This is a genomic window from Pedobacter ginsenosidimutans, from assembly GCF_001442625.1.
In the GTDB taxonomy this organism is placed as follows: Bacteria; Bacteroidota; Bacteroidia; order Sphingobacteriales; family Sphingobacteriaceae; genus Pedobacter; species Pedobacter ginsenosidimutans.
On record NZ_LMZQ01000010.1, the window covers coordinates 1 to 57,671 of the forward strand.

Sequence of the window (57,671 nt, forward strand, 5' to 3'; positions counted from 1 at the left end):
TGCTGATGACATAAATACCTTAATGTGGTGGCAGAAACCATAATTATTTAAAATTGAGTTAAGAAGCTATGAATAAAATAATAAGAAATATGCTGTTTGCACTAGGGTGTATTGCAGTTATAATAAGTTGTAAAAGAGATACCGATTACGTATTATCAACACCGAGTATGTTTATCCCAAATGTTGATTTACGCAAAATTTATAAAAATACCGAAGTAACGCTTACAACCGAAAATATGCGTGGAGCCAGTATGGTTAAAGGGCAGGTAATTTCTAATCATTCTACCAATAATTTGCCGCCGGGTTTGCTCATCATTCAAAATACTAGAATTGTTGGTGGGCTAGATTCATTAAGAGGTATTGCCATAAACATTGGTGTCGATGCCGCAAAATATGTTCCTGGCGATTCTGTTCACGTTAAAATTGAAGGTGGAGTGTTGAAACGTGTTGATGGTACGTTACAAATTATGGGCAAAACTGCTGCTGATGTTACTAAAATTGCTTCAGGTAAAACTTTATATATTTCGAGAGGATATGGCAATCTAATAGCTACTTATCCAGATAGGTACGAATGTACTTTGCTAACTATTTATAAATGCACATTCAATCCAACATTATCTGCTACAGAAACCTTAGCAGGTGATAAAGTTTTAAATGATGGTACAAATGATTTCGGATTCTATACCGATCCAAAAGCGTCATTTGCATCTGTAAAGCCACCATATTCTGGTAATTATAAAGGGATAATAATCAATAAAATCGTTAATGATAAAATACTTCCACAACTACGTATAACTAATGCTAATGATATTGGCGCTTTAAGCACTAACATTGATGCTCCTGAATGTGTAATTTCAGGCTTTATAAGTGATGTAAATGGTGGTGATGGCAACAATGAATACGTTCAGCTCAGGGCTACTAAAGATATTAATTTTGCCAACACGCCTTTTTCTTTAATAGTTTCTAATAATGCTGGAGCATCTGTACCAACGGGTGTACCAGCACAAGGTTGGGCAACTGGCCAGCAGCGTACTTACAAAATAAATCTAACTTCTGGCACTGTAAGCAAAGGCGAATTTTTTTATGTTGGTGGTATAAATAAATTAATTAACGGCGCTAATTCTACATCAATTGCCTCATCAAAATGGATTAGGGCATTAGATTATAATAAGGTGAGCGATCGTTTTAACTCAGCTAGTACAGTTACTGGTAATGCCACCACCGGTTTAATGGCAAATAGTGGTAATGCATTCGGGATGGCAGTATTTAGAGGTATTGAGGTTACCGGAGCTACTGTACCTATCGATGTATTGTGGGTTAGTACTGGTGGGCTTTTATATCAATCTGGCGGCGCCCCTAATTATGGTGGAGGTTACAGAATTGGTAATACTGATATTTACGATGTCATTAATCCCCAAAATTTAGTTCCTCAACCTTTTTACAGAGCAGGTACAAATACACAATCGTTAACCTATTTAACTGCAGATTTAGGCTATTTCTACCTTTTAGGCGGTGCTTATGATACAAAATTAAATAAATGGGTAAAAGCAAGAACGCAAACTCCAATTCTTTTAACTAAAACCTCAGCACTTACAGATATTGAGCCTGCTAACGCAACTGAAATAAGATAATAAATTATAAAAAGTTAAAAATATCTATAAAAATCTTTGTCATCTGCGGAAGAAATTATTTTATATTCTTCTGCTGTAAGTAAAAAATCATTCATAATGAATAGAAGATCATTTATACAAAAATCAACTTTATTAACCACAACCTTATTTGTTAGTTTAAAATCGTTTCCATCATCGTTATTCGCCATTGATGGATTGGTAAGCGGAACGGTAACCAGCAAAGGTAAATCTGTTGCCGGTGTGGTTATTTCTGATGGTTACAGTGTGGTGCAAACTGATAAAAACGGTAACTATGAAATTAAACTTCATGAGCTTGCCCGTTTTGTTTGGATAAGCACGCCTTCGGGTTACGAGTTTAAAACAGAAAGCAGCATTGCACGCCATTATTATAAACCAGATACTGCTGGTAAATTAAACTTCGATCTTAAGCCACTAAAACAAAACGATAACAAACATAACTTTATCATTTGGGCAGATCCTCAGGTGAAGAATAAAAAGGATGTTCAGCAAATGATGGAAACTTCAGTTCCTGACACAAGAGAAGTAGTAAAAACAATGGGGAAAACACCTGTTCATGGAATCGGTGTTGGAGATTTAGTTTGGGATAATTTTGATCTTTTTCCTGCATATGATGAGGCTATTGCTCAAATCGGGATTCCATTTTTCCAGGCATTAGGAAATCATGATCAGGATTACAGGCAAGGAGGTGATGATACTTCTGACCGGACTTTTCAAGCACATTATGGTCCAACTTATTACTCTTTTAACAGAGGTAAAGCGCATTATGTGGTTTTAGATGATGTACGTTATTTGGGCGTAGAAAGAACTTACGACGGATACATCACCCCAACGCAGTTAGAATGGCTGGCCAAAGATCTGCAGCTGGTGCCTAAAGATGCATTACTGATTATCTGCCTGCATATTCCGGTACATAATGCCGTTAAAAATAAAGATGATTTTTATGCCGTGTTAAAAGATTTTAAAAACGTTCATATCATGTCAGGACATACGCATTTTAATAAAAATGTAATCAAGAACGGCATTTACGAACATAACCATGGTACCGTTTGTGGTGGCTGGTGGACAGGCCCCATCTGTGAGGATGGTACACCACGTGGCTACGGCGTTTACGAAGTAGATGGGACCAATTTGAAATGGTACTACAAATCTACCGGAAGGGATAGAAAAGAGCAGCTTGATATTTATGTAGATACCTTAACCAATCAGAAAAGGTTAATTGCCAACGTTTGGAATTATGATCCTGAATGGAAAGTAGAATATTTTTTGGATGGGAAAGCAATGGGCTTACTGGCACAACAAGATGGTTATGATCCACTGGCATTAAAGTTGTATAAGGGCGATAAGCTGCCAAATCCACGCCCATTTGTAGAGCCAAGATCAACTGATCACTTGTTCTTGGCGCATTTCGAACCATCAGTTAAAAAAGTTAAGGTAGTGGCTACAGACCGCTTCGGAGAAAAATTTGAGGCGGAAGTGGATGCCTAACGTGATGTCAGATGTTACCATCTGACAATTAATGGTATAGCATAAAGAGGCAACATCCAACGCTATTATAAATCAGTAAAATTAATATAGATTTAATTAACTACGTTAGATGATAACACCTGATAACACTATAATTGTGCTGTTGGATGGTAACATCCGACGCCACTATTACGCTTAATCCCTTCTAAATATGAAACTTAATACAACAGCAATTTTTATTTTGTTATCTGCATTTGCAGTTAAATCATTTAGTCAGGAAGTTAAATTTCCGGCATTTAGCGCAGAGGCGCATCGTGGCGGAAGAGGGCTTATGCCTGAAAATACCATTTTGGCAATGTTAAATGCTATGAAAATAGAAGGAATTACCACTTTGGAAATGGATACCCATATCTCTAAAGATGGTAAAGTTGTGGTAACACACGACGATTATCTGAGCCCGGCATTTATGCTTACGCCGGAAGGGAAAGACATTCCTGTAACAGATGCCAAGAAATATCCGATTTTTGGAATGAATTACGCTGAAATTAAACAGTTTGATCTAGGTACGAAGTATTACGGATTGTTTCCTCAACAGAAGAAAGAAAAAACATACCTTCCCTTACTTTCAGAACTCATCGATGCTGTTCAGCACGATATTAAGGCAAATAATCGCAAGCAGTTTTTCTACAATATCGAAACTAAATGTAGTGAAAGCGGTGATGGCATTACCAACCCTAAACCCGAAGAGTTTGTTAAATTTTTAATGGATGTGATTTTGAAGAAAAAAATCGCTGATTTTGTAGTGATCCAATCTTTTGATAAAAGAACGATCCAGATTATTCACGAAAAATATCCAAAAATGAAAACCTCTTTTTTGGTTGCCAATAAAAAAACATATGAAGAAAATATTGCCGACTTAGGTTATAAGCCTTTTATTTTAAGTCCGGTTTGGCAAATGGTAAACGAAGAACTGGTTAAAAAAGCACATGCTGATGGTGTAAAAATTATCCCCTGGACTGCCAATACCTTAGCTGATATTCAGAAATTAAAAGCCTTAAATGTGGATGGTATTATTTCTGATTACCCGGATATTTTAGTTCAGGCAAAGTAGTATTTTAGTCTTTATAAAAATATAATATGAAAGCACTTTTTTACAAGTTATTGGTAACCGTTGTTGTATTTACCCTGAGTTTTACAGCAGCTACGGCTCAGGTAGTAAAATGGGACAGCACTTACCGTCCGGGGAAATATGTTGAGCTGGTGGCTAAATTTAAAGCCGATCCAAAATCTAAAACAGATTTCGTCTTTTTGGGTAACAGCATTACCGCTGGAACGGATTGGGCTAAACTTTTAGATCTGCCACAGGCAAAAAACAGGGGGATTTCGGGCGATATTACTTTTGGTGTTTTAGAACGTTTACAAGATGTAATTGATGGTAAACCAACAAAGGTTTTTATCCTGATTGGCATAAATGATATCTCCCGGAATATTCCAGATAGTGTGATCTTAAGGAATTATAAAACAATGATTACCAGAATCAGAAAAGGTTCTAAGAAAACGCATATCTATTTCAATACACTATTGCCAGTGAACAGTGCTTTCGAAAAATTTAAAAACCATTATGGCAAAGACGAACATATTCTTTGGTTAAATGATGAAATCAGAAAATTTGCGGCTAAAAATGTAACAGTTATCGATCTATATCCAAATTTTACCGATCAGGACAAACATTTGAGGGCTGAGCTTACCAAAGATGGTTTACATCTTATTCCAGCCGGATACCAGGTTTGGGCCGATTTTCTTAAGAAGTCTGGTTACTTAACTGAGCGATAATTTTTATAGCGATAATTGTTTGCGGCCTTGTTGGATGGCCATGTGTTTGGAAAGCATAGATGGAGGCATTAGTTAACAGCAATCCCGCTCTCGCTTCTGCTCCGATGAAAAATCGGGAGCATCCCGCTTGGATCGGGTTTAGGTGGCACGGCCAATGCTACTATTGGAGGTATATACTCAAGAAATAAATAAATCCTGCATTATGCTATTAAACTATTAATAGTTGCACCGACTTTACATCTCTAAACCTGGTTGACGCAGTCCCAATATAAAATCGGGGCAAGCAAAAAACAGGGCTAAACTTTAAAAGCAGTACTGCAACTTTCCAAAAAAACAGACTATAACTGGTTTATGGACTTTATTAAATAAAAAGGCTTTGCCCAGCTGCTTTCACTTTTTCTTTATCAATATGACTAAAGCTCGGTATACTGCCTAGTTTTTTTATTTTGGTATATTGGAGGATGTATCTTTCGGTTTCTGTATTCTCCTCACCATTAAAAACGATGCCTTTAACAGGGATTTCATATTGTTTAAGTAGATTGACTGATAAAAGTGTGTGGTTAATACTGCCTAAATAATTTTGCGAAACCAAAATCACTTCAGCATTCAACTTTTTGATCAGGTCGATAATCAGCTCATTTTCGTTTAAGGGTACCATTAAACCGCCAGCCCCTTCAATAATTAAATCATTATTCGTTAAAGGCATATTGATTTTGTTCAGATCAATCTCAATATCATCTAGTCTCGCTGATAAATGCGGTGAGAGAGGTTGTGTTAACCTATAGCTTTCCTGGTGGATAACGGTTTGCGTATTGCTTATTAAACTATCTATGGTTATGCTATCGCTGGTATCTAAATCTCCCGATTGGATTGGTTTCCAATAATCGGCTTTTAGTTTTTCGGTTAAAATGGCACTGATTAATGTTTTTCCGATACCCGTTCCAATGCCTGTGATAAAATATTTAGCCATTTAATTTAATTCTTTAAGATGATTAACCAACGAAATAATTTCCTCGTCGGTATTAAAGTTGTGAAGACAGATTCTGAGCCTTTCTTTGCCCAAAGCTACTGTTGGGCTTAATATTGCCCGTACATCGAAACCTTTGCTTTGCAGTGCTGTAGCAGCTAGTTTAGTCGCTTCATTTGATGAAAACAAAATACCCTGAATAGCACTTTCGCTATCAAGTGCATTAATATTTTGCTCTTTTAACAATTTTCTAAATAATTCAATTTTTTGATGAATCAGCTGATGATCAATTTTGTTTAAGTGTTGGTATGCCGATCTAATTGCAACTATATTATGAATGGGGGCAGCTGTGGTGTAAATGAACGATCTTGCAAAATTGATAAGGTAATGGCGTAAGTTTTTACTTCCTAAAATAATTGCTCCGTGTACACCTAAGGCTTTTCCAAAAGTTACAATACGTGCAAATACCTTGCTGGTCAGGTTAAGTTGGTTAATCAATCCGCGGCCGTTTGCGCCAAAAACTCCGGTAGCATGAGCTTCATCTACAATCAGGTTGGCCTGGTAGCGTTCGCAAAGGTTAGATATTTCTATTAATGGTGCAATATCTCCATCCATAGAATAAACGCTTTCTACCACTACAAATATGTTTCCTTTTGCCAGTTTCAGTTTGGTTTCAAGCTCGTTTATATCGTTATGAAGAAATTTATAACGCATAGCATGGCTTAACCTGCAGCCATCTATAATGCTGGCGTGAATCAATTCGTCAGTAATAATGGTGTCGCCGCGTTGTGGGATGCTTGATAATAACCCTACATTGGCATCATAACCGGAGTTAAAGATCAATCCACTTTCAGCCAAGTGGAATTCGGCAATAAGCTGTTCGGTTTCTTCAGTAAATGCAGTATTTCCGCTTAACAGTCGTGAACCACCAGCTCCGTTCAGGTAATGGGGTAGTGTGGCTATGGTATCGTCAATCAGTTTTTTTAATTCACCGGACTTGGCAAAACCTAAATAATCATTAGAACAAAAATCGAAAGGAGGGATGTTAATCGATAAATTTCTGATCGAAAGGTTATTTTTTCGTTCCTGAAGTTTGCCGTTAAGAAACTGTTCAATTTTGCTCATTGGTCAAAAGTAAAAAAAGCGCCCCGAATAATCGGAACGCTTTCAAAAATATAATTAATTAATACTTGAGCTATTTATCCTTGTGCAGGAGGATTAGAGACTACAGGTGCTTTGTCTTTTTTACCTCTTCCACCCATTCCTTTCCTCATTTTCTCACCCTTTTCTTTAGCTTCGGCACGGAAAGCATCCATTTTGGTTTTTTGTTCAGCAGTTAAAATGCCATCTATTTTAGCTTTTTGCTCATCAATAGCGGCTTTACGTTCTTTCATTTTGCCTTTCATATCGCCTTGATCAGCAGATCTCCAGGCCTCCATTTTCTTTGCGTTTTCCAATTCAATGGCGTAAATTTTGGTTTTTTGATCAGCGGTTAAGCTTAGCTGTTTCTCTAATCTGGCGGTTACCTTTTCTGCTCTTTGCTCGGCAGTCATTTTAGGCATTGTCCGCCTTACTCTCTTTGTAGTGTCTTGGGCAAATGCAGCGGTTAATCCCATTACTGCAATTGCTATTGTTAAAATTGCCTTTTTCATGTTATGTTTTTTTATGTGTTTGTTAAAACAATAGATGCATAAAAAGGCAAACAGTTTAATCAGCACTTGTTAAAAAGTGTTAATTTTTATTTAACTGAGAGATTGATTTCTGCATTTGTGCCATCATCTGTGTCAGGGTTTCCATCGTTGGATCTGGAGCAGGTTCTGGTAGTGAGGTAGATATATATGCCTTGGCTTTCCAGATTTCGAGGATGTCGTCGGCAGCAATTGTATAGGCATCGTATACCTTGTTATCTGATATCAGCTTTAAATCTTTATTTTCTCTGAAACGGTTACCCGCTCTTTTATATACTACACCTTCATTTTTACTAATTACGATATACGTTTCACCAGTTTTTACTTCATTCCAGTTATCCAGGTATTCACCAATGATAACACTGCCTGGTTGAACAGGTAACATACTATCGCCCATAATTTCAAAAGCCCTAAAGGTACCTTGTCTTAATGCTGCTAAAGGAAGTTGAAATTTCGGTAGGTCGCTAATATATTGAGGATCGGAAAAACCGTTCAAATAACCAGCGCTTGCTTTAACAGGAACCAATTCGATGTTCTCGCGATCCTTCTGATCAACAGAAATACTCAGTACCCTAAGGTTAGATCCCTGGCTTTTTGGCTTCGGTTTCCAGCTGTCAGATATTTTTTCATTGATGAATTCATCAATGGTAAGATCAAAGTATTCGGCTATTTTTTTTAGTAAATCATATTTAGGTTCTGCCCGGTCTTCCTCGTAAGCCCCAATGAGCGATCTCTTGATTTCCATGATATCAGCGAAATTTTGCTGTGTATGGCCTTTTTTCTTCCTGAGGTACTTTAAATTATTTGAAATATTTGACATAAAAATAAATTTTAAAATAAATTTGGAATTACTAAAATAGTTAGTAATTTTATGCTCATAAAGTTAGTAATATTATTTTGAATTGCAAGAGGGTATACTAAATAGTTTAGTTTTAAGTTTTAAACATAAGATCATGAAAAAGTTTGTTTATATCGTTACCGACAGAAATCGTACAAGTATGCACGTGGGCATGAGCTCTGATTTAATGAAAACACTGGATTTCTACAAACAGATGCCAAACTTATTTTTTGATAATGGGCAACAATTAACCCGCCTGGTTTATTTTGAAGAGTTTAAAACAGAAGCACAAGCTTTGTTGCGTTTTAAATCAATTAGTCGGTTTACACGCATGCAAAAAGAACGCTTGGTAAGATCATGTAATCCAGATTGGATTGATTTAACTATAGGGCTCGATTTCGAAAATATTCTTTTACATCGGAATATAAGCAACCAGGTTAAACTATCATTTACGAGTTTATCTTAATTGTTATGTTCATTAAACTAAAAGAAATAAACTATCTCCATAAAAAAAGCGATTATTTATATTTTAATCGCTTTTAACAAGTTAGGAAAAGGCTAATTTTTTATTTTTTTGAGGAAATCATCTTCCAGATCTTGAAGATTTTTGAAAAAATTACTTTTATCCATAAAAACTTTTGGATTGTAAGGCGCTCCTGATTTACGTTTATCATGGAGATCAAATTGACTTGCGTGAGAGGCAACCCAAAGATCAAAGTTAAGCTTTTTCATTGCTTTAAAAGTTTCAGTATAATCTTTTTGGATATCTTTATACGATGCTATTTCTGAGAATTTTCTATCAACAATTATGGATGGCATATTGGCAATCAAAATTTTGTAGCTAGAATTTTTATCTTTCGTATCAAATATAAAACTACACGATCCTTTAGTATGCCCAGGATGATGAAGCATCGTTAAAGTAGTGCTGCCTAATTTAATTTTATCGTTATTCTTCAATAAGAAATCAGGTTTTACAGGTTTGAAACTTATGCCATATTTCCCAAGCTCATAATCCGATTTTCCGCCGGTTTCAAGGGCATCCGCATCTTTCTCATCTACATACAGTTTTGCACCAGTTTCTTTTTTAATCTCAGCCATTGCACCCAAATGATCAAAATGGGCCTGGGTTAAGAGCAAAATTTTGATTGATTTATAATCAAATCCCAAAGCTTTTATATTTTCTTTTATTATTGAAAGCGAATTAGCTAAACCTGTATTTATTAATATATTTCCTTTTTCAGTTACAATTAAATAAGAAGCTAAATCATATGTGCCAACATAATACAGATTACCTGCAATTCTAAATGGCTCTGTAGCTTGAGACCATTCTTTTGGATTATTAGCTGGTTCTGTTATTGTTTGAGCAAAACCCAACAAGCGGCAAGACAATAAAACCATTAAAAATATTTTTTTCATATTTTAATTTCGCAATTAATTTCTTTTTACCATCCTGGTGCAAATGTTAAACCGAATACTCCAGTTTTAACATCTTTCCTTTGAAAGGGAATAGCATAGTAAGGTTCTAATACAAAATAGCCAAAAACGTTTACCCGTACAGATATACCAACACTCATGGCTGGTACACGTTCTGTTGTGGCTTGATAAGTAACGGGATTATTTTTTTCATCTTTAACTGGTAAACCATTGTTATCTAAAACAGGCTCTGTCGTATAGGTCGGCTCACTTTTAAACTTTACCTTGGTATCATTTGTCCAGGCCAATCCTGCATCAAAGAATAAATTCAGATCAGAGAATAAAAATTTAGAAGATATTGCAGCTAACTTTTTAGGCCCTGTAAAAGGTAAGCGTACTTCGAAGTTAAAAACGGCTATTTTACTTCCTGTTAACTGGTTAATATCGAAAGATTCTGACGATTGAGCAGAGGTGCTTTTGTAAATCGAATTCGACTCATATCCTCTGATTAAATAAGGATATCCTAAATACATTGGATAAAGCCTGTCTGCATCTTTACCAATCCTTAGGGTGTTATAACTTCTTACGGCAAATGTTACTGGCTTAGCTCTCCAATATTTACGGAGATCTGCAGTTACACCGGCAAAGTTATATGTGCCAAAATATTTTTCGCCACTTACCCGATATCTAAAACCATCCAGTGGACCAGTTAAGCCAAAAATAGAATTATCACCAACGAAGCCAGCATTTAACTGATAAAGTGTAAAAGAATTAAACGGAATGCCGTAGTCCTGAGAAGCAACATCATTAGAAATCCTGCTTTTGTCTTGGCCAATGTAGTAACCTGCCGAATTGTAATAATTGCTATATCTGTCAATCCGATAACTATAATGCGAAAATGCACCGCCCAATTCAAATCTATGTATTTTACTAAATGGATAAGCTCCAAAAACCTGGATTTGATCTTCGAAAGTTCTAATAATATCTGTTCTATCTGCTAAGGCATTAACCGTTTGGTTATCACCTGTAGGAATATTTTCGTATCCATAAGACCTAAATCCTGACACATAAGGGATATGCGAAACGGCAGCACCCCAATTGATTCTACTTTTCTGATTGATATAACCTACCAAGCCACCAAAATCGTAAATTTCTCCGTTTATCGATAAATTTGCTATAATCTGGTTGGTGCCTAATATATCGCTAAACATACCCACAATACCACCTGAAACACCGGTTCCGAAACGGCTGGTAGAAACACCAACACCACTATTGGCTAAATAATCTAACCTGAATTTCGGTTTGTAAGGCACAGTTCTCATCGAATCGGCTACGGTTTTTTCGAAACGGTCAAAATTATTTAAATTAGAATTGATGATGTTTACACCAATGTTTTCCATTGGGGGAAGGATAGCAGCATCAAAATTTTCTTCCTGATTACCAATTCGTTTCGCTTTGAAACTGCTTAACTTAGCATTGTACAAAGTATAACGTTGGTAGCGATAATAGCTATACACAATATCATCAGTTGTAGAAACTGAAATTGCAGGCGAAAATTCGGTAATCCCGCTAATTCCTGTAAAATAATCAGTTAACTGATCTACTGTATTATCTGCGAAATTGTATTTATATAAATTCCTAAATCCATCTCTGTTAGAAAGGAAATAGATATTTTGACTGTTTGAAGAGAACTGTGCATTTAGGTTATTTGCTCCTGGGAAAACATTTAAATTGCTCACAGTTTTAGAAGCGATATCATAAACAGCTAGATTTATAGGCAGTACTGCATTAACTACATTCGCCTGAATTGCCGCTCTATCTGATGAAAATACCAATTTTTTACCATCGGGAGAGTAACTAGGTGCATAATCAGAATATACATCGTTAGTAATTTGAGTAATTGTTTTAGTGTCTAAATTGTAAGAGAAGATATCGCTCTGTCCTTCAACCATGCCCGAAAAAGCCACATCTTTTCCATTTGGCGACCATGTTAAATTGCCGAATTGCTGCACCTGATCCATCGCTGTTTGAGAAACCGTAGTTCCGTTTGAAACATTGATAATCATCATCTGGTTTTTACCATGGCTGAAAATACTGAAGGCAAACTGTTTACTATCCGGCGACCATGCTCCAGCTGACTCTATAAAGTTGAAATCATCAATATGACCGTTAGAAATCTGACTGCTTAATTTCCTGATAATTCTTCCGGTTTTGGCATCTGCAAGAAATAAATCAATACCAAAAAGGTCTTTTTCAGACATGAAAGCTAAATATTTTCCATCTGGGCTAAGGGCAGGGGCAACGTTCATATTGCCTGCATTTTTATTGTCGATGATTTTTGTACCCGTAATTTTGATCTGCGAACTATCTGCTTTTAACATCGGCTTATAATGTGCATCGATAGAATTTTTCCATAAACCCGACAATGTTTTGTCATCATAGCCAAAAGTATACCTGATGGCGTTTTCATAACCATATTTTGCAGTATTCTTAAACAACGGAACGATGGTGGTATCGCCGTACTGAGAACCTATGTAAGTCCAGAATGCCTGGCCATAACGGTAAGGGAAATATTTATTAGAGTTGGTTAAATCTTTCAACGAAGGGATATCACGGTTCAACATGGCATCGCGCATCCACATGGAAGTAAATGCATCCTTTTTTCCGATTGACAAGTATTCAGCCATACCTTCAACCATCCATAGTGGTGTTTGCCCAACATTTTCTAAGCTAATCGAATCTTTTTCGAGCAAAAGGTGGTATTGAAAAGCATGAACAAGCTCGTGACCTAAAACGTGTCTTGTTTGGCTATTTAGCTCCATAACAGGCATAATCACCCTGTTTTTTAGTGCTTCTGTAACTCCACCGGTACCAATTCCAATTTCGCCGTTAAGTGCTGTTGTTTGCTGGAAATCAGGATGGTTATTATATAGAATAATAGGATTTTTCTTTAAAAAAGTATCTCTAAAAACTTCCTGATGCATTTTGTACCAGGTTTCGGCATCTTGTGAAAACCGTTTTAAAAGTTTCTCGTTTTTGATATAGTAATAAATCTCGAAATGAGGTGTCTGCAAAACTTTAAAGTCGAGTTTTTTATACCTTACCTTGTTTTGTCCGAAATATTGGGCCTTAACAGAAAAAGAAAGAATAAGCAGGAGCAATAAAGAAGAATATCGCTTTAATAAAGTAGAGCCTATTTTCATATGTGTGGTTTTAATAATGAAGTTCAATAATTTGCGAAAATGAAATTGTAAGAGATTTGGGAAATAAAAATAGCAATTGTTTAAAACAGTATTAAAATTTTAACACTTTTTAGAATTTTTCTACTCAAAAACGCAGATAGTTAATGTATCTGGTTATTTATTGCGATAAAAACTAAGGCTGATTGTTCTCATTCTCGTTCTTTTTCTTTTCTTTTTCTTCCTGACGTTGTTTTCTTCTCAGTTCTCTTTCTTCCTTTCTGGTTAAAGGAACAGTAGCTGCTGGAGGAGTTTGAACAGCTTCAACTTTCTTTTCCTCTTTTTTTACTTCAGGTTCAACGGTTACAGGAACAACCGTTTCTGGTGTTTCAGGAACGGTAAAATCTGTTGAATCTACCGCTAAGCTATCGGTTGATGTGGTATCTCTAATAATCCGTGGGCTGGGGCAGTTGTAGGTTCTGGTAATATCAACTGTTGCTTTTGGAAATGGACCATAAGTATAACCAGAGCTTGGATCGAGGTATACTTTCTCCATAAACTTAGCGAAAATGGGTAGTGCCGTTCTTGAGCCTTCTCCTTGTTCGCCATTTTTAAAGTGTGCAGTTCTTTCATCACAACCCACCCAAACACCAGTTACCAGATCTTTGGTTAAACCCATATACCAGGCGTCTACATAATCAGAAGAAGTACCTGTTTTACCGCCAATTTGATTGTTTTTCCTAAATAGATCTGGCCATTCCCATAGCGCTTGCGATGTACCTTCTGGTTCTTCCATACCACCACGGAACATATAAGTCATTAACCAGGCAATTTCTTCTGTTAAAACCCTTTTTGTTTTAGCTTTAAACTCCTCAATTACATTATTATCCTGATCAGTAATTTTCTCAACTAAAATGGGATCAGTTTTGATGCCTTTATTCATGAAGGTAGCATAAGCTTTTACCATTTCGTAAACTGTAACATCGTTTGAACCCAAACTTACAGATGGAACAGATTCTAGATGGCTATCGATTCCGCACTCGTGTGCATATTTTACAACATTATCCCAGCCCACTTTTTCGGTTACCTGAGCGGTAATGGTGTTTACTGATTTCGCCATTGCCCACCTTAAACTCATTTCGCGGTACGAAACACTGTAATCGGCATTTTTTGGCTCCCAATATTTCGTTTCACCTTTGTCCTGATAAGCAATTTTAACAGGTTTATCTGTAAATTTATCACAAGGACTCATGCCTTGTTCTAATGCCGTTAAATAAGCAAAAGGTTTAAAAGTAGAACCTGCCTGGCGTTTAGATTGATTAACGTGATCGTATTTGAAAAATTTATGGTCTATGCCACCAACCCAAACTTTAATCTTACCGCTTGCGGGTTCCATGGTCATCATTCCTGTATTCATGATTTTACCATAATAACGGATAGAATCTAAAGTGGAGAATGAAGTATCACGATCGCCTTTGTAAGTGAAGATCTGCATCCTTTTCTTTTTATTAAAATAAGCTGTAACAGAATCTGGACTGTTAGGGAATTTCTTTTGTAAAAGTGCGTAAATCGGCAAGTTTTTCATCGCCCTGTCGGGATAATTAACCTTTTGTTTTTCCGAATCGTACCAGGGATCTTCGTTCCCCCACACATTATAAAACCTGCGCTGCAAAATCCTCATCTGATCGGCAACTGCTTCCTCAGCATATTTTTGAAGTTTAGAGTCGATTGTAGTGTAAATTTTTAATCCATCTTCATAAAGGTCGTAACCATTATCAGTACACCATTTTTCCAAGTATTTTGCCACAGCAGCCCTTAAATAAGAGTCGCCATCGCTGCCATCCTGCATTTTACCTTCTTTTAGTTTAATCGGCTCTTTGGATAATTCGGTTAAACTATCTTTGCTCAGGTACTTGTACTTGTTCATTTGCGCAAGCACCACATTTCTTCTTTCTAAAGCTTTTGCCGGGTTTTTTGTTGGATTATATAATGTTGTACCCTTTAACATCCCTACAAGCATGGCTGCATCTGTAGTAGCTAAATCTTTTGCTTCCTTATCAAAATAAATCCGGCTGGCTGTTTTTATCCCATAAGTATTGTTACCGAAAGAAACAGTATTCAGGTACATGGTGATAATATCATTTTTAGAATAGTTAGATTCTAACTTTACAGCAGTCATCCATTCCTTTAGTTTTACAATTAAGGTTCTTACCAAAGGTATTTTGATTAATAATCCCTGCGATTTATTATACCGCGTACGGTAAAGGTTTTTTGCCAATTGCTGGGTAATGGTACTGGCCCCGCCATCTTTTCCTAAGCCAACAACTGCACGGCCAACCGCTTGTACATCAATCCCCCAATGTTTGTAGAAACGCACATCTTCGGTAGCAACCAAAGCCTGCACTACACTCGGCGCAATTTCATTATAATTTACAGGCGTTCTGTTTTCTTTAAAATATCTGCCAATCAGTTTTCCATCGGCAGTGTAAAGTTCCGAACCTACACGAAGGGTAGGTGCTTTAATATCTCGAACACTTGGTGAGTAGCCAAATAGCCACAAAAAGTTTAATTGAAGGGCAGAAAAGAAAATTATTATAAAAAATAAAACTATTGTAGAATAACGTAAGTACTTGTTCTTTATCTCTTTAAACATATTGGATAAGATGATCTTTAGGTAAAAGCTGTGGCGTTAAATATAAAAAACTCTATATGCAAATTAACGTATTTAATTTACTTATTTTTTAGTTCTATATTTAAATTATTGATGCATCGATTTATCTAAAAACAATACATGATTATGAAAAACGAATTTAAAGGATTAATTGTACAAGGAGATAAGAAATTTTCTTTAAAAAACCATAAAACAGATTATACTGGCGGTTATAATAAAGAAAAAGCTAAAGATGCATTAGTGAATTCGAAAATAGAACTTGATCACTTACAGGAGAAATTATATGCATCTGGAAAACATTCTGTTCTGATTATTTTTCAGGCGATGGATGCCGCAGGGAAAGACAGCGCAATTGAGCATGTAATGAGTGGACTAAATCCACAGGGGTGCCAGGTTTATACTTTTAAAGTGCCAACATCAGAAGAATATGAACATGATTTTTTGTGGAGGCATTATAAGGCTTTGCCAGAACGAGGCAGGATTGGTATTCATAACCGTTCGCATTATGAGAACGTTTTGGTTTGTAAGGTACATCCTGAATATGTTTTAAGCGAAAATATTCCGGGTTTTAATGATGTAAAAAAGATAAATAAAAGCTTTTGGCAACAGCGTTATAAGAGTATTAAAAATTTTGAAGAGCATTTAACGGCCAATGGAACAGTAATTCTGAAATTCTTTTTAAACGTGAGCAGAGATGAACAGAAACAACGCTTTTTAGAGCGGATTGATGATCCTACTAAAAATTGGAAATTTTCATCTGGTGATATTAAAGAAAGGGCTTTATGGGATAAGTATATGGAGGCCTATCAGGACGCAATTAACGAAACAAGCACAGTAGAATCGCCTTGGCATATCATACCTGCCGATAAAAAATGGTTTGCCCGGTTGGCAATAAGTGAAATTATTGAAGATAAATTAAAAAGCCTGGACCTGAAGTTTCCTGTTTTGGGAGAAGCAGAAGTGGCCAAACTCGACGAAACAAAAAATATTTTATTAAGTGAATAAAAAAATGCAGGTCTATAAGCCGGGTTCTGTTTCCTGATTGCTCAGGATTTCTATCATTTATCCACTATAAACGTTGCCGTTTATCTCTAACGACCTACCCACTAACATCGGACGGGCAGCCCTACGTACGTTAGCCTATTTGGTCTTTCAACTCCCGGGGTTTACAAACCACTACAGTCGCCTGTAATGCTCGTGCGCTCTTACCGCACGTTTTCACCCTTACTCCGATAAATCGGGGCGGTATATTTTCTGTTGCACTAATCCGTAATTCAGGTTTTCATTCCTGAACCCCTTTCCGTTAGAAAGCGAGATGCCCTGCGTTGCCCGGACTTTCCTCTCTTCCGATTTTACCCGAAACAGCGATAGAACAACCTGCATTTTGCGCAAAGATGAGTTTTTTTAACCACAAAGGCACAAAGAACACGAAGATTTATCTCCGGCTATCGTCATGCTGAATTTATTTCAGCATCTGTATTAATATTTAAGACCCTGAAATAAATTCAGGGTGACGTACTCTGTAAAAGAAAAATAGCCGAAATAGAAAATAATTAGAATCTGCTTATTTACAATTCTGCAAATCTTTTGAAACCTCCGAGTAAGGCACAAATCCCTGCTTATTGCCAAACGAATTGGTGATATAAACCATTACCTGTGCTACATCAATATCAGCAAGTTCAGGGAAAGCGGGCATTTTTTCTTTGTATTCTTTTCCGTGGACAATCAAAGATTCATTCGCACCGTTTTTGATAAAACAAGCTAAGCGGTTTTTGTTTGTTTTTAAAAATACCGAATCGGTTAATGGAGGTGCAAGCTCACCCAATCCTTCACCATTTTCGCCGTGACAATTCTGGCACTTGGCTTTATAAATATCTTTTCCGTTCGACATGTAGTTCTGCAGATCGATTGTTTCTTGGTTTTGGCAAGATACAATGATGCCTATAATAAAAAGGAAAAAGATTGAATTGATGATGTACTTGCGCATGGAGTTTTGTTGTAAAATCGTCATTTCGAGCGTAATGAAATGGAGTCGAGAACTTTTTAATTGACTATATATAGATTTCTCTCCCGAAAGTTCGGGTCTGTACTTCATCCGATAGCTATCGGATCGAAATGACGATTTAGATTATTACTTTTTATATTCAGCCAATAAAACCGGAATATCCTTTTTCAATTGTTCTACCTGCTCTTCTTTAGTGCCGTCATAAGCACCACGGATCCGTCTGTCTTTATCGATTAAAACCAGGTATCCTTGATGGATATATCCATCTTTTGCCGTACTATCTTCACCAACAGCTACTAAATAGTTTTTTTCTGCCAGGGTATAAACGCTGTCTTTACTGCCATAAAGGAATAGCCATTTTGGGCCGTCTACACCTAGTTTTTTGGCGTATTTTTTCAGCACGTGAGGTCTGTCGTATTTAAAATCGATGGTATGTGATACAAACATCACATCCGGATTGGTTTTAAATTCATTGTAAACCGTCATTAGGTTGCGGTGCATGGTAGGGCAGATGGTGGTACAAGAAGTAAAGAAAAAATCAGCAATGTAGATTTTACCATCTGTTGCCTTATTTGTTGTTACTATACTATCTTGATTTAAGAAAGACCAATTTGGAATAGTTTGGTAAACAGTGTCAATTTTCTCTATTCCAGCTGCATCTCTAACGGTTTCGGCATGACGTTCGCCATAAAAAGGAAGTTTTCTCTCTTGTTTACATGCGGTAAATATGGAAACAACTAGCAGACAAGTTGCGATGTAAGCAGTAATTTTATTCATGATTTTATGTTAAAAGTGTAAATATACAAGGTAATTTGGTCTAGAAGGTTATTTGTTTGAAAAGTCTGAGGTCAGGAGTCCGGAGACCGAGGTCTGAATGTTCAAAATGTTTTTTCGGCTCCGGTCTTCTGACTTTACTTATGAATGTATTTCGTCGGCTCTGCTGCAAATTTCTGTTTACAGCTTTCTGAACAAAAATTATAGGTAACTTTATTGTAAACGGTAATTTTAGCTGTTTCAGCTTTTACTTTCATTTTACAGACTGGATCTACCGTTGCTTTCTTTGCAGAATCGATAGGGCTTATTTGTGACACATTGATTATTGGTGTCGCATTTGATTTTAATGACAAGGTTGTTAATCCAATTAGGATTATTGCGAAATTTAATTTTTTCATTTTGAATTCTTTTTAATTTACAAATTTCTTTGAAAGCATGGAGTCTGGTATCCGAAGACCAACGTTTTGGTATGCTCATAAACTTCGGACCTCTGACTTCCGGACTATTTTATTTAACCTGATATACGTTTATCAACGAATCTGATTCTCTCGTAATCTTGATAAAATCATCTTCAACGGCTCTTATTTTCACCATTTCCGATTTGTAATAATCAAGATCTTCTTGTTCGGTTTTTCCTTTAAAATCGTCTTTGAAGAAGTGCATCCAATCCATCATTTTTTCATCGGCAGCATTTAATCGTATAATTAAATCATTGATTTTTTGTTTTTTTTGAACTGAATCCTGAGCAAGTTTAATCTGATCTGAAAGCAGGAGCTTATCTAAATTCATTTTATTCTTCATTACTTTTTCTCCATCAATCATTAATTTATCGTGGATGTTCAGTACTTCCTGGCGTATCGCTTTTGAATCAGGTTCCGTTTTACAGGAAAAAAGAAGCGCTGTTGTTATGCTTAACAACAAAATGTTTAATCTGTTCATACACTGTGATTTAAAAATTATAAGTAATTCCAACATAAACCTTTCCGGCACTCATTGGGTGATCGGTTTCAGCTTCCCAAATGTTTTTTTGTACTCCAGCGTTTAGTGCTACATTTTTATAAAAAACATCTACACCTGCACCGCCCATCAGGTTATTCATGACGTGTTCTCCGGTTTTTTGGCCTTGGTATTTTTCTCCGCCAGAATATTCATAAAAAAACTGCGCTGATGGCATAACCTGAACATCCTTACCAACCCTTTGGGTATAAAAAATATTTAGGAAACTGGTCGTGCTGTTAGCAATACCTTCATCGCGGCTATTGGTTCCGTTAACCTTGTACGAGGTATTTAAACTCGCCCCAAATTTGCCCAAGCCCACCATATAGTTCAGGTATACAAAACCATCGGTACTTCCTGTTCCGGCCTGCATCAAGGATGAATAACGGATACCTGCCGTATTTTTAAAATCGTTTTTACCTGTTGGCAATTTTATACCGGCCCCAGCAATCAATTGTTGTTTAAAATTATCTTCAAGCTTTTGCACGAGATGGTAACCTGCATACAGATTAATATCACCCAGGCTAGAAATAGAGGAAGTATATCCATTATAGCGCTCACTATTGGATACATAGGGTAAAATGGCATTGATTTCCAGTTTACTATTGATGAAATATTTGCCTCTAACCTCTAAAGAACGGTAAAGTTCATAATCATCTGGATTGCCCGCATGATTGGTTATTGGTGAGTCCTGACTTCGCGCTGGGATAAAGAAATTTCCTCCATTCGGGAATAATGAATGCGATTGTCCTTCGTAACCGCTAAACGAACGGTAACGGTATAAAACGCTGATGCTATTGCGGTTGTAATAAGGGGTGATGCCCATAAAACAGCCACAGATATCGCAGGCGAAAACCTGACCGCTCATGAGTATGAAAACTAAAATCAATAGTTTACGACTCGCTGTATAATGTGTTTTTGATAAATTCATTGTCTGTTAATGTTTTTAGAAAAGCTTTAATCTGCTCTTTTTCTGTGGTATTTAAAAGGATGCCATTTTTCAATTGTACATCAAGATTTGCTGAGGCTTTTACGCCAGAATTGTAATGCTCTAAAACCTCGTCCAAACTGTAAAAGCGTCCATCGTGCATGTATGGGCTGGTATATTCGATATTGCGTAAAGTAGGTACCCGGAATTTTCCAAAGTCTGAAGCTACGCCGGTAATGTGTGAACGCCCTTCATCGGTACTTACCAGGTCTAATCCGTTACTGCGATAAGAAAAATCAGTGAAAAATGGTTCTGCATGGCAGGAGGTGCATTTTTCTTTGAACAGATTGTAACCCGCCAATTCTGCAGAGGTAAAAGAAACGCCGCTCTCTTTGCGCATTACTTTATCGTATTTCGAATTGCCCGAAACCAGTACTGCCGTAAATTGGCTAATCGACTTTAAAATCAGCTGCGAATTGATTTCTGTTGAACCAAAGGCCTGCTTAAATAAATCAGGGTAAGGAGCCGTGTTTTTCAGGAACGCAACGATTGTTTGTATATCAGTACCCATTTCGCAGGCATCGGTAATGGCATTAAGCGGAGAAGTTTCGATGTTTTTTACACCACCGTCCCAAAAGAAGGCTTTTTGCCAGGCCAGATTAAAAAGTGGAGGCGTATTCCGTTTTCCCTGGCAATTATTTACGCCATGACTCACTTTATGATCAAGTTGTGTAAAAGCAGCAAATTGCTGGTGACAACTTCCACATGAAACGCTTTTATCGGCCGATAAGCGGGCTTCGTAAAATAACTTCTTGCCCAGTGCAAAACCTGCATTGCTTAATTTATTATCTTCGAAATTGTATACCGGAGTAGGGAAGTTGGCAGGAACCGAAAAGGTAATTTTCTTTTCTTCCGGTGTTACCTCGTCTTCATTCTTACTACAGGCATACATCAACGCAATGCTTAAAAAAAGCATTGCGAAGACAGTTATTTTCCTTAACATTTAGTTGTGAATGTGATCTAAACGAAATAGTCCATTTGCATAGTTGTTGGCTACAATTACGGAATTTGCCCCACCCATAGTCATATTCAAAGTAGCAAAACTCACATCGGTTTTACCTGTAAATAATGCAGCAGCATTTACAATGAAGTGCATATTCGGTTTGCCATCTGTTCTAATACGAAGCGGGTTTGCCGCATTAATCTCCGTAGCAAAAGTTCTAATGGTATTGTTTGGATCGGTAACGCCACCAATGTGGAAGGTAAGTGTATTTCCAGGTGCGAGAGATTGTGGTGAAGTTCCTTCTAATTTAACAAATATGTAACCGCTGTTCCAAGTCCAGAACATGCCGTTGATCGGATCTAGGGCACCAGTTTGTGCACCAGCAAAATTACGGGCATAATCAACCCCGATGGTGTATTCTATTTTGGTATAATTGCCTGTTGGTACATCTTTTAGCGTGATGTTAGTTAATTCTGCTTTCGAAGCGTCAATTAAGAAATAACTTTCAGGAATGAGGTAAGTGGTGCCGTCAGCCTTGCTCAATTTGATATTACTTACATAGTATTTAAATACATTGATCTTAAAATCTTCGCCTTTGGCATTTTTGTAAGTTGTGGTGTTTAAAACCAAAGGACTTCCGTTTACCTGATTTTCGAATTCAATAGAGAAGGTAGATTTGGTATCTGCAGCAACTTCGTCGGTGCTTTTTTTACAAGAGGATAATAGTATAATAGGACATAACAATGCCAAAAAGTATTGTGATAATTTCATTTTAAGAAAATTGGATAAGTAAAAAGTATTTAAGAAAATTTTAATAGGATCGTCATGCTGATCCGATAGCTATCGGATTTATTTCAGCATCTTATTGAAATATACATGGTAGCCCCTGACCTCGATTTATCGGGAACAAGGTGACGATCGCAAAATAAAAAGATTTACTTAAACCGTTTTCGGTGGATGAAAAATAGAGATGGAAAGATCTTTTACCGGTTTTTCGATGTAAAGATTTTCTGAAGTGATAATAAAATAGGGGAGATGGTGGTTTAATGCAATGGTCTGAAATCTTGGTTCAGCCTCTGCAACCCTTTTAAGGTTTTCCTGAGCCTGTTTGTTTTTGCCCTCAAGCTCTTTTAGTTTTTTAGCTAAGAAACACTGCCCATCACAATGCAATTCAGGATGTTCTTTATTGATACAAAATACACTTGTGATGTATTCTTTGTTCATTTTATAACCAGAATAGATTACCAATTGCATGGCCCCGTTAGAAACGGTACATGTAATAATAAGATATATTAAGATTTTTTTGAACATGGTATTGCGCTGCAAAAGTATTAAAGAAATTGGTTGCAGCAAAGAAAAAATAAGAAAGACGCAAATTTCTTACTTCTAGGAGGTAGGTTTAAACTTTGTATAGTTTGAAGTTTTCCAGAAATTTAAAATCCTTATCAGAAATAGCAACATTATCTTGGCCAATTTTTTCAAAAACTTCAATGATTAAATCACAAAAAAACACAGATGAAAATCATTCATCTGTGTTTATCTTTTTTATCTCAAAAGAGATAAAACTATGCCTGTAAATCAGTCATTACCGCTTTGATTTTTTCGCCAAGTTGTGCGTTAACTGAATCAAAATCTTTTCTATCAGCTAATGGCGCATTTACACTGCAATAGAATTTAATTTTCGGTTCGGTTCCGCTCGGACGCGCAGAAACAATACTGCCATCTTCAGTAATAAACTGTAAAACATCAGAAGTTGGGTAATCCAGTTTGCTTACTTTTCCGGTTGCTAAATCAGTTTCCTGGCTTAATTCGTAATCTTTTAACACTGAGACCTTTGATCCGCCTAATGTTGCGGGAGGGTTTTCTCTGAATTTAACCATCATGGCTTTAATTTCTTCAGCACCTGATTTTCCTTTTTTGGTTAGTGAAACTAAGTCTTCTTTATAAAGGCCATATTCTACATACATATCTAACAATGCATTGTATAAACTTGCGCCCTTATCTTTATAATAAGCAGTCATTTCAGAGATAAAAGCCGCAGAAACCACCGCATCTTTATCGCGTACCAAATCGCCGATTAAATAACCATAACTCTCTTCTCCACCACCAATAAAGTATTTTTTACCCTCTAACTCCGTCATTAACTGACCGATGTATTTAAACCCGGTTAAGGTATTATAGTAGGTTACATTTTTCTTTTTGGCAATTTCTTCGATCAGGTTAGAGGTTACAATGGTTTTCACAATAAACTGATTGCCATCTAATTTGCCGCTGTCTTGCCAGGCTGATAATAGGTAATTGATTAATAAACTGCCTGTTTGGTTGCCGTTAAGCAGTACCCATTCGCCATTATTATCTTTTACTGCAATACCTACACGGTCAGCATCAGGATCGGTAGCCAAAACTAAATCAGCATCAATTTCCTTTGCTTTATTCATCGCCAATGTCAATGCATCTTTTTCCTCTGGATTTGGATACACTACGGTAGGGAAATTTCCGTCTGGCGTGCTTTGTTCTTCAACCAGGGTTACATTTGTAAAACCAAACTGAGCCAAAGCTTTTGGTACCAGGGTAATTCCAGTTCCGTGGATAGGAGAATATACAATTTTTAAATTGTGCTGTCTTTTAATGGCTTCCGGAGAAATCGAAAGTGCAGTGATTCCATCTAAATATAGTTTATCTACATCTTCGCCAATCAGTTCGATATTGGCATCAACGCGGTCGAATTTAACTTCGTCAATGCTTTTAATTTTATTCACTTCATCGATCACCAATTTATCATCAGGAGAAGTAAACTGGCCACCATCAGCACCATAAGCCTTATAACCGTTATATTCTTTAGGATTATGCGAGGCTGTTAACATTACACCGCTTTTGCAGCCAAAATGGCGTACAGCGAAAGAAAGTTCTGGAGTTGGTCTTAATGCAGAGAAGAAATAAACGTGGATCCCGTTTGCTGAGAAAACATCTGCTGTAATTTTAGCAAAATAATCAGAGTTGTTGCGACTATCGTGGGCAATGGCAACCTTGATTTTTTCGTTCGGGTACTTATTGTTTAGGTAATTGGCTAATCCCTGTGTAGCCGTTCCAATAGTGTATTTGTTTATACGGTTAGAGCCCGCGCCCATAATGCCGCGTAAACCACCTGTTCCAAACTCTAAACTTCTATAAAATGCATCTGTTAATTCGGTAGTTGCATCTTTATCTACAAGGGCCTGTATTTCTGCCTTGGTATTTTCATCATAATTTCCACTTAACCACTGATTAATTGTAGCTTGTGTTGATTGGTCAATTGCCTGCATTGAGCTGTTTTTTAAATTTAATATCTGGTGTTGAACAAATTTTAATGAATGATGTTTGGTTGAAACGTATTTATTTCAGCCCATCCAAATTTTATTTTGTTGAGGGTGTTGCTTTTAAGCTGCTTTTGTTTAATTTCACGCCCCGATACAATAATAAAGAAAATTACATATTCCAGTATTTAAAAATGAAAACATCATAATTTTCTATAGCCAAAAGTAAATAAATAAATTATGATAGCTTCATTACCGTTAAAAACAATAAGCAAGTAAATGAAAATATTAAAATTTGGGGGTACTTCCGTAGGTAGTCCTGAGCGCATGACGAAGTTGTTGGATATCGTTAATCCAAATGAAGAGCAGATTGTAGTATTATCAGCCGTGTCTGGTACTACAAATAGTTTAGTAGAAATTGCAAATTATTTTTTAGCTGGAGATAAGAAGAAGGGAAGCGAGTGCGTCGAAAATCTATATCAGAAATATAAAACTTTTGTTGTTGAGTTATTGCCTGCTACCGAATTTCAGGAGCAGGGAAATGAAGTGATCGATTATCATTTCGGTTTCTTAGCTGGCTTAGCGAATGATATTTTTACTTCAATTGAAGAAAAAGTGGTGTTAGCACAAGGTGAATTGTTATCTACAACTTTATACCATATCTATTTAAAATCAATCGGTGTACCATCGATATTATTGCCGGCTTTAGATTTCATGAAAACGGATGAAGATAACGAACCTGATATTCCTTTCACTACAAAACACCTAACGCCGCTTTTAGAGAAGCATAAAGACAATAAATTATTCATCACACAAGGATACATCTGCCGTAATAGTTTTGGTGAAGTGGATAACCTGCGTCGTGGAGGAAGCGATTATACTGCTTCTTTGTTGGGAGCAGCTATTCTAGCAGAAGAAGTTCAAATCTGGACTGATATTGACGGTATGCACAACAACGATCCACGTATTGTTAAAGGCACCAAGCCAATTGCCCGGTTATCATTTGATGAAGCAGCTGAACTGGCTTATTTTGGAGCAAAGATTTTGCATCCTCAATCGGTCTTCCCGGCACAGAAATATAAAATTCCGGTTCGTTTGTTAAACACGATGGAGCCTTCAGCTGCAGGTACTTTGATTACCCACGATAGCGAAAAAGGAAAAATTAAATCAATAGCAGCAAAAGATGGCATCACGGCAATCCGCATCCAATCGAGCCGTATGTTGTTGGCTTATGGTTTCTTACGCAGGGTTTTTGAAGTTTTTGAGCGTTATAAAACACCGATCGATATGATTACCACTTCTGAGGTTGCCGTATCGTTAACCATCGATGAAACAGCCCATTTACCTCAAATTATTGAAGAACTGGAAAGTTTCGGGACAGTAGAAGTAGATACCGATCACAGTATTGTATGTGTAGTGGGCGATTTCGGTTCGGAGAAGCATGGTTTCGCCAGCAGGGTTTTAGAGGGTTTAAAACACATTCCGATCCGTATGATTTCTTACGGTGGAAGCAACTACAACGTTTCGCTTTTAATATTAAGTGAGTATAAAACCGAAGCTTTAAGAAGCCTGCACAATAGATTATTCGAATAAGAGGAAAAAAGTGCCTACAGCCACTAGAAAGCCTATAAGGAAGTGAAAAGCCAGAAAGCTTGCCGGTAGCAAACCGTTTTTATGTTTTTTGTAAGAGTTATACAATCCTGCAGAAAGGATAAGAATAATAAATATGGCGGCTGCTATCTTCATTTTTTGATAAATAAGAGGAACAGCACAATGAAAAGTAACACGATAAAGAACCGGATTTTTCCATTGTATTGTTTCTGGGTAATTCTTCCATGCTTTAAATCCAGGTAGTTACCTAAATAAATTAGACCAAAGAATAAAATTAAAATTATAATAAGGAATTTGAACATGTTCGCCGATAAAGATATATCAAAGTTTAACAATATAGAAACGCCTTTTTACTACTATGATACTGATCTGTTGCAAAAAACCTTGCGCACCTGCGCAGATGCAGCGGCTCCATATCAATTTCATATCCACTATGCACTAAAGGCGAATTTCAATAGCGTGCTGTTAAACCAGATTAAAGAAATTGGTTTCGGTGCAGATTGCGTGAGTGCAGGAGAGGTGAGAAGAGCGGTTGAAGTAGGTTTCGATCACAAAAAAATCGTTTTTGCCGGAGTAGGTAAATCGGATAAAGAAATAAACGAAGCCCTTGATCTTGATATTTTCTGCTTTAACGTAGAATCTATCCAGGAATTAGAAGTGCTAAATGAACTTGCCGGTAAAAAAGGTAAAACAGCTCAGGTGGCTATCCGTATTAATCCTAATGTGGATGCACATACCCACCACAACATCACCACTGGTTTAGACGAAAATAAATTTGGCATCAACTCCTGGGATTTGCCAGAATGTGCCGAAACTTTAAAAGCATCACCAAACCTGAAATTTATCGGTATCCATTTTCATATTGGTTCGCAGATTACCAATTTGGATGTATACAAAAACCTTTGTGTGCGTGTAAACGAATTTGCAGCCTGGTTTGAAGATAAAGGTTTTAGCCTAAAAGTATTAAATGTTGGTGGCGGCTTAGGTATCGATTATTACAATCCTGATCACCAGATTCCTGATTTTGAATCTTATTTTAAGATTTTTAATGAATTTTTGACTGTTAAACCTGGTCAGGAAGTACATTTTGAATTGGGCAGGGCATTGGTTGGTCAATCGGCTTCATTGATTACCCGTGTACTTTACATTAAAAACGGAAAGAAGAAAAACTTCGTGGTTTTAGATGCCGGTATGACTGAATTGATGCGCCCAGCCTTATATCAAGCATATCACAAAATCGAAAATCTTAGTCAATCCAGAGCAACGGGTTCGAAGTCCGAAATCGTTAAATACGATATTGTGGGGCCCATCTGTGAAAGTACCGATTGCTTTGGTAAAGAAGTGGAGCAGCCAGAATCTTTCAGAGGTGATATTTTTGCCATCCGTAGTGCTGGCGCCTATGGAGAGGTGATGGCTTCGAAGTATAATTTAAGGGATGCAATAAGATCGGTTTATAGTTACGAGATATAAATTGTCACATTGAGCCTGTCGAAATGCTTCAAAGTTCTTCGACAGGCTCAGAATGACAAATCAATTATTTCTTCTTCGACGCTACAAATACAATTACACCAGCTACCAGAATAATACCACCTGCATAAGGAGGCCAATTGACAGATTTTTCTTTATCAGCAGATATTTGAATGGGGCCAGCATCAACAATTTTTTCTTTTTTAGTGTAAGAGAAGCCAGTCCAGATGAGCATAGCAATACCCAAAACGATTAAAATAATTCCTAATGTTCTGTTCATAATATTTTATTTATATCAGAACAGCATCAGGTCGATTATGTTTTATTGAAATGAATAACCGAGACTTATCTTTTGCGCATAATTAACATTGTCAGCCATTTCATAAGAAAAAGAAAATCGCTTGATGTACAAGAAATAGTTAAAAACCCAACCGAATGAATTTTTCCCGTTAATTTCATCGTAAGCTTTTACGCCAGATCTGAAACTATTTGCAAAATTAGGTGTGCCACCAAGAAAAAATCTAAATGCGTGCCTTATATCGTGGTCATTTCTAGCTCTCCAGATTACTTCGGTAGATAATCCTGTTGTCCAAAGTACCTTTCTATTTGTTACCGCTACGTAATCTGGAATAGGGTTGCTGTATACTTCTTGTCTAAATTTGGTATAAGCTCCACCTTCGAAGCTAAGTGCATTTTCAAAGTTAATGTACCTGAAATCTGTATTTCCGTTAGCTGAGGTGTTGTGTAAGCCAGCAGAAAATCTTAAACCAAAGCCACTGATCGATTTTTGAAAGGATGGAAGATAATTCTTTAAATTCTCTGCATTGTTGTCGTTGTCTCCGCCTGATGCTTTTCCAGCATAAGCGAAAATACCATAAGAAATGTTTGATTTTTTGAAAGTATGCGACTGGCTTATATTTGCCATTCCCAATTCGAAACCCGTACCAGCGCTTGGTGAAGTAGAACCAGCATAACTTGCTGATACATTTGTTAATGTTTTAACACTGTCTGCACCCATTGCTTTTGGCATATAGCCCATGTTATTCCCTAGTATAGCTGGGGTAAGCAAAGATGTGCATGAAGTAAATGTGATAAGAAAAAGTAAAGAAGGAAGAGCGATAATTTGATTTTTCATTTTTAGTTTTTTGTTTATTCGTCAAAGAAATCTACCAAACCTCCCAAGAAATATTCCTGGATCCCATCTGTAAAATCTTTATAATCTTCATCAGGGATATTGGTTTGTTTAAATTCTAGTGAAGTTCCTTTTTTATCTTCGTGAAGTTTTATGGTTACAATAGAAGGTTCGTTTTCTTCTCCAAAATACCATTGCTGAACAATCTGTTTACCGTAAACAAACTCAATATTTTTGCCTGTAATATCTCCATCCCAGAAAGAAAATTCAGTTTCTGGCAATTCTTCAAACTCTACTTCAGCGCCAGTCCATAGTTTTATGCTGGTTTCTTTGGTAAGGGCTAAATAAACTTCTTCTGGTGGGGCAGGTATGTAGGTATATTTTTTAAAATCTTTCATTTTCTTTTATATCTATTCTTTCTAGCTTATCAGGTATAGCTTCTTCAATCTTCAGGTTGTTAATCCTGAAGTTCTCATTTATGTCTTTAATCACAGCCGTTCTCCATGCTGATGCCGGATACGTAAATACAAAGGTACTTTTTACGCGGGTAGATTTAATAAAATAAGCTATCCAAAGCGAATAAATGATTATTTTTCTAATTAACGCAGTAGCATCTGAGGCGGTAAAGAGTTGATTACCTATATGATTACCCATTGCAAACAGAAATGCGAAATCTAGAATGGCGACAATAATAGCGGCTATTTTCAGTCCTATATAATATTTTGTAAATATTTTTCGGCGGTTAAAAAATAAAAATATCACGAGTATGCTAAATGCAATCATACACATGTTTAATGCCGCTTCCATAAGCAAACAGAGTTGGTAAATGAACGTTGTAAATCTATCGTAACGATCAAGGTTATCCCAAACAGTTTGACTAAATGTTTCTGCCTTAATTATAGTAAATAGCGAGGTAAACGGTAAAACCACAATTCCAATGCCTGCAACAATGAGCCAGCCACCGATTTTTGGAGCATCTTTTATTTCTTCAAGGTCAAACGGTCTTTTTCGGGTATAGATAAATACGCACACACCCATCATTATGATGAAAACAAATACGCATAAAGTTACCATCCAGTAATTTAAATCCGATTCATTTTCCGTCTCATAGTCATTACCCCAATATAAACTGTAGCTCAGTTTATCCATTATATTGCTTCTATCTTTAATGTATTGTTTGGTATCGGCACCCGAAATTTCATCGGTTAAGTTTTGATAGTTATAATTTATTGTTAAAGTATCTGATTCGCTTTTCTGCGTGTAATTAAATTTATAGCTAGGTCGATCAACACTAAATTTATTGTCTTTAAGGTCCCAATTATCTGGGAAAATGATTTTTAGTTTTTGATTGATATTGCATGGGTAAACAAGATCCATCGGTACATCACGCGATTTTTTGAGTTTTCTTAAATCATTGCTGATCAGATCACCATAAAAATAGATGTCAAATCTATTAGAAAGTGAATCGTCTCTTACCCAAATGTTGTCAATCTCATAATTTTCAGTTAAATAAACAATGTTGTTGGTCTCATCGTCTTTAACAGTTATGTTTTTTACAGTTTGTATACCAGGGTATAATTTTGAATAATAACTTAAATAATCCTTTTCTAGTTTATCTGTCCCATCACTATTTAAATCTGCCCTGATCTGATCGGCGCAATTGTGTATGTAGACTGTTTTAATTTGGAGAGTCGCTTTTTTACCCAGGATTGTATCCGGTACATTAAAAATTGAAGTGGCATCAATTTTTCCCTTGGGATTGCTTTTAACCTCTTCAAGTTTGTCGTTGCCAGGTTTTATTACCAGAACACTTGCAGAGTAAGGGAAATAATTTTCTGTTATAGGTCCACGCTGATCAGACATGGTTGCATCAATCCAGATTTTTTTATTCTTAAATTCAACTAATACCACAACATGGTCAAATGCGCCTGTTGAGGGTAACCTTTCTTTTGTTTTATTCTTTAGATAGGTGTTTATGTATACGGGATAGGCCTGTACACCCATATTTTTTAACAGGTAAACGAGTAAAAGCGACTTGTCTTTACAGTCGCCGTAGCGTTGTCTTAAAACTTTTTCAGGAGAATTTGGGCGATGGGAATACTGTCCCATTTCTACCCCCATGTACCTGATCTCGTCTTGTACAAACCGGGTAGCAAGTTGTAAATATTGTTCTGGATTGTTGTTTGATTTAGTTTTTAGCTCCTTAACCTTAGCATTAAGGATGACTGAACTTTTTAAGTCGTAAGTGTTTAAACGTACAGACCAATCTACTATGTCTTTCCAGCTGTGGTATTCACTGATTTGAACCCGTCCGTAAGGGTTGTACCAATCGGGTTCATAGTCGTAACTGGTGAAAGTTTTAGATACCTGGCTTTGCCATTGGTATATTTTTAAATCACCTGTCTCCGTAGTTTTTAGAGGAGGAACAAAGTTGAAGTTTTTGAGTTGTATATCGCGTTTCTTATTAAAAAGCAGGCTAGCATAAACATTTGAGATTTGACTTCCGCCTTCAAAATAAATGATGTTGCTGTAGCGCGAATCGAAAACTGGATTTTTTCCTATAATAGTGTACGAAAAGTCAATTCTATCTCCTTTTCGGACATCATCTAAAATCAAATAAGCATTAAATGTTCCGCTATAAATAAATTTATTGAGCTCTTTCTCATTCTGGATAATTTTGAAATTACTGGCGTTAAGTTTATCAATAGGTTTGTTATCTCTCCAGATAATTATTTTATGAAAAACAAGTTTCTGGTAAGATGGATCAAAGGTAACCGATATTTCAGAGCCATTTTGTACACCTGTATCTGAAATAATCTCACGGATATCATGCTCGTATTCTTCTGATGTTTCTATATTGGTTTGTTGCTCATAAAGAAATAAATACCAACCATCCTGAATATCTCTTGCTGCCGGCCGTTTATCAACAGTTTTTACTTTTTGTAGCCACCGTGGTTCAGTTTTGGAAATGAAAAAATTATTTTTTTGGGCAAAAGATATATTGATCCAAAAAGCTAAAACAAGTAGAATAAGTTTTTTGAGAGCGTTTTTAATTAGCATATTTTAATTAATAGTTTATTTAAATGCGTTTAATCCGGTTACATCCATCCCGGTGATCAGTAAATGTATATCGTGTGTACCCTCGTAGGTTACTACCGATTCTAAGTTCATCATGTGGCGCATAATCGAGTATTCTCCGGTAATTCCCATTCCGCCAAGCATTTGGCGTGCATTACGTGCAATATCGAGGGCAATTTCTACACTGTTTCTTTTGGCCATTGATATTTGTTCTGCGGAAGCCCTGTTTTCACTTTTTAATACGCCTAAACGCCAAACCAACAGCTGCCCCTTGGTAATTTCGGTCACCATTTCGGCCAATTTCTTTTGCTGTAACTGGAAAGCCCCGATGGGTTTTCCAAACTGTACACGTTCTTTCGAATAGCGCAAAGCGGTATCATAACAGTCCATTGCTGCGCCTAAAGCCCCCCAGGCAATGCCATAACGTGCCTGGTTTAAACAACCTAGCGGACCTTTTAATCCGCTGATTTCAGGGAAAATATTCTCTTTAGGTACTTTAACATTGTCAAAAACCAATTCACCGGTTGCCGAAGCCCGCAAACTCCATTTATTATGTGTTTCTGGAGTCGAAAATCCTTCCATTCCGCGTTCCACAACTAATCCTCTTATTTTTCCAGATTCATCTTTTGCCCAAACCACTGCGATATCGGCAAATGGTGCATTACTGATCCACATTTTTGCGCCGTTTAAAATGTAGTGGCTGCCTGCATCTTTGATATTGGTTACCATTCCGCCAGGGTTAGAGCCGTGATCAGGTTCTGTTAATCCAAAACAGCCCATCATTTCGCCACTCGCCAGTTTCGGCAGGTATTTTTTACGTTGTTCTTCAGTACCATAAGCATAAATAGGATACATCACCAACGAACCCTGCACAGAGGCTGTGGAACGTATACCAGAATCACCGCGTTCAATTTCCTGCATCAAAATTCCATAAGCGGTATAATCTAATCCTGCACCACCATATTCAACGGGAATAGTTGGTCCGAAAGCACCAATATCAGCCAAACCTTTAATTAGGTGTTTTGGAAATTCTGCTTTTTGCGCATAATCTTCAATAATCGGGCTTACTTCTTTTTTTACCCAATCTCTGGCCGTTGCACGAATTAATTTATGTTCATCGGTTAACAATTCATCCAATAAATAATAGTCTGGTGCCTCGTACAGGTCCTTTTTTACTGATTTGCTCATGTAATTTCGTGTTATCTGGTTATGAAATCGCGTTCATTTCAAAGGTAACAATTTACGACAAGGGGCATTATATTCGTGAATAAAAATTTAATTTTGCAGCTTACAGAACATAAATGAGCCATTTCAAACAAACAGTAGCGTTAAAAGATGTAAAGTGCTTTGCCTTACATGGGTATTATCCGGAAGAGCAACTTATTGGAAATCATTTTGTTGTGGATTTAGTAACAGAATTTACGCCCCAGGGTTTTGATGATGAACTGGCACAGACGGTTAATTACGAAGACTTGAATCACATTATCCTGGAGGAAATGAAACATACTCAAAAGCTTTTAGAAACGGTTTTGAAGAATATTATTTCTAAAGTTATCGAATTGTATCCTTTTGTTGAAATCGTAAACGTGAGTATTGAAAAACTAAATCCACCTATGCCTGGCCAAATTGGGCACTCTTTTGTTAAATTGTCTTATACATCAGCAAAATAAAATGAATTTTACGAAGATCAATCCCGAAATTTTAGCGGAAATTAAAGCTGCAATAGGAGCAGATAAAGTTTTTACTGATGTAGAAAGTTTAGATAATTACAGTCACGATGAAACGGAAGACCTACGCTTCCAGCCCGAAGTTGTGGTGAAACCAACTTCTCCCCAAGAAGTCTCTGCTTTACTTAGAATCTGTAACGCACATCATGTTCCTGTAACGCCACGTGGTGGTGGTACTGGTTTAAGCGGTGCCGCTCTACCAATTTACGGCGGTGTTTCTTTATCGATGGAAAAATTTAAGGCTATCTTAGCTATTGATACTGAAAACCTTCAGGCAACTGTTGAACCAGGCGTAATTACCGAAGAATTCATCAATGCTGTGGCCGAAAAAGGACTTCTTTACCCTGTTGATCCAAGCAGCAAGGGATCTTGTTTTATTGGTGGCAATGTAGCCCATGGTTCTGGTGGGCCAAGGGTTGTGAAATATGGAACAATACGTGAATATATCCTCAATCTCGAAGTGGTTTTGCCAAATGGAGATATCATTTGGACAGGTGCAAATACCCTTAAATATGCATCAGGTTATAATTTAACCCAGCTGATGATCGGTTCGGAAGGTACTTTGGGCGTGGTAACTAAAATCGTTACCAAATTATTACCTAAACCTAGTCAATCGGTTTTAATGATGGGCTCTTTTAGCACGAATGAAGATGCATGCGCAGCGGTTTCTGCAATTTTTAGGGCAGGGGTAACGCCATCGGCTTTAGAGTTTATGGAGCGGAAAGGAGTGGAATGGGTAATTAAATTTGATGATATTAAGTTCGATTTAAAAGATGATGTTGCTGCTTTATTGATGATTGAGTTCGATGGGGATGATTTGGATGATATCTTTAAAAACTGCGAGAAAACCAATGTTGTTTTAGAAGAGCATCGCTGTACGGAAGTTTTATTTGCAGATACCGCTTCTCAAAAAGAAGAACTCTGGCGGATGAGAAGAACGATGGCCGAATCGGTAAAATCCAATTCTGTATACAAAGAGGAAGATACCGTTGTTCCGCGTGCGGCTTTACCTAAGTTAATCAATGGCATCAAAGAAATTGGTGCAAAATACGGTTTCGAAAGTGTTTGTTATGGTCATGCCGGTGATGGAAACCTGCACGTAAATATCATTAAAGCTGGAATGAGCGATGAAGACTGGAAAAACAAACTCAGATTTGGCATTGCCGAAATATTCGAATTAACAACCGCTTTAGGTGGTACATTATCTGGTGAACACGGAATCGGTTTGGTGCAAAAAGAATTTATGCCAATCAAGTATTCAGAAATCCACCTTAATTTAATGCGGGGTATTAAAAAAGTTTTCGATCCGAATGGGATATTAAATCCTGGCAAAATTATGCCTGATGTTTCTAGTTATTAGGAAACATTAAAAATTGTCGTCATTTCGAGCGGAGTGCAACGCAGTCGAGATGACGATCTCCGTTTTTTTTACAGCTGTTCAAAACCGAGCATCTTTTGCTTTTCTTCTTCAGGAATGGCGGTCGGTTTGCCTGTGGCGTAATCAACCGCAATACAAACGGTTTTGCCTTTACTGCAGATTACCTCTTCAGCCCCTTTTATTTTCACAATCTGGTAATCCAGATCAAAACTGGTATTGCCAATCCTCGATGTTTTTACATGAATAGCAATTTTATCATTCATTACAATCGGTAGAATATAATCAAGTTCTGCGTGAGCAATTACGATTCCGGTTTTCTTCCAGTCCCATTTTATAATTTCTTCCCAATATTTGGTTCTGGCAATTTCGAGGTAGGTAAAATAAATGGAATTATTAACATGCCCCATCATATCGAAATCAATAAAGCGCAAATGGATATTGGTTTTATAGTTGAATTTGTCTGAAAAATCCTTTATTTCTGCCAATTTGTCTTTTGATTTGGATTTATTTTGCCAAAATGTCTTGAATATCATAAATTTTTGGTTTGGTATGTAAGTTGAATATGGTGTATTATCAATTTAAAAATTAAAAAAATAAAGAATAAGCGATATGACACTAGTAAATTTTAACAACAGAACCCGTAACACAGCTCCTTACTTTAACAATGTTTTTGATTCATTGTTTAGCGATGCAGTAACTAAAAACAAAATGGTTGATAAATCGCCAAATGTGAACATTTACGAAAATGAAGCTGCGTATGTAATTGAGTTGGCTGCTCCAGGTTTAAAGAAAGAAGATTTTCAGATCAATTTAAAAAAAGACACACTTTCTGTTTGGGCAGAAGTTAAAAAAGACGAAACCCAGGTAGCTAAAGATTTTACACGTAAAGAATTTGATTATAGCTCATTTGCAAGATCATTTAATTTACCAGATAGTGCCGATGGCGATAATATTACTGCTGAATACAAAGACGGTATTTTATCGATCAATATCAGCAAAAAAGACGATGCTAAATTACAGCACAAAGAAATTGTAGTATCGTAATAAAGATATTCTCGAGAGAGGATTTTTCATAATAGTTTAGTTTTTTTCAAAGGTTATGAATCTTGCATCAGCTGAGTTTGAGGTAAGTGTGATTGATTACTGATGCAGATTTCATAATAGTTTAAGTTTAGGTTTTATAAGGTTAATGCTGGATGGCATTAACCTTATTTTTTTAAGTGAGGTCGTCATTTCGACCGCAGTGTTCCAAAGGAACTCCTTCTGAGGAGAAATCTGTCTAGTTGAATAAAGATATTAGATTTCTCCATTCCGCTGCGCTTCATCCGATAGCTATCGGATCGAAATGACGTTGCCTTAAGGCCTTGCAGCCGCTTAAGTATTTAGATTGATTTTAAGTTACATTCTTAAAATCACCTTAATCTCATTTTTCGTACTTTTGCGGCATGGAGAGAGAAATTCTGGATACAAAGCGTAAAGCACTTAAAATAAACCTTGACCCGAGAATTTATGGCACCTTTGCCGAGATAGGAGCGGGACAGGAAGTTTCTAGAAACTTTTTTAATGCTGGCGCAGCATCTGGAACAGTCGCCAAAACGATGTCGGCTTACGACATGACTTTTAGCGACGCTATTTATGGAGCAGAAACCAATGGCCGTTATGTAAGTCAGAACCGCCTTTTGCAGATGCTCGATCACGAATTCGGTTTACTCAATGAGCGTTTATCGGGCGAAAAATACGAAAGCCGTACGTTTTTCGCCTTCGCTGATACTGTTACTACCCTGAATTATAAACGTACCAACGAGCCTCATGGCTGGGTTGGTCTTCGTTTCCAGAGCGAGCCAGGTGGCTCACCAAATGAAATATTTTTCCACGTACGTTTGTTGGATACAGATGTAAACATGCAGCAGCGTGTTTTAGGGATAATTGGTGTTAACCTACTTTATGCAGCATTTTACCATTATCAGGATCCAAAATTGATGGTAGAATCTTTAGCTGATAACTTAACCATCGGATCTGTAGAAATCGATTTGATTTCGGTAAAAGGGCCGGCTTTTCCAGGTGTAGATAATATCCTGCTTAATCTGTATATGATTATGAAGGATTTCTCGGCAGCAGCAATTTTCGATGCAGATGCGCACCCCCGCCAGGCCAAAGATCTTTTGTACAAAAAGGATATCATGATTTTAAGGACCAAATATGGTCAGAAATCATTACCTAACTTTAACCTTTTTAATAAAGCTACCGATCAGTTTAAACGTACAAACAAGGTAGAGGAAGGGAACCTAGCGGTAATGATAGAGGTTTTGTTAACTAACGTTTTAACAGATGGACAAGAAACTCCTGATGATATCGACCTGGAAACAGTAGCTAAAAGAGCACAGGAAATGTGCGATACGGGTAACATCGTGATCGTATCCAACTTTACCCGCCACAACCGCCTGGCGAAATATTTGGCAAGGTGCAAACCTAAAAGTGTTGGCTTGGCAACAAACATCAACAACTTAAAATTTGTATTCAATTCTAAAAATTTTACCGGAGAAAATTATTCAGGTCAGTTATTAAGCTATGTGAACGATATGTTTAACACCAATGTGCGGTTATTTGCTTATCCTTTCCTGGATAAAAAGACCAATCAGGTAATTACCACGGCAAATATGCCCGTTACGCCAGAGGCAAAACCTTTATTCGATTTTCTTTTGATAAACGGTTATATTACTGATATTAAGGATTATAGTGAGGATGAGGTGAAGACGGTTTAGAGGATTGATCTATCGAGAACCGTCATCTCGACTGTAGTGCAACGTAGTGGAGAGATCTATTAGTAGAAATTTTAGGCGATTAGAAAATGAAAGTCAGTACTCCATCGGATAATTCAGTCCTTCTTTCCGTTACAAGTCCGCACCCGATGAAGGATCGGGTTTACGGGCTTTACACTCCAATAAGGTTTATAAACAAAGGCTTTTACAGGTATAAGACCGTTTCGATGCCCAATAGCTAGTTATAGGTGCTTCACTAGGTTCAGAATATAATGGATTTTAAGAACTCAAATCTTTACTGATCTTCAAGGCTTCCTCAATAATTTCTTTTGGATAATGAGACATTTCGAGGATTTTGATTGCATTTTTGGTTTTAAGCGGACCTTCCTTTAATTTATGATCAAAAATAAGCTCATTATCGGTTATTGTTTCTGTAAAATGATGAAGTTCATACTCTTCTGCAAGCATATTAGATAATTCGATATCGTGTGTAGCCACAAAAGTTAAATTTTGCTCACGGTTTAAATGCGACAATATGGCTTTGGCTGCAGCAATCCTTTCTATCGTATTGGTACCTTTAAATACTTCGTCCAGAATAAAAAGATTCTGATCAGGATTTTTAACTGCTTCAATCAATGTCGACATTACGTCAACTTCCTCTAAAAAATAGCTTTTACCCTGAAACAAGTTATCGTCGATTCTTATTGAAGTGTGCAACTTGAAAAATGGTGCGCTATAAAATTCTGCAAAACAAATATAAATGGTTTGAGCCAATAATGAATTGATTGCAACAGTACGGAGAAAAGTTGATTTGCCAGACATATTTGAACCAGTAATCAACATGCTTTTCTGATCTAACTTTACTTCATTTTCAATACAATTTTTAATTAGGGGATGCCTAATACCTTTTATTTCAATTCCTTTATGTGGTTCGGTAAATTGGGGTTCGCAGATCTGTTCACTTTCCCTTAATGAGGCTACAGCTATTGCTATATCTATCGATCCAACATATTGGTAAAGATTTAAAATATCATTCTGATTGTTTTCGATGAGCTTGATCAACTTGAAAAAAGTAAAGATTTCGATCAAGAAGATTGCTTTAATAATCTCGAACAGGTAAAGTGGCACCTGACTTAAATCGCCTTGATTATTCTGACTGAAATCCTGATAAAGAATGCCGATTCTTCGCTGAAATTTCCTGAACATCGGAATAGCGTTTTTTATTTTATCAGCCTCAAATGGTATTTTTTCTTTTACCAGTTTTCTCGAAACATTAATCAAAATATTAAGCTGTGAGAGTGATTTGGTGAAAATAAGTAAATGTTTTTTATTCCAATAGTTTAAATAAGTGGCATTAAATGTAATCAACAGAAGTGCCAATATTAAACAGACTGAAACTTTAATGGATAAAATCAATAAGATTGCTAAAATGAGCAGATCTATAGAAAGCCATCTAAACCAGGCTGGCTTTTCTACCAATTTATCATTTAACAATAGTACTACTGAGTAACTTTCGTTACTGTTTAATTTTATAAGTTCGGTTTGGACTTTTTCCCTGATTTCTTGGTGTGTGGTAAAAAAATCGGCCTGATCTTTTAACTTTTCAAGCTCCTCCAGGTTACTAGTTGGTTTTGCAAGTTTATTGTAGAGGAATTGTTGACCAATTTTACTTGTGGTACGATCTATTTTCGCAAATAACTGATCGAAATCGATATCGGCCATGGTTTGGTAAGAAAGTGTATGGAATACCTTTTCCTTTACATAGGTTGAATACCAACTTGCCTTATTGAAATTAATAGGTTCTGTTTTTTCTTTTCCCCAGCTGTTTTTAAGGTCTTTTAAAATTTGCTTTTTCTTTTTTCTCGCATCAAAAAGAGCAAATATCATTAAAAGTATTATGGCTGCGATGCCGAATAATAGATAGTTCATGTAAGGTGCTAAAGGCTTACAATATACATGATAAATGCCTTTATTTTAATAACTTTTCAATTACCTGTTTATAGCTATCGCTTACAGGCAACTCCTTATCCGCTATAAATAAAGCGTTTTTTCTAATGGATGTTATTTTGTTGATATTTACGATAAATGATTTGTGGATCCTCTCGAAATAAGCGGGCAGTTGTTCTTCTATACTTTTCATACTCATGCGCACCACCGCAGCTTTCGGACTTGTTGAAATATTGATCTGGATATAATCTTTGAGTCCTTCTACGTAAGTAATCTCATTATAATTGATCTTCATCAAGCTGTAGCCCACATTTACAAACATATAATCCTGTTTGGGTAGGTTGTTATGTTCTGCTGATTGTTTGAGTTCGTAAAGATCTTTTGCTTTATTACATGCTTTCATAAAACGGTCGAGTGATACCGGTTTCATTAAATAATCTACCACATCGAGCGCAAAACCATCTAAAGCATATTGTTTATAGGCAGTTACAATAATTACCATTGGCTTTTTAACCAAACTCTGGATAAATTGTAAACCCGTAATACCTGGCATTTGGATATCGATAAAAATGAGGTCTATCGATTGTTCCTGCATAATTTTATTGGCAACAAAAGCATCATCGCAGCTGTTCACCAGTTCCAAAAATGGAATACGGCTAATGTTATCAGCCAGTAATTGCAAGGCTAAGGGCTCATCATCAATGGCTAAACATTTTATCATGCTGTTAATTTTAAAGTTAGGTAAACATTAAACCAGCCATCTTTTTTCTCAATTTCCAGTTGATGATCTTTACCGTAGAGTAAGTTTAAGCGTCTGCTTACATTCGCAAGGCCAATGCCAGATGCGGCATCTTTTACCTCATTCTCATCTTCGCTAAATTTATTTCGAACAGTAAACGCCAAAAGTTCATCTTCTGTTTTTAAATCAACAAAAATCTGCGGTTTTTCAATCATCCCAACCCCATGTTTAAAGGCATTTTCGATAAATGGGATCAGTAACATAGGTTCTATTTCGTCAAACTCACTTTCAATATCAATGTTTGTTTCTATAACTACTTTTTTGCCGAAACGCTGTTTTTGCAGATCTATATAAGCCTGCAGGTATTCGGTTTCAGTTTTAATGGAGACCTTTTCTTCGTCGGTTTCATATAACATATATTGCATCAAACCAGATAATTTCATTACGGTTGGCTCCAATTCATTGCTTTTTAGTCTTACCAGTGCCACAATGTTGTTTAAAACATTAAAAATGAAGTGTGGACTGATCTGTGACCGTAAAAACGAAAGTTCGGTTTTCATGTTCTCCTGTTCGCGCTGCAAAGCTCTTTTTTCTTCACTGATCCGGTCTGAAATCATGGTAAAGGCGGTACTGGCGGCAATGGTTAATAAAAAAGTCGGTGTGTTAAACCAAAGCGTTCTGCCGAGGTTGAAATCAAAATTGGGCAGTAAAACTCTGAATAATATGGAGTGAATGGTAATTGCCAAAAGTAAACAGCCGATAAATGACAAGCCGTACCACAGATATTTCTTTTTATAGAAAAATGATGGAATTAAAACCTTATGATTTAAATAAAATATGGCAATCCAATAAAAGTAACTGATGAAATTTAATCGCAGGAACTGGTTTTCGTCGTAACTGCTTATTGGGTGAGGAGGACGGCTTCGGTTAACATTAATAATATAAGGCAAAGTGATCAAAACCACCCATACCAGAATGTGCAGGGTAATTTTTATCCACTTTTTGGAGAAATTAATCGTCATTATTTTTTCTTTGGCGCTTTGCATCGCTAAGTTATTATTTATTATGTTTTTTTAATGTGTTTCGTCACGCTGATCCGATAACTATCGGATTTATTTCAAGGTAAATGCGAAATATTTTAAGGTTCCCGCCTGCGCGGGGATGACGATATTTTCGTTTGGATACTTGATGCTACTCGTATCTTAACGCATCGATCGGATCTAAATTTGATGCTTTCTTTGCAGGGTAATACCCGAAGAAAACACCTGTAATAGCACATACAACAAAGGAAATAATAATTGAAGATTCAGCAATTAAAATTGGCCAGTTTAAGAAATAGGAGATGAGGTATGCTGAACTCACACCCAAAACTACGCCGATAATTCCGCCAGTAATGCTGATTAAAATGGCCTCTATTAAAAATTGCATCAAAACATCTTGTCCGCGGGCACCGATAGACATGCGCAGACCGATTTCGCGGGTACGCTCGGTAACTGAAACATACATAATATTCATAATCCCAATACCACCAATAAATAGTGAAATACCTGCAATAGCGGTTAAAAGAACGGTTAACATGCTACTGGTAGAACTGATGGTGCTGATTAATTCGGCCTGTGTACGTACCTGAAAATCGTCTGTTTCTGCTGTAGTTAACCTGTGGCTTTCTCTTATAGCTTCCGATATTTCGGTTGTGGCAGCGGCGCTCGAAGCCTCAGTTGTTGCGGAAGCATAAATACTCTGTAGATAATTGGTTGCGGTAATCCTTTTTTGTACAGTAGTATAAGGAGCAAGGATAATATCGTCCTGATCCTGTCCGAAATTACTTTGTCCCTTAGGCACTAAAACACCGATTACCTGGAAAGGAATATTTTTAAAACGTATAATCTGGCCGATTGGATTACTTCCGTCAGGAAATAGATTATCGATAACTGTTTTACCTAAAAGACAAACTTTAGCAAAGCTTTTTACATCATTTTCAGAGAAAAGAATACCATCCTGAAGTTTTAATTGGCGGATGTTCAAATAATCTGGACTCACCCCAGTAATGGTAGTTGGCCAGTTATAACCACCTTTAATGGCCTGTCCGTTAGTGGAAACCACAGGCGATAAACCGTTTATATTTTTGGATTGCAACTTTTTAATAGCGGTAATATCTTCTAGTTTTAAGGTTTGGATGCTGCTTCCCTGCAAACGCACACCACCAGGTTCATTGCTTTGGGGCATAATGGTAATCATGTTCGAGCCCATTCCTGATAATGAAGACCTGATACTTTGTTTCGAGCCCTCACCAATGGCCATCATAGCAATTACCGCCGCCACCCCGATAATGATGCCGAGCATGGTTAAAAAAGCACGGAGCTTATTTCTTTTTAATGCCCTAAAGGCAATCTTTAATAAATTTATAATGCTCATGATCTTCTCAAATTAGTAATCATCAGATTCTGGTAAATTGGCAAGTGCCTCTTTAGCCGAACGTTGATTTTGGTTAATGCTATCCTTTTGGATTTTTCCATCCCTAAGCATAATGGTTCTGGTACTAAAAGCAGCAATATCAGGTTCATGTGTTACAAAAACGATGGTTTTTCCTTCTGCATTCAGTTCCTGCATCAAGGCCATAATCTCATAAGAGGTACGGGTATCAAGGTTTCCTGTAGCCTCATCGGCCAAAATCATCACAGGGTGATTAACCAGCGCCCTGGCAATGGCCACACGCTGCTGCTGACCGCCAGAAAGCTGACTGGGGGTATGATCAAAACGCTCGGCAAGTTTTACCGATTCGAGCGATTTTATGGCCCTTTCTTTACGTTCTTCAGCCGTAATGGTTTTATTATAAAATAAGGGTAGCTCTACATTTTCCAGTGCCGATGTTCTGGGCAACAGGTTATAAGCCTGGAAAACAAAGCCGATCTTGGTATTCCGCAAACCCGCCAGTTCATCGCGATTTAAACTTTTAACATCTACACCATCAAGCAGATAACTGCCTTCTGTAGGTTTATCTAAACAACCCAATATATTTAAAAGCGTAGTTTTACCCGAGCCACTACTGCCCATAATGGTTACAAATTCACCAGCTTTGATATCGAAAGTGATGCCTTTCAAAGCCCTGACGGTTTGATCGCCCATTACGAACTCACGTTTTAAATCGTGTATATCTAATATCTTCTGTTCCATTATCTTCTTCTGTTACCGCCTGGGCGTTTTGGCATAAAAGGACTAGATTGGCCTTGTACCGCCGCCTGACTTTTACCCATGCTCTGTGAACCTGTAATGATAACATCTTCTGCCGTTAACCCTGATAAAACTTCAACATGAGTATTGTCGTTTATGCCGGTTTTAATCTTTTTTTGTATCAGTTCTTTTGAATTTTTTTGCACCCAAACATATGCCTCGTCAGCTCCGGCTGGCTTTCTGTTGGGATTAACCCAGGTCATTTGATATTTACCAGCCAAAGTTGAATCTGGAGCAAATTTTATAGCTTTTGTAGGAATAAGCAAAGCATTGTTAACTTCTTTGGTGAAGATGGTGATGTTAGCTGTCATACCGGGTTTCAACTTATTCGCATCATTTGAAGTATTAATGATGGTTTTATAGGTAACCACATTTGATGAAATTGATGGACTTAACCTGATTTCTTGTATGGTGCCTTTAAAAGTATCGTTTAAAAAGGCGTCAACAGTAAATGTTGCCCTTTCACCTTTTGTGATGTCGCCTACATCTGCCTCATCTACAGAGGCTTCTACCTGCATTTTAGTTAAGTCTTTTGCAATACTGAAGATGGTTGGTGTACTAAAGCTAGCCGCCACAGTTGTTCCTTCGCTTACACTTCTAGAGAGTACCGTTCCGTCAATTGGAGAATAAATACTGGCAAGTGATAAGTTCTTTTGAGCAGAAGCAAGTTGAGCCTTAATGCTGTTAACCGATGCTTTTGAAGCATTATAAGTATACAACGCATTATCGTAATCTGCTTTACTTACCGCGCCAACTTTATACAAATTACTTTGACGGCTGAAATTGCCCTGTTGGTAAACCAAAGCACTCTGAGCACTGACCAGATTAGCCTGATATTGATTTACAGTGGCCTCAAATAAAGTTTTATCAAGTTCGGCCAATAGTTGTCCTTTTTTAACCTTCGAGTTAAAATCTGCATACAGTGTTTTGATGGTTCCTGATACCTGAGTACCTACAGCCACTGTATCAACCGGTTGCACCTTTCCTGTGGCCGTAACGTTTTCGGAAATATAACCCATTTTAGGTTTTTCGGTTTCGAGAACAACCACCTGTTCTTTTTTGCGCAAAGCGAAGTACCAAATCGCGAATAATGCAACTGCGATACCAATGATAATAAATATTGTTTTCTTTTTCATGATCCAGATATTAAGTAGACTAGGCGGTGGCCATCATCATGTATTTTAGTTAGTAATAGGAATTCCTGTGTAAAAATTATAGATCTTGGTATAAAGGCTTGCTGTATATTTAGCCTGAACAAAGGCCTGTAAAGCCTGTACATATAAATTTTTCTGTTGCAGGTTTTCTACAATATTGTTGGTGCCTTCTTTTAAAGCTGCATTCGAAATGCGTAGAGCCTCGCGGGTATAGTTAAACTGCTCTTGTGCAGCGGCATACTGGCTGTTTGCGTTCTGTACGTTAATGTAAGCACGTTCCACATTTTGAGTCAATGTTGTTTTGGCATCTAAAAGTGATAGGCGGGCCTGCTCAATACCAATGTTAGCCTTGGCAACATTTGTTTTGGTTACTTTTCTATCAAAAATCGGAATTGATAGAGTTAAACCTAAGTTTTGGTAAAAATTATTATTTAGCTGATAGCCGTAACTGCCGATATTATTATTGTTATAACCTGTATTTAGCGATCCACCTAAACTCAGTGTTGGGCGTAAGGTTGATTTTGCTTTGGCCAGTTCGGTTGTTTGAAGCTGTATATTTAATTCTCCACTTTTAATTTCCGGACGGGTGCGTAAGGCCTGATCTTGTGCCGAAGCTAAATTATCTAATGCCGGGGCTACTGCAACGGTATCTGTTGTGCTTACTTCAAAAGGAGTAGCTGTAGGCAATTGCAACAGTTGTTTTAAGGTTAAAATATTTTGCTGTAAAGTATTTTGTGCAGTAACCAAAGTATATTTATCATTAGCATAAGTAGCCTGTAACTGCAACAAATCTTTTTTGGCAATGGTTCCAAACTTATATTGTTGCTCTGATTGTTTAACCTGAGCCTCGCTGGTGGTCAACAGATCTTTTAAATAGGTGATGTTTTCTCTGGCCAATAAAATATTCAGATAAGCCTGGGTGATGGAAATGGTAATATCGTTTTTGGCCGCTTCTACCGATAGATTAGCGGTCTGTAAGCTGAGTTCTTTAGCTTTGATGTCATTTTTTAAATAACTTCCATTGTACAGCGTCATATCTGAACTTAAGCCAAAACCACTGGTGTTTTGCAATCCCGATTTATAATTGGAGATGGCTTGGGAAACATTTCCAGATAAATTTGGGAGTACAGCTGCTTTTGAAGCGATTAAATTTTGTTCAGCCGTTTGAGAACTCAGCTTTAAGGTATTGATGCTGATATTTTTTTCTTTGGCATACTCGATAGCCGTTTTTAGATCCCAAACTTGTGGGATATCCTGAGCTTTGATTGCGTAAGGCGCTACAAGCAAAATGAGTACGACAATATATTTAATGTATTTGCGCATGGCGAATAAATTTTGTGTCTATAGAACTATTGAACACAAAAATATATCCGGTTAATACTGCATTTTAACAATTGAGACCAATGCAGAAAATGCTGCGACGAAAGGTTAAAACTTTGAGATTAGTCAGTTTTGAGTTTTAATAGAAAGAAGTAGGCTTGTATGTTATTTTGACCATGAAAAAGCTCGTCATTTCAAGCGGGCCCGATAGCTATCGGGTGCAACGCAGCCGAGAACCCGAAGGCTCAGCGAAGCTAAATCTATCGAGGTAGATCTCTCCTCCGAAGGAGTTCCTTTGGAACATTCCACTAGGTTCCAGTCGAGATGACGAAAATACGAATGGTAAATTAGGCTAAATCGTCCGTAATACCGAACCCGTTTCGTTTACGATTAAGGTATGGTTTACACCACATTTTAGGGCGAAATTATTTCGTTGGTGCCCCACGGGGAAATCGAAAGCCACAGGGTAATTGTATTCCTTTACTTTTTCTAAAATGCTATCATAAATGGTTTTGCCGAATTCTTCGCCAACATCATCAGGTTTAACTTTAAAGCCACCAACAATTAATCCCTTAAGGTTTTTCAGTTTGCCGCTGCGTTTTAGGTTCCACAACATTCTGTCAATGCTGTAGAGGTATTCGCCAGTATCTTCGATAAAAAGGATTTTATCCTTTGTATCCAAATCAGAATCACTGCCTGCCAAAGTTTCGATAATGCTCAGGTTTCCACCAACTAAAATGCCATCAACCTTTCCTTGTTTGTTATTAATGTTGATAGGGGCAGTGTAGCCCATTTGCTCACCAATTAAAGCATTTTTTACAGATAAAATCGTTTCAATCTGTATAGGTTCGGCTTTACTCCAATCATCAGGAAAACTATTGCACATTTTAGAGTGGATAGAGGCAATGCCATAATTTTTAGCCAGATGACAATGTAAAACGGTAATATCACTAAAGCCAATAATCCATTTCGGCTTTCTTCTAAATGATGAGAAATCGAGTTTATCGATTATCCGTACAAAACCATAACCACCACGGGCACACATAATAGCTTTAATTGCCGGGTCATCGAGCATTTGTTGAAAATCAGCCAGTCGCTCTTCATCTGTTCCGCCATAGGTAAAATCGCGTTTACCAATAGTATTGCCAACTTTTACGGTAAATCCCCAGCTTTGCATCTGTAAAACTGAAGGTTGGATTTGTTCTTGTGTAATATATCCTGCAGGACTCGTAATCCCGATGGTATCGCCAGATTTTAAATAAGGAGGGATCTTAAATGATGAACTTTCAGTTTCAACGGTATTGGCGAGTGTTTTAAAAGCAGGAAGTACAGTTGCAGTCGCAATAAATGAAGAAAGGAAATGTTTTCTGTTCATCTAAAATATGGATGTAATATTGATTGGGCTAATATAGGATTTAAAATATTCGCATAAAAGAAAAGGGATTTATATCCATAAATCCCTTTTTTAAACCAAACAAATTAATCTGTAAAAGATTAGTATAATGTGAATTATATAAATAACCCAGAATGAAATAAAAAGTTTTGAGATTTTTGAAAAAAATATTTTTAACCATCTTTACAGAACGCACGAAAAATATGCTTTTTCATCATTAAGAAGTTAAGGGCATTAAGTAATGCATTGCACTTAACCATTGGGTTTACAAATTATTTAATAATAATTGGCTTAGTAATAGTAATATAACTTTTCTTGCATTGTTTCACTACATCTGCTAAATAGCCCTGATGGAAGCGGAAATACTTTTTGGCTCCGTTATATTGTATTTTCGAAAGCTTTCCAAAAAGATTGAGTGTACAGCAGGAGCAGCCCCGTACTATGAGCACTGAACTGCGCTTTTAAGTAATTAAAAGGTAGGATATTTGATCAAGATTCTTCGCTTTGCTCAGGATGACAGTATCTACCTAAAAAGGTAAAGGCTACCCATCGCGGATAGCCTTTGCTAACAACAAAACAAATATAAGATAACCAAATCTTGCCTGATTGAGCAGAATCAGGGTAAAGTGCTATGAGATACACTTTGCGGCCTAGTAATGGATTCGAACCATTGTAGGGAGTTTATGAAACTCCAACCTTCCAATCGGTCAACTGGCCATGTTTTATAACTGCTTTAGTGCCAAATAATCTCTTAGTTCTAGAATCTGTTCTTTATTTAAGCTATCTTCATCTTTTGCAAACGCTGGCTCATCTGGTTCTGTTTGTAACGGATAAATGAGTTTCGGATATTCATCTATAGCTGGGTATTGAAAATAAATGGACATGATTTTAGCGTTTTAATTATTCAACATATTTTTTGTTAATGATTAATGTTGAGCAAATATAGAAATAAGTATATAATATCTATAGATTTAGTAGTTTTTATTTTGGAAAATATTACAACTGTTTCATTTTCAGTAAAATAATTTTTATAGGATCGGCTGTTTTATTAGAGATACTGGTCTGAACTAAATAAACTGAATAAAAACGGATCCGATTTTATTCAGTTTATAGTGGATAGTAGAACTATAGGAGGCATGAACTTGCATCATTCATTTCCAAGCCTTTAAATTCAATTTCAGAAAAGCTAATTATTTTAAGGATATTTGCAGTTCAAACATTAAAATAGTAATTGTGTCTTTAGATAAATTAAAACTTAGCAAACCACTTGTAGCGGCCATGACTGATGCAGGATTTTTAACTCCAAAAGAAATCCAAGCCAGAACAATGTCGCGAATTTTAGGTGGACAAGATGTTATAGCGGTGGGACCGGAGGGTTCGGGAAAAACAACAACTTATGTTTTAGCTACTTTAATGAAGTTGAAGTACGCTTTTGAGGAAGCGCCAAGGGCTTTAATTTTAGTGCCAGATGCAGAACATGTTGATCATGTTTTGGAGCAATTTAAATTATTGAACCGTAACAATACCTTCAGGATTTTGGGAATCGATAGCCGTGGCGCTGTTGATACACAAATGAATGAGATAACGGATGGAGTTGATATTATTGTTGCAGTACCCGATAGGGCTCGTGCTTTATATTTAAAACTAGCATTAAATACAAATAAAATACAGTTGTTTATTGTAGATAATGCAGAACTTATTGTGAAAAAAGGCTTGCAGTTACCTGTTGTAGAATTGGCCAACAGTGCTTATAAATCTCAGCATGTGGTGTTTACCGAGGTAATGCACGAGAAATTGAACCATATGATTTCGCCTTTCATGAAAGATTCTACCACAACCATCGAGGTAGATGAAATAGGTGAAAAGCAGGCAGAAGTTTATCAACAGATGCTTTATCAGGTGCCTAATTTCAGAACAAAGCTTAATCTTTTAACCTTATTATTAAACGATACTGAGGTTTTTGATAAAGTTGTGGTTTTTGTAAATACACGTTTAACCGCACAAACAGTTTATAAAAACTTTAATCAGCATAAAGAAGGTGAGATCAGTATCTATCGCTCGCTGTTTTTTGATGATAAAGGCTATGATGATATTGAAGACTTTAAAGATAACCCAGAGGCAAGAGTTTTAATTGTTGCCAATGAGAATTTAGGTGAACTTAATATTGAAGGAATTCCTTTTATCTTGCATTTTGAATTGCCAGAGCAGAAAGAAATGTTAATTCAACGCATTGTTAAACATGGTGATGAAGATGTTGTGGCAATTACTTTTTCTACCGATATCGAATTGATTGAGGTGAAAAAAATTGAACAGGCCATCGGTCAGAAATTGGAGGTAATGGAATTACCAGAAGATTTGAAAGTAGTTGATGCAGCTGCTAAGCCAAAGAAAAAGAAAACTGAAGAAGATGAGGATACAGACCGTGGAGCAGCTTTTCACGAAAAGAAGGCCAGTAACTTGAAAAACTACAATTATAGCGCTGGCACAAAAGCCAAAATGACTTATAAGAATAAAAAGGGATTGTCTTAACAAGGGGCGTCACCCTGACCTGTAGCGCAGCGGAAAGCTACGAATATAAAAAAGCTCCCCAGAAATTAATCTGGGGAGCTTTTTTGTTAACCGTTATTTACCATTAGTATAAAGTAAACTCTACACGACGGTTTTGTTGACGGCCAGCTGCAGTTTTGTTTGTTGCAATCGGCTGGTCAGGTCCGTAACCTGTAGCTTCAATTCTTGATGCATTTGCACCTTGAGATACTAAATAAGCTTTTACCGATTCTGCTCTGTCTTTAGATAAACGTAAGTTTAATTCTCTACCGCCAGTATTATCAGTATGACCAGCTAATTTTAGGCTAAAGTTTTTCTCTACCAATAAACCAGCAACACGATTTAAAGTAGCATACGATTTAGGACGGATAGTTGATTTACCTAAATCGAACTCTAAGTTAGAAATCGCATCTCTAACCACTTTACGATCGGCCTCTGTAATTACTTTGGTTTCTTTAATGATTTCGCGTTGAACTTTGATTGGGCAACCAGAACCATCAACAACAGTACCCGATGCGGTACCAGGACATTTGTCGAATTTGTTTGCTACACCATCATTATCATCATCGCCTAAATCTTTAGCATATTGTTCTCTATCGCGTTGTGCATTTTGCTCAGCAGTTGATAGTGCTCTTCTTAATTCAGCACTTTCTTCAGCACTTTCTTTACGTAAGTTTGCTAACGAGCTGTAGTTTTGCAACTGAGGTTTGTCTTTGCTACCCAATGCAAATTCTACACCAGCGTGTGCATAAGCGAATCTGCTTTTTGGTAAAGATTCTGGAGATTTAATGAAATTAACATCATAACCTAAATCAATATTGATTCCTTTTGCAACACCCAGTTTAACACCAGCACCTACTGGGATAAACCAACCTTCTCTGCCTTTACTTTCGCTAACAATTGCTCCGCTTGTGCTGTAATCAGATGACATATAACCAGCACCACCCTTTAAATAGGGAATTAAAACTGCATTTTCTTGATTAATGTTGATATTAGCAACGTTAAAAACAGCGGTTAACGCGCCAGACCATTCAACACTTTGTTGAAAATCAGTAGTTCCGTTTGTTGATTTGATATCACCTCTTAAAAAATCAGCCTGCAAACCTAAAGACGGTAAAATTTGCTTTCTAACATTTACTCCGTAACCGATACTTTTAAATTCTTTTGCTCTAACACTTCCCGAACCGAAAATAGTATTAGGAGAAAGTATGCCTCCATGTACACCTACGCTCCAGGTACGAAAAGATTTTTCTCCAAACCTGGAACCAGTTGTAGTAGTTGGCGTTTCCTGCGCAAATAATTGTGATGATAAACCTAATAAAGCAATCAACATTGTTGATTTAGTAATTCTTGTATTCATGTTTTTCTATTTTGTAATATTTAGTCTCTTAACAGTTTTTATTCCATACTGTTTTGCATGGACTAAGAAAAAACCCTGCCAAAATCATCACTTTTCTTACAAATAGCATGTTATCAGAAGATTAGGAGTATAAATTAATTTCACAAAAATGTTACCATGCAACCGAAATCATGCTGGTTTTTGTATAGTATTCTATACAGAATTTAAAAAAGAACCATTGTGTGGTAGTTTAAATCCTACTTGTCTGACGGATTTTTCTTATTGTTCAATAACATCTCCAGTGTTTTTTCGAGTCTGTTTGTACGCGTCTTTTCTTGTTTTGCAGATAAAAGCCAAAGTACATATTCTTTCCTGTGGGAGTAAGCGAGTTGGTTAAAGTAGTCTAATGCTTTAGAATGGTTTTCTAAAAAGATTTTTAAATCTTCAGGGAGTTTAACGGTTTTATTTATTGGATCGATATATTCTCCAAATTCATTTGCCTTAATATGATCATTTCTCATGCCTGATGGTTTTACCTCAGTGATGAATTTTAAACGCAGGGCAGTCCAGGTTTCATTTACTGCAGCAGAAGCACAGGGTGTTAAACCAAATTTTTTAAGCTCTTGCCAGCTTTTCATCAGATCAAGATCAGATTTGATTTTTGAAGATTTTTTAGGATAGAATACCCAAAAAATAGTTTTTGCATCAATATGGCAAATATTACTTTCAATTTGCTGGTTAAGTTGATCTATGCTTGTGGTAAAAGTGATTAATACATTAAAATAAACTTCTTCAGTATATTTTATAGCAATATATGGATCGACCTCACCAAAAATGGTAACCGCATCTTGGGGTGCATCTATTACCCTAACGATGTAGTTAGGTTTAACCTGAAGTTTTTTTAATAGTAAATTTTCCATCATTGCACCTAGAGCCTCAATTTAGCAAAGAAATCCCAAAAAACAATACCGGCAGAGATTACGATGTTAAAGGAATGTTTGGTTCCAAATTGAGGAATTTCGATACATTCATCAATTTTTGCCATCACTTCATCGCTCACACCATCAACCTCGTTCCCAAAGATCAGTGCATATTTTTTACCCTGATCGGGTTGGAAAGTGTTTAGCATAGTACTGTTTTCGGCTTGTTCTATTGCAATGATCTCATAACCTAAGGCCCTTAAGGTATCAACAGCTTGTACAGTATCGGTATAATGAATCCAATCAACAGATTGCGTAGCACCTAGTGCTGTTTTCTCAATTTCGCGGTGCGGCGGTTGAGCCGTTATACCACAAAGGATAACTTTTTCTAATGCAAATCCGTCTGCTGTACGGAATATAGAACCTACGTTGTGCATACTGCGCACATTATCCAACACCACCACAACAGGTAATTTTTCCTGTGCTTTAAATTCTTCAATATCTGGCCGATTAAGCTCGTCTAATTTTAATTTTCTCATTATTTTGATTGATTACACCGATTGGATATAATTTCGGAGCTGTGCTTATCTATAAGTATCTGTTGTTAAATGTGGGCCATTACCAATTTCGCTAATGTAAATTGTGGCGGGGTAGCCAATCTTATCTACGTAATCATTTGTCAGTTGTTTTGCGAAGTCTTCTTCAAAGCCTTTCTCCAACAAAGCTATCGCACATCCGCCAAATCCGGCACCAGTCATACGGGCGCCTATAACGTGATCATAATCTGTGCAAAAATCAACAACTGTATCCAATTCTTTTCCGCTTACTTCATATAGTGTTCTTAACGATTCGTGAGAGGCATACATCAAGCGACCAAATTCTTCAAGGTTTCCGCCGTTTAAGGCTTTCGCAGCCAAATGAACCCGATCATTTTCTTTAACCACATGTGTTGCACGGTTTAAAATAGTTTCATCTGTTATCAAATGGCTATGTAAAGCAAATTTCTCAGCAGTTAATTCGCAAAGATAATGAAGTGTTATTTCTTGGTTCAGCAATTTCAGGGCAGTTTGGCATTCTGCCACACGCTCGTTGTATTTAGAATCTGCTAATTCTCTTGGTTTATTGGTATTGATGATGGCCAAAACATATTTGCCCAGGTCAACATCAACCATTTTGTATTTTAAGGTCTCACAGTCTAAAACAATTGCTTTGTTTTTTTCGCCAAATGCAACTGCAAACTGATCCATAATACCAGAATTTAGGCCTATAAAATCATTCTCAACACGTTTGGCAATTTTAACCAGTTCCAGTTGGTCATAACCAAGATCAAAATAAGAATTTAAAGCATAAGCAGTGGCAATTTCTATAGATGCTGAAGAGGAGAGCCCTGATCCGATTGGGATATTTCCATAAAACAGAAAATCTACTCCATTAATTTCTTTTCCATCCTTAATAAATTCGTTGATCACACCTATAGGGTAATTGGCCCATAAGCTGCCATCTTTATCGTTTACAATGTTACTTTCAACTAAGGTCTGAATTTCAAAGTTTAAGCTTTTAAACCTGAATTTGTGATCATTATTTGGGGCAATAGCTACCCAGGTTCCCAGGGTAATGGCACAGGGCATAACCAAACCGCCATTATAATCGATGTGTTCGCCAATGAGGTTAACACGCCCGGGGGTAAAATAAACGGCATCAGCTTTTTTGTGGTATTGCTCAGCAAATTTTTCCTCAAGGTTAATGTTCATTCGGCTAAAATATATTTATAAAAAGCATTAATAATAGTATGTTTGTTTAGGAAACAAAAGCCCTAAGTTACAATTTATGAGCGTTCAGCAAATACCTACCGGAAAAATTATTGATGGCGAAGAAGTTATCGCAATCGAACTAACCAACAGTAAAGGCACTTATGTGAAAATATTCAATTATGGTGCGATTATTAACAAATTTGTAGTTAAAAATGCTAAAGGCGAAAAGCAGGATATCGTTCTTGGTTTCGACACTTTTGATGAATATCTTGATCCGGCTTATCTGGCAAATGGGGCCTATTTGGGTGCCGTAGTTGGTCGTTATGCAAACCGCATTAAAAATGGCAGGTTCACCATTGATGAAGAAACGTACCAATTGGCACAAAATGCAGGTACAGATACCTTACATGGCGGTATTGTAGGATTTGATAAAAAAGTTTGGGATGTTCTTGAAATTGGTGATGGACCACAATCGTCAGTTACGTTACAATATGAAAGTGTAGATGGCGAAGAGAATTTTCCTGGAAACCTGATCATTGATTTAACTTTCGAACTTACCGAAAATGATGAATTGATTTTAAGCTATGAAGCAGAAACTGATCAGGCTACTGCAATTAATTTAACACATCATGGTTATTTTAACTTAGCACCAAACGGAGGTAATATTAAAAACCACAAACAGCAGATTTTTGCTTCAAATTACCTTGAGCAGGACAGCAACTATTCTGTAACGGGTAAATTGATCCCTGTTGAAGGTACACACATGGATTTTACAAAATCTAAAGCGATAGGTCAGGATTGGGATGAGGAAGAAGGTTACGACCAAACCTACGTTCTGGATAAAATCTATGGCGATTTATCGTTAGCAAGTAAAACAATTGAAGAAGAAAGTGGTTTAGTTTTAAGTGTATATACTACAGAACCGGTAGCGCATCTGTATACTGCAAAATATTTAGATGTTAAAAATGGTAAAGGTGGAAAAGATTATGGAAGTTACGGGGCATTTTGTGTAGAAACCCAACATCATCCAAATGCAGTTAATGTTCCAGCGTTTCCGAGCACTATTTTGAGACCAGAAGATCTGTATACGCAAACAACGATTTACAAAGTTTCACTAATCAAATAATTATGTTTACCATCGAAGACATCCGGGCAGCAGAATCAAAAATTAAAACTGGTGCAGATTTCCCTCAGTTTATTAAAGAAATTAAGGAAATGGGTGTTAAGCGAAACGATGTATATGTATCCAATGGCTTGTCGATTTATTTTGATGATGAAGATAATGCAGAACAGATCAGTCCTGATGAATATCCGAGTTTGATTATAAATGATGAACCGTCTGCTGGTAAGTTAACACATGCTTTGAAAATACATCAACAGGGAGAAACCGATTATTTTACCTTTTGCAAGCAAGCTGCAGATGCGGGTGTAGAGAAATGGGTAACCGATCTTGAAGAAATGACCTGTACTTATTTAGATGCTGAAGGCAATGAATTGGTAAAAGAAAATATCCGTAAGGTTTAATCATATATGTAATGGTAATTGTTTGTGGGTTTTGATTTAATCATTGGCCATAAACAATTGCCATTTATATTTAAGATACTTCAGTGATCTTAGATGGAAACATCTGACATTCAATAGTTTTTTATTTAAATTCTTTCAAGCACCATTTTTATCGCTTGCTCTACAATTTTGTTTGGCTCCTTGCTAAATTCGAAATTTACACGACTGGCTAAAATGGCATTTACTGAAATTGCGTTGTGACCTAAAACTTTGGCCAGTGCATAAATCCCTGCGGTTTCCATTTCCAGATTGGTAATGCGGTGCTGATTGCTTTTAAAACTGTTAATTAAGTCAATAAAATCGGGAACTGCATTTTTAGCACGTACAATTCTACCCTGTGGAGCGTAAAAACCAGGCGCCGTAATGGTTATGCCTTTCGCCATGTCTTTTCCAATCGTATTCAATAATGTTTCACTCGCTGCGGTTAAATAAGGATTGATATTTTTAAGATGCCCAAAGTGTGCTTTGATATCATCCATTAAAATCTGTTCATCACCAGATAATTTTTGAAGGTAATAATTCATTAAGGCATCCATCCCTAAGCCGTAAGAAGAAGCTAAAATCGTCCCCATTGGAATATCCGGTTGAACGGCCCCAGAGGTACCGACTCTGATAATATTTATTGAAGTAAGCTCTTTTTTAATTTCACGGGTTTCAAAATCAACATTAACCAGTGCGTCTAACTCATTAAAAACAATATCAATGTTATCAGTACCAATACCTGTTGAGAGTACAGTAACGCGTTTTTTGCCTAGATAACCGGTATGGGTGATAAATTCGCGTTTACCTTTTTTAAACTCTATTTTGTCGAAATATTTGCTTACCTCCCCAACACGGTCAGGATCGCCAACGGTAATTACAGTATCAGCAATATCACCAGGCAAAAGGTTTAGGTGGTATATGCTGCCATCAGGATTGATGATTAAGTCGCTTTCGGATATTTTCATATTTGGTTTATCTTGCCCACGGATTTCGCTGATCAACGCAGTTTTTATCTGTGGTTATTAAACAGTCTGAAGGTATTTTAATTTAATACCTTCAATTTTATCAAATTTACTTAAAACCTGATTGAGTTGTGCTTTTCTTACTTCAAATTTCAATATACAATCCGTATCAAATTGTTGCGCCAAAATCTGTAAGTTCTCCTCTTTGCTCAACTTCATTACATCGTTCATCTGAAGGTAATCGAAATGCGCTTCGTAAACATCGTTAATCGTTTTGTTAATGATTGTAGATGCTTTAATTGCTTGTATACTAGATGCTTTATATGCGTTAATTAAACCTGGTACGCCAAGTAATGTACCTCCAAAATAACGCACTACAACAATTAGGGTATTAGTCAGGTCTTCTGATAACAAACAGTTCAGGATTGGCCTGCCTGCAGTACCCGAAGGTTCTCCATCATCATTCATTCGATAAACAGATCGATCTGGTGTTAAGCGGTATGCATAACAAAAATGATTGGCCTTAACATGTTCTGCGCGAAGTTTGTTAATAATCGGCTTTAATTCTAATTCACTACGGATTGGATAGGCGTATGCAATAAATTTGCTCCCTTTATCTCGAAAGATACCCTCTGAGGCACTTTCGATAGTTTTATAAGAATCATCGAACAGCATTTTGTGATAGTGTAATGAAGATAATGGCTGCAATTGCCAAAGTTATACCTGCGTAATTTAATTTGCTCAGCTTTTCTTTAAAAGCAATAACACCAATTAAGGTGCCTATTATAATTACGCCTAAATTCATCGCTGCAAAAACGGTAGATGGATTTTCTGCCAGCGCTTTATGGGCTTTCATGTAAAAAAGGATATTGCCAAAATTGAAGAAGCCTAAAATAAATCCACAAACCACATTTACCAATTGTATTTTTATTTTGCCAGCCGCTACCATCGAAATTACAATAAGCAA

At 36.8% G+C, this 57,671-nt stretch carries 53 protein-coding genes and 1 other RNA gene (1 of these 54 running past the window's edge); 15 read left to right on the top strand and 39 right to left on the bottom strand.

Annotation, left to right across the window (positions count from 1 at the left end; genetic code table 11):
* Nucleotides 1–68: 68 nt before the first annotated feature.
* The 4 genes from ASU31_RS14555 (at nt 69) to ASU31_RS14570 (ending at nt 4,949) form a co-directional block, all read left to right on the top strand.
* Nucleotides 69–1,631: a DUF5689 domain-containing protein gene (locus tag ASU31_RS14555; RefSeq protein WP_245224541.1), complete on the top strand. Its 1,563-nt coding sequence runs from the start codon at nt 69–71 to the stop codon at nt 1,629–1,631.
* 96 nt (nt 1,632–1,727) lie between these two features.
* Nucleotides 1,728–3,137 (top strand): calcineurin-like phosphoesterase C-terminal domain-containing protein, encoded by a 1,410-nt coding sequence (locus ASU31_RS14560; protein WP_057933028.1) that lies wholly within the window; start codon nt 1,728–1,730, stop codon nt 3,135–3,137.
* A gap of 190 nt (nt 3,138–3,327) precedes the next feature.
* Nucleotides 3,328–4,227, top strand: coding sequence for a glycerophosphodiester phosphodiesterase family protein (locus ASU31_RS14565; protein ID WP_057933029.1), 900 nt, complete (start codon nt 3,328–3,330; stop codon nt 4,225–4,227).
* A gap of 26 nt (nt 4,228–4,253) precedes the next feature.
* Entirely contained in the window at nt 4,254–4,949 is a 696-nt protein-coding gene (locus tag ASU31_RS14570) for a GDSL-type esterase/lipase family protein (protein WP_057933030.1), read from the top strand.
* Between the two features lie 361 nt (nt 4,950–5,310).
* On the opposite strand, the gene bioD is transcribed toward ASU31_RS14570, so the two are convergent.
* The 4 genes from bioD to ASU31_RS14590 all read right to left on the bottom strand — a co-directional run bounded on the left by bioD (nt 5,311) and on the right by ASU31_RS14590 (nt 8,424).
* Nucleotides 5,311–5,919, bottom strand: coding sequence for a dethiobiotin synthase (gene bioD, locus ASU31_RS14575; RefSeq protein WP_057933031.1), 609 nt, complete (start codon nt 5,917–5,919; stop codon nt 5,311–5,313).
* Nucleotides 5,920–7,041: an aminotransferase class I/II-fold pyridoxal phosphate-dependent enzyme gene (locus tag ASU31_RS14580; protein WP_057933032.1), complete on the bottom strand. Its 1,122-nt coding sequence runs from the start codon at nt 7,039–7,041 to the stop codon at nt 5,920–5,922.
* A 74-nt stretch (nt 7,042–7,115) separates the two neighbouring features.
* On the bottom strand, nt 7,116–7,568 hold the full coding sequence (locus ASU31_RS14585) for an efflux RND transporter permease subunit (RefSeq protein ID WP_057933033.1): 453 nt from the start codon (nt 7,566–7,568) through the stop codon (nt 7,116–7,118).
* A 79-nt stretch (nt 7,569–7,647) separates the two neighbouring features.
* The gene (locus ASU31_RS14590; RefSeq protein ID WP_057933034.1) at nt 7,648–8,424 is read right to left on the bottom strand and encodes an XRE family transcriptional regulator; all 777 of its coding nucleotides are present in this window, start codon (nt 8,422–8,424) and stop codon (nt 7,648–7,650) included.
* 133 nt (nt 8,425–8,557) lie between these two features.
* Between ASU31_RS14590 and ASU31_RS14595 the strand changes: the two genes are divergently transcribed.
* Complete coding sequence (locus tag ASU31_RS14595; RefSeq protein ID WP_029275228.1) at nt 8,558–8,908, top strand: GIY-YIG nuclease family protein; 351 nt, start codon at nt 8,558–8,560, stop codon at nt 8,906–8,908.
* A 92-nt stretch (nt 8,909–9,000) separates the two neighbouring features.
* Here the strand turns inward: ASU31_RS14595 and blaB3PEDO are convergent, their stop codons facing one another.
* From blaB3PEDO to ASU31_RS14610, 3 genes are all read right to left on the bottom strand, one after another.
* Nucleotides 9,001–9,858 carry a PEDO-2 family subclass B3 metallo-beta-lactamase gene (gene blaB3PEDO, locus ASU31_RS14600; RefSeq protein ID WP_057933035.1) on the bottom strand — a complete coding sequence of 286 codons (858 nt, stop codon included), beginning with the start codon at nt 9,856–9,858 and terminating at the stop codon, nt 9,001–9,003.
* Between the two features lie 26 nt (nt 9,859–9,884).
* Nucleotides 9,885–13,058 (bottom strand): peptidase MA family metallohydrolase, encoded by a 3,174-nt coding sequence (locus tag ASU31_RS14605; RefSeq protein ID WP_057933036.1) that lies wholly within the window; start codon nt 13,056–13,058, stop codon nt 9,885–9,887.
* A 172-nt stretch (nt 13,059–13,230) separates the two neighbouring features.
* On the bottom strand, nt 13,231–15,687 hold the full coding sequence (locus tag ASU31_RS14610) for a transglycosylase domain-containing protein (RefSeq protein WP_057933037.1): 2,457 nt from the start codon (nt 15,685–15,687) through the stop codon (nt 13,231–13,233).
* A 144-nt stretch (nt 15,688–15,831) separates the two neighbouring features.
* Between ASU31_RS14610 and ASU31_RS14615 the strand changes: the two genes are divergently transcribed.
* Nucleotides 15,832–16,710, top strand: coding sequence for a polyphosphate kinase 2 family protein (locus tag ASU31_RS14615; protein ID WP_057933136.1), 879 nt, complete (start codon nt 15,832–15,834; stop codon nt 16,708–16,710).
* On the opposite strand, the gene rnpB is transcribed toward ASU31_RS14615, so the two are convergent.
* From rnpB to ASU31_RS14660, 10 genes are all read right to left on the bottom strand, one after another.
* Nucleotides 16,710–17,089: RNase P RNA component class A (gene rnpB / locus ASU31_RS15180), an RNA gene on the bottom strand. The genes ASU31_RS14615 and rnpB overlap by 1 nt on opposite strands.
* A gap of 180 nt (nt 17,090–17,269) precedes the next feature.
* The gene (locus ASU31_RS14620) at nt 17,270–17,692 is read right to left on the bottom strand and encodes a c-type cytochrome (RefSeq protein ID WP_057933038.1); all 423 of its coding nucleotides are present in this window, start codon (nt 17,690–17,692) and stop codon (nt 17,270–17,272) included.
* A gap of 144 nt (nt 17,693–17,836) precedes the next feature.
* Entirely contained in the window at nt 17,837–18,487 is a 651-nt protein-coding gene (locus ASU31_RS14625; RefSeq protein WP_057933039.1) for an SCO family protein, read from the bottom strand.
* A 134-nt stretch (nt 18,488–18,621) separates the two neighbouring features.
* A complete protein-coding gene (locus tag ASU31_RS14630; RefSeq protein WP_057933040.1) occupies nt 18,622–18,882 on the bottom strand; it encodes a YHS domain-containing protein in 261 nt (86 codons plus the stop codon).
* 109 nt (nt 18,883–18,991) lie between these two features.
* Nucleotides 18,992–19,423 (bottom strand): hypothetical protein, encoded by a 432-nt coding sequence (locus ASU31_RS14635; RefSeq protein WP_057933041.1) that lies wholly within the window; start codon nt 19,421–19,423, stop codon nt 18,992–18,994.
* Between the two features lie 10 nt (nt 19,424–19,433).
* Complete coding sequence (locus ASU31_RS27715; protein WP_167346187.1) at nt 19,434–20,411, bottom strand: transporter; 978 nt, start codon at nt 20,409–20,411, stop codon at nt 19,434–19,436.
* Entirely contained in the window at nt 20,374–21,384 is a 1,011-nt protein-coding gene (locus ASU31_RS14645) for a cytochrome-c peroxidase (protein ID WP_245224542.1), read from the bottom strand. The genes ASU31_RS27715 and ASU31_RS14645 overlap by 38 nt, the downstream gene beginning before the upstream one ends.
* Nucleotides 21,385–21,411: 27 nt before the next feature.
* Nucleotides 21,412–22,182, bottom strand: a complete 771-nt coding sequence (locus tag ASU31_RS14650) for an MbnP family protein (protein WP_057933043.1) — start codon at nt 22,180–22,182, stop codon at nt 21,412–21,414.
* A gap of 168 nt (nt 22,183–22,350) precedes the next feature.
* A complete protein-coding gene (locus tag ASU31_RS14655) occupies nt 22,351–22,722 on the bottom strand; it encodes a hypothetical protein (protein ID WP_057933044.1) in 372 nt (123 codons plus the stop codon).
* Nucleotides 22,723–22,976: 254 nt separating this feature from the next.
* Entirely contained in the window at nt 22,977–24,713 is a 1,737-nt protein-coding gene (locus ASU31_RS14660) for a phospho-sugar mutase (protein WP_057933045.1), read from the bottom strand.
* 270 nt (nt 24,714–24,983) lie between these two features.
* On the opposite strand from ASU31_RS14660, the gene ASU31_RS14670 reads away from it, so the two are divergent.
* Both ASU31_RS14670 and lysA read left to right on the top strand, forming a co-directional pair.
* Entirely contained in the window at nt 24,984–26,297 is a 1,314-nt protein-coding gene (locus ASU31_RS14670; RefSeq protein ID WP_057933047.1) for an aspartate kinase, read from the top strand.
* Between the two features lie 318 nt (nt 26,298–26,615).
* On the top strand, nt 26,616–27,785 hold the full coding sequence (gene lysA / locus ASU31_RS14675; RefSeq protein ID WP_057933048.1) for a diaminopimelate decarboxylase: 1,170 nt from the start codon (nt 26,616–26,618) through the stop codon (nt 27,783–27,785).
* Between the two features lie 64 nt (nt 27,786–27,849).
* On the opposite strand, the gene ASU31_RS14680 is transcribed toward lysA, so the two are convergent.
* Genes ASU31_RS14680 through ASU31_RS14700 form a run of 5 tightly spaced genes read right to left on the bottom strand, consistent with a single transcriptional unit; the run spans nt 27,850 to nt 33,180 of the window.
* Nucleotides 27,850–28,062: a YidH family protein gene (locus ASU31_RS14680; RefSeq protein ID WP_057933049.1), complete on the bottom strand. Its 213-nt coding sequence runs from the start codon at nt 28,060–28,062 to the stop codon at nt 27,850–27,852.
* Between the two features lie 42 nt (nt 28,063–28,104).
* Complete coding sequence (locus ASU31_RS14685; RefSeq protein ID WP_157258024.1) at nt 28,105–28,917, bottom strand: hypothetical protein; 813 nt, start codon at nt 28,915–28,917, stop codon at nt 28,105–28,107.
* A 14-nt stretch (nt 28,918–28,931) separates the two neighbouring features.
* Nucleotides 28,932–29,312, bottom strand: coding sequence for an SRPBCC domain-containing protein (locus tag ASU31_RS14690; RefSeq protein WP_057933051.1), 381 nt, complete (start codon nt 29,310–29,312; stop codon nt 28,932–28,934).
* Nucleotides 29,299–31,974: a DUF3857 domain-containing protein gene (locus ASU31_RS14695; RefSeq protein ID WP_057933052.1), complete on the bottom strand. Its 2,676-nt coding sequence runs from the start codon at nt 31,972–31,974 to the stop codon at nt 29,299–29,301. Before ASU31_RS14695 ends, ASU31_RS14690 begins: the two co-directional genes overlap by 14 nt.
* Nucleotides 31,975–31,989: 15 nt before the next feature.
* Nucleotides 31,990–33,180, bottom strand: a complete 1,191-nt coding sequence (locus ASU31_RS14700) for an acyl-CoA dehydrogenase family protein (protein WP_057933053.1) — start codon at nt 33,178–33,180, stop codon at nt 31,990–31,992.
* A gap of 113 nt (nt 33,181–33,293) precedes the next feature.
* On the opposite strand from ASU31_RS14700, the gene folB reads away from it, so the two are divergent.
* Complete coding sequence (gene folB / locus ASU31_RS14705) at nt 33,294–33,662, top strand: dihydroneopterin aldolase (RefSeq protein WP_057933054.1); 369 nt, start codon at nt 33,294–33,296, stop codon at nt 33,660–33,662.
* A gap of 1 nt (nt 33,663) precedes the next feature.
* The gene (locus ASU31_RS14710) at nt 33,664–35,079 is read left to right on the top strand and encodes an FAD-binding oxidoreductase (RefSeq protein ID WP_057933055.1); all 1,416 of its coding nucleotides are present in this window, start codon (nt 33,664–33,666) and stop codon (nt 35,077–35,079) included.
* A 68-nt stretch (nt 35,080–35,147) separates the two neighbouring features.
* On the opposite strand, the gene ASU31_RS14715 is transcribed toward ASU31_RS14710, so the two are convergent.
* Nucleotides 35,148–35,630 carry an acyl-CoA thioesterase gene (locus ASU31_RS14715; RefSeq protein ID WP_057933056.1) on the bottom strand — a complete coding sequence of 161 codons (483 nt, stop codon included), beginning with the start codon at nt 35,628–35,630 and terminating at the stop codon, nt 35,148–35,150.
* Between the two features lie 76 nt (nt 35,631–35,706).
* Between ASU31_RS14715 and ASU31_RS14720 the strand changes: the two genes are divergently transcribed.
* Together ASU31_RS14720 and ASU31_RS14725 are read left to right on the top strand one after the other, a co-directional pair.
* Nucleotides 35,707–36,141 carry an Hsp20/alpha crystallin family protein gene (locus ASU31_RS14720; protein ID WP_057933057.1) on the top strand — a complete coding sequence of 145 codons (435 nt, stop codon included), beginning with the start codon at nt 35,707–35,709 and terminating at the stop codon, nt 36,139–36,141.
* Between the two features lie 401 nt (nt 36,142–36,542).
* Nucleotides 36,543–37,859 carry a hypothetical protein gene (locus tag ASU31_RS14725; protein WP_057933058.1) on the top strand — a complete coding sequence of 439 codons (1,317 nt, stop codon included), beginning with the start codon at nt 36,543–36,545 and terminating at the stop codon, nt 37,857–37,859.
* Nucleotides 37,860–38,135: 276 nt separating this feature from the next.
* On the opposite strand, the gene ASU31_RS14730 is transcribed toward ASU31_RS14725, so the two are convergent.
* The 9 genes from ASU31_RS14730 to ASU31_RS27515 form a co-directional block, all read right to left on the bottom strand.
* Nucleotides 38,136–39,785, bottom strand: coding sequence for a MutS-related protein (locus tag ASU31_RS14730; protein WP_057933059.1), 1,650 nt, complete (start codon nt 39,783–39,785; stop codon nt 38,136–38,138).
* A gap of 40 nt (nt 39,786–39,825) precedes the next feature.
* On the bottom strand, nt 39,826–40,524 hold the full coding sequence (locus ASU31_RS14735) for a LytR/AlgR family response regulator transcription factor (protein WP_057933060.1): 699 nt from the start codon (nt 40,522–40,524) through the stop codon (nt 39,826–39,828).
* Entirely contained in the window at nt 40,521–41,588 is a 1,068-nt protein-coding gene (locus ASU31_RS14740; protein WP_057933061.1) for a sensor histidine kinase, read from the bottom strand. The genes ASU31_RS14735 and ASU31_RS14740 overlap by 4 nt, the downstream gene beginning before the upstream one ends.
* A gap of 145 nt (nt 41,589–41,733) precedes the next feature.
* Nucleotides 41,734–42,957 (bottom strand): ABC transporter permease, encoded by a 1,224-nt coding sequence (locus ASU31_RS14745; protein ID WP_057933062.1) that lies wholly within the window; start codon nt 42,955–42,957, stop codon nt 41,734–41,736.
* A gap of 12 nt (nt 42,958–42,969) precedes the next feature.
* Entirely contained in the window at nt 42,970–43,716 is a 747-nt protein-coding gene (locus tag ASU31_RS14750) for an ABC transporter ATP-binding protein (protein WP_057933063.1), read from the bottom strand.
* Nucleotides 43,716–44,909, bottom strand: coding sequence for an efflux RND transporter periplasmic adaptor subunit (locus tag ASU31_RS14755; protein ID WP_057933064.1), 1,194 nt, complete (start codon nt 44,907–44,909; stop codon nt 43,716–43,718). The genes ASU31_RS14750 and ASU31_RS14755 overlap by 1 nt, the downstream gene beginning before the upstream one ends.
* A gap of 45 nt (nt 44,910–44,954) precedes the next feature.
* On the bottom strand, nt 44,955–46,250 hold the full coding sequence (locus tag ASU31_RS14760) for a TolC family protein (protein ID WP_057933065.1): 1,296 nt from the start codon (nt 46,248–46,250) through the stop codon (nt 44,955–44,957).
* A gap of 349 nt (nt 46,251–46,599) precedes the next feature.
* Nucleotides 46,600–47,622: a S66 peptidase family protein gene (locus tag ASU31_RS14765; protein ID WP_057933066.1), complete on the bottom strand. Its 1,023-nt coding sequence runs from the start codon at nt 47,620–47,622 to the stop codon at nt 46,600–46,602.
* Nucleotides 47,623–48,362: 740 nt separating this feature from the next.
* On the bottom strand, nt 48,363–48,524 hold the full coding sequence (locus ASU31_RS27515) for a hypothetical protein (RefSeq protein WP_157258026.1): 162 nt from the start codon (nt 48,522–48,524) through the stop codon (nt 48,363–48,365).
* A gap of 349 nt (nt 48,525–48,873) precedes the next feature.
* On the opposite strand from ASU31_RS27515, the gene ASU31_RS14770 reads away from it, so the two are divergent.
* A complete protein-coding gene (locus ASU31_RS14770; RefSeq protein WP_057933067.1) occupies nt 48,874–50,169 on the top strand; it encodes a DEAD/DEAH box helicase in 1,296 nt (431 codons plus the stop codon).
* A 103-nt stretch (nt 50,170–50,272) separates the two neighbouring features.
* Here the strand turns inward: ASU31_RS14770 and ASU31_RS14775 are convergent, their stop codons facing one another.
* The 4 genes from ASU31_RS14775 to ASU31_RS14790 all read right to left on the bottom strand — a co-directional run bounded on the left by ASU31_RS14775 (nt 50,273) and on the right by ASU31_RS14790 (nt 54,197).
* Entirely contained in the window at nt 50,273–51,547 is a 1,275-nt protein-coding gene (locus tag ASU31_RS14775; protein ID WP_057933068.1) for an OmpA family protein, read from the bottom strand.
* Nucleotides 51,548–51,783: 236 nt separating this feature from the next.
* A complete protein-coding gene (locus ASU31_RS14780; RefSeq protein ID WP_167346188.1) occupies nt 51,784–52,446 on the bottom strand; it encodes a YdeI/OmpD-associated family protein in 663 nt (220 codons plus the stop codon).
* Nucleotides 52,447–52,454: 8 nt separating this feature from the next.
* Nucleotides 52,455–52,985, bottom strand: a complete 531-nt coding sequence (locus ASU31_RS14785) for an RNA methyltransferase (protein ID WP_057933070.1) — start codon at nt 52,983–52,985, stop codon at nt 52,455–52,457.
* Nucleotides 52,986–53,030: 45 nt separating this feature from the next.
* A complete protein-coding gene (locus ASU31_RS14790) occupies nt 53,031–54,197 on the bottom strand; it encodes a galactokinase (protein ID WP_057933071.1) in 1,167 nt (388 codons plus the stop codon).
* A 76-nt stretch (nt 54,198–54,273) separates the two neighbouring features.
* On the opposite strand from ASU31_RS14790, the gene ASU31_RS14795 reads away from it, so the two are divergent.
* Both ASU31_RS14795 and ASU31_RS14800 read left to right on the top strand, forming a co-directional pair.
* Nucleotides 54,274–55,323 (top strand): aldose epimerase family protein, encoded by a 1,050-nt coding sequence (locus ASU31_RS14795; RefSeq protein WP_057933072.1) that lies wholly within the window; start codon nt 54,274–54,276, stop codon nt 55,321–55,323.
* Nucleotides 55,324–55,325: 2 nt separating this feature from the next.
* On the top strand, nt 55,326–55,721 hold the full coding sequence (locus ASU31_RS14800; protein ID WP_057933073.1) for a DUF1398 domain-containing protein: 396 nt from the start codon (nt 55,326–55,328) through the stop codon (nt 55,719–55,721).
* Between the two features lie 125 nt (nt 55,722–55,846).
* Here the strand turns inward: ASU31_RS14800 and ASU31_RS14805 are convergent, their stop codons facing one another.
* The 3 genes in view from ASU31_RS14805 to ASU31_RS14815 are tightly spaced (at most 57 nt apart) and all read right to left on the bottom strand, a layout consistent with a single transcriptional unit that may run on beyond the window.
* Entirely contained in the window at nt 55,847–56,707 is an 861-nt protein-coding gene (locus tag ASU31_RS14805; RefSeq protein ID WP_057933138.1) for a nucleoside phosphorylase, read from the bottom strand.
* Between the two features lie 57 nt (nt 56,708–56,764).
* Nucleotides 56,765–57,379 carry an IMPACT family protein gene (locus ASU31_RS14810; RefSeq protein ID WP_057933074.1) on the bottom strand — a complete coding sequence of 205 codons (615 nt, stop codon included), beginning with the start codon at nt 57,377–57,379 and terminating at the stop codon, nt 56,765–56,767.
* Nucleotides 57,366–57,671, bottom strand: partial view of a DMT family transporter gene (locus tag ASU31_RS14815; RefSeq protein WP_057933075.1) — the final stretch only. It continues 564 nt past the right edge of the window; only the last 306 of its 870 coding nucleotides appear in the window; its start codon lies beyond the right edge, outside the window; the stop codon is at nt 57,366–57,368. Before ASU31_RS14815 ends, ASU31_RS14810 begins: the two co-directional genes overlap by 14 nt.

Bases quoted from the DNA above. Each gene is read 5' to 3' on its own strand.
- blaB3PEDO (WP_057933035.1), bottom strand. From the start codon at position 9,858: ATGAAAAAAATATTTTTAATGGTTTTATTGTCTTGCCGCTTGTTGGGT.
- ASU31_RS14630 (WP_057933040.1), bottom strand. From the start codon at position 18,882: ATGAAAAAATTAAATTTCGCAATAATCCTAATTGGATTAACAACCTTG.
- ASU31_RS27515 (WP_157258026.1), bottom strand. From the start codon at position 48,524: ATGTCCATTTATTTTCAATACCCAGCTATAGATGAATATCCGAAACTC.
- ASU31_RS14775 (WP_057933068.1), bottom strand. From the start codon at position 51,547: ATGAATACAAGAATTACTAAATCAACAATGTTGATTGCTTTATTAGGT.
- ASU31_RS14740 (WP_057933061.1), bottom strand. From the start codon at position 41,588: ATGCAAAGCGCCAAAGAAAAAATAATGACGATTAATTTCTCCAAAAAG.
- ASU31_RS14670 (WP_057933047.1), top strand. From the start codon at position 24,984: ATGAAAATATTAAAATTTGGGGGTACTTCCGTAGGTAGTCCTGAGCGC.
- ASU31_RS14635 (WP_057933041.1), bottom strand. From the start codon at position 19,423: ATGAACAGATTAAACATTTTGTTGTTAAGCATAACAACAGCGCTTCTT.
- ASU31_RS14800 (WP_057933073.1), top strand. From the start codon at position 55,326: ATGTTTACCATCGAAGACATCCGGGCAGCAGAATCAAAAATTAAAACT.
- ASU31_RS14585 (WP_057933033.1), bottom strand. From the start codon at position 7,568: ATGAAAAAGGCAATTTTAACAATAGCAATTGCAGTAATGGGATTAACC.
- ASU31_RS14695 (WP_057933052.1), bottom strand. From the start codon at position 31,974: ATGCTAATTAAAAACGCTCTCAAAAAACTTATTCTACTTGTTTTAGCT.
- ASU31_RS14560 (WP_057933028.1), top strand. From the start codon at position 1,728: ATGAATAGAAGATCATTTATACAAAAATCAACTTTATTAACCACAACC.
- ASU31_RS14710 (WP_057933055.1), top strand. From the start codon at position 33,664: ATGAATTTTACGAAGATCAATCCCGAAATTTTAGCGGAAATTAAAGCT.
- ASU31_RS14805 (WP_057933138.1), bottom strand. From the start codon at position 56,707: ATGAAAATATCCGAAAGCGACTTAATCATCAATCCTGATGGCAGCATA.
- ASU31_RS14735 (WP_057933060.1), bottom strand. From the start codon at position 40,524: ATGATAAAATGTTTAGCCATTGATGATGAGCCCTTAGCCTTGCAATTA.
- ASU31_RS14620 (WP_057933038.1), bottom strand. From the start codon at position 17,692: ATGCGCAAGTACATCATCAATTCAATCTTTTTCCTTTTTATTATAGGC.
- ASU31_RS14790 (WP_057933071.1), bottom strand. From the start codon at position 54,197: ATGAACATTAACCTTGAGGAAAAATTTGCTGAGCAATACCACAAAAAA.
- ASU31_RS14555 (WP_245224541.1), top strand. From the start codon at position 69: ATGAATAAAATAATAAGAAATATGCTGTTTGCACTAGGGTGTATTGCA.
- ASU31_RS14795 (WP_057933072.1), top strand. From the start codon at position 54,274: ATGAGCGTTCAGCAAATACCTACCGGAAAAATTATTGATGGCGAAGAA.
- ASU31_RS14745 (WP_057933062.1), bottom strand. From the start codon at position 42,957: ATGAGCATTATAAATTTATTAAAGATTGCCTTTAGGGCATTAAAAAGA.
- folB (WP_057933054.1), top strand. From the start codon at position 33,294: ATGAGCCATTTCAAACAAACAGTAGCGTTAAAAGATGTAAAGTGCTTT.
- ASU31_RS14660 (WP_057933045.1), bottom strand. From the start codon at position 24,713: ATGCAGGCAATTGACCAATCAACACAAGCTACAATTAATCAGTGGTTA.
- ASU31_RS14720 (WP_057933057.1), top strand. From the start codon at position 35,707: ATGACACTAGTAAATTTTAACAACAGAACCCGTAACACAGCTCCTTAC.
- ASU31_RS14685 (WP_157258024.1), bottom strand. From the start codon at position 28,917: ATGAAAAATCAAATTATCGCTCTTCCTTCTTTACTTTTTCTTATCACA.
- ASU31_RS14780 (WP_167346188.1), bottom strand. From the start codon at position 52,446: ATGGAAAATTTACTATTAAAAAAACTTCAGGTTAAACCTAACTACATC.
- ASU31_RS14785 (WP_057933070.1), bottom strand. From the start codon at position 52,985: ATGAGAAAATTAAAATTAGACGAGCTTAATCGGCCAGATATTGAAGAA.
- ASU31_RS14650 (WP_057933043.1), bottom strand. From the start codon at position 22,182: ATGAAATTATCACAATACTTTTTGGCATTGTTATGTCCTATTATACTA.
- ASU31_RS14655 (WP_057933044.1), bottom strand. From the start codon at position 22,722: ATGTTCAAAAAAATCTTAATATATCTTATTATTACATGTACCGTTTCT.
- ASU31_RS14730 (WP_057933059.1), bottom strand. From the start codon at position 39,785: ATGAACTATCTATTATTCGGCATCGCAGCCATAATACTTTTAATGATA.
- ASU31_RS14700 (WP_057933053.1), bottom strand. From the start codon at position 33,180: ATGAGCAAATCAGTAAAAAAGGACCTGTACGAGGCACCAGACTATTAT.
- ASU31_RS14610 (WP_057933037.1), bottom strand. From the start codon at position 15,687: ATGTTTAAAGAGATAAAGAACAAGTACTTACGTTATTCTACAATAGTT.
- ASU31_RS14645 (WP_245224542.1), bottom strand. From the start codon at position 21,384: ATGCTTTTTTTAAGCATTGCGTTGATGTATGCCTGTAGTAAGAATGAA.
- ASU31_RS14595 (WP_029275228.1), top strand. From the start codon at position 8,558: ATGAAAAAGTTTGTTTATATCGTTACCGACAGAAATCGTACAAGTATG.
- ASU31_RS14725 (WP_057933058.1), top strand. From the start codon at position 36,543: ATGGAGAGAGAAATTCTGGATACAAAGCGTAAAGCACTTAAAATAAAC.
- ASU31_RS14590 (WP_057933034.1), bottom strand. From the start codon at position 8,424: ATGTCAAATATTTCAAATAATTTAAAGTACCTCAGGAAGAAAAAAGGC.
- ASU31_RS14570 (WP_057933030.1), top strand. From the start codon at position 4,254: ATGAAAGCACTTTTTTACAAGTTATTGGTAACCGTTGTTGTATTTACC.
- ASU31_RS14615 (WP_057933136.1), top strand. From the start codon at position 15,832: ATGAAAAACGAATTTAAAGGATTAATTGTACAAGGAGATAAGAAATTT.
- bioD (WP_057933031.1), bottom strand. From the start codon at position 5,919: ATGGCTAAATATTTTATCACAGGCATTGGAACGGGTATCGGAAAAACA.
- ASU31_RS14690 (WP_057933051.1), bottom strand. From the start codon at position 29,312: ATGAAAGATTTTAAAAAATATACCTACATACCTGCCCCACCAGAAGAA.
- ASU31_RS14605 (WP_057933036.1), bottom strand. From the start codon at position 13,058: ATGAAAATAGGCTCTACTTTATTAAAGCGATATTCTTCTTTATTGCTC.
- ASU31_RS27715 (WP_167346187.1), bottom strand. From the start codon at position 20,411: ATGAATTTATCAAAAACACATTATACAGCGAGTCGTAAACTATTGATT.
- lysA (WP_057933048.1), top strand. From the start codon at position 26,616: ATGTTCGCCGATAAAGATATATCAAAGTTTAACAATATAGAAACGCCT.
- ASU31_RS14625 (WP_057933039.1), bottom strand. From the start codon at position 18,487: ATGAATAAAATTACTGCTTACATCGCAACTTGTCTGCTAGTTGTTTCC.
- ASU31_RS14565 (WP_057933029.1), top strand. From the start codon at position 3,328: ATGAAACTTAATACAACAGCAATTTTTATTTTGTTATCTGCATTTGCA.
- ASU31_RS14755 (WP_057933064.1), bottom strand. From the start codon at position 44,909: ATGAAAAAGAAAACAATATTTATTATCATTGGTATCGCAGTTGCATTA.
- ASU31_RS14750 (WP_057933063.1), bottom strand. From the start codon at position 43,716: ATGGAACAGAAGATATTAGATATACACGATTTAAAACGTGAGTTCGTA.
- ASU31_RS14765 (WP_057933066.1), bottom strand. From the start codon at position 47,622: ATGAACAGAAAACATTTCCTTTCTTCATTTATTGCGACTGCAACTGTA.
- ASU31_RS14760 (WP_057933065.1), bottom strand. From the start codon at position 46,250: ATGCGCAAATACATTAAATATATTGTCGTACTCATTTTGCTTGTAGCG.
- ASU31_RS14580 (WP_057933032.1), bottom strand. From the start codon at position 7,041: ATGAGCAAAATTGAACAGTTTCTTAACGGCAAACTTCAGGAACGAAAA.
- ASU31_RS14715 (WP_057933056.1), bottom strand. From the start codon at position 35,630: ATGATATTCAAGACATTTTGGCAAAATAAATCCAAATCAAAAGACAAA.
- ASU31_RS14810 (WP_057933074.1), bottom strand. From the start codon at position 57,379: ATGCTGTTCGATGATTCTTATAAAACTATCGAAAGTGCCTCAGAGGGT.
- ASU31_RS14680 (WP_057933049.1), bottom strand. From the start codon at position 28,062: ATGAACAGAACATTAGGAATTATTTTAATCGTTTTGGGTATTGCTATG.